This is a genomic window from Paenibacillus marchantiophytorum, assembly GCF_014640555.1.
Classification (GTDB): Bacteria; Bacillota; Bacilli; order Paenibacillales; family NBRC-103111; genus Paenibacillus_E; species Paenibacillus_E marchantiophytorum.
In genome coordinates this window covers 1-40,618 of sequence record NZ_BMHE01000058.1, presented here as the reverse complement: position 1 = coordinate 40,618, position 40,618 = coordinate 1, and the positions used below count along the sequence as shown (strand labels likewise).

Sequence of the window (40,618 nt, the reverse complement as noted above, 5' to 3'; positions counted from 1 at the left end):
AACATGTCTGTAACTCGACCTTAGGGGTTTTTTTGTGTTTTGTCCAGATAAATACATCATTTAATTACATATTTAGGAATATATTCTAACGAAATATTCATGTTAGGTTTTTTGCAAAGCTTCTGCTATTTCATGGGAAATTCAGCGCTTTTCGTGGAAATAAGACCCTGTAGTTCCGCTATGACCCTCGCAACCCTGCTTTTTGCCCGGATAGCGTCCTAGAGTTCCTTTTGATAGAACCGTAATGCAGCATTAAGCCCGAACCAGTGGCTCGATCGCATAGGTCGATCGCGCTTCAGCCGAAGCCGACTGTTCGCCTCGCACGACCCAGCCGTAAGAGAGTACCGCATTCAGGCGGCTGTGCTCCTGCGCTGTCAGACTCGCGATGATCGCTTCGTGACCCGGTTCCAACTGCAACTCGGGCTCCTGCCCATAGGCGAGGAGAATCCAACTGGCAATTCCGCGAAGCGTATTGAATTTGATTTGGTAGCCGTGACGGACTGCCTGCTCGAATGCGGCCGGATCACTGTCTGCAAGCTCAGTTAAGCGGGTATAGTCGAATTGGAACTTGCTGTCGTCGACGGGAAGATTGCCGGCGTGGACTCGCTGAAGCAGTTCATCTGCGGGCCATCCCTGGGGGTTGAGCGATTCCAGGATTAGCGCATCCCATTGCGATAGTTTGATTGGGGTTAGTTCAGAAGTGGACATTTTGGATCGCTCCTATCTATTTATATTCGACTTTGGTGTATGAAAGAGACTGCCCAATCGTCTTCTCGACGATGAGGCAGTCTTTAGCATGTTCAGCGTTGATTTACTTGCTAGCTTTGTACTTGTTCAGGAAATCCTTCGCTTTGGCAGCGTCTGCCTTCACTTCCAGACCCGTTTTGACAATTGGGCTTAACGTCGATACCGCTTTGAACTTGTTGTTCTTGTAGTAAGCCAGGAACTCGTCCTGATTGACCGAGTACAGCACAGCTCGTCTCAAGTCAGCGCTCTTGGCAACTTCGCGGTTCTTGGTGTTGAACAGCAGGTAGGAGACAGCGTTGCTAGGGACGGTTTGAAGCGCAAGCTTGGTATCAGCTTTGATGACATCGAACTTAATCTCGGATACGCCATAGTATAGGTGAATCTCACCGCTTCTGAGCGCCGACAGGGAGCTTTCAGCATCTTTGATGAAGCGTACTTTGATCGAGTCAACTTTCGGTTCGTACTTCGTACCCTTCATATAACCTGGGTTTTTGTAGAAAACAGCCTCGTAATCATTCTTGTAGGACAGGATATAAGGGCCGCTTGTGTACAAAGCATTGTTGTATTTGGCACCCTCAGTAACCGTCGATTGGTCGCCGTAGGAGATGTCTTTATTAACATCATATTTGGCTACATCGTACGTATTGATGCTTTCGACTTGTTTCTTCGAGACGATGCCAGCCGATTGGTGCGCCAGATAGTTCAATACTTGCGGGAACGGCTGTGTAGTCGTCAGTTTGACAACCTGATATTTGCCTTCTTTGTTGCTTGCTTGATTCTTGTCGGATACCAATGTCGAGATTTTGGAATCAAGACCTTTTTCCAAGCCAGATTTGAGCGTGCCGGAGCCGCCGGATAACTTAACGGATTCGAGTACCGCCGGGTCTGTCACAAGCTCTACCTTTTGAATATGCTCATGCAGTGTGAACGTGCGGTGGTTAGGTACGGAATTTTTGTCCTTGGCGCGATTCAGCGAGAAGATAACATCTTCTGCACCCACGCGTTCGCCTGAGTCGGCAGCTAGCTTGTCTTTGATCTTCGCGAAATGAATATCGTCCCGCAGTACGAAGTAGTAATCGGAATTGCCTTCAGCAATCGCGAAGTTGTAAGAGAGAGAGCCGTCAGCCGTTAATTTGTCGTCGTCTGTCAAATTGAGCAAACGTGTATACATGTTCGTGTTGATAATGTTGATCGAGCCGTCGTTAGCTTTGATCGGGTCGAGCGATGTTAGGGAAGGAAGGGCAGATTGCAGAATAATCGGGTCCTTCGCACGTTTGGCAGCATCCTTGAAATCGAGCTCTTCCCAAGGAAGGGAGCGTGACTTCGACAAACGCACAGACTCTTTTTTCAGAACGTCTTGATTGAAAGCTTGTGCTTTGAGCGAGTTATAGAGTGGTGCGATATAGGCTTTGTCAAGAACTAGCTGTTGTTCGAATTTCTTATAAGTCTCGGTGTATTGCTCTGGTGTTTGCGTCGAGGCTTGATCGATCAGCTTGTCGATCTCAGGATCTGACATAATGCTGTAGTCGCCGCCTGTTTTGAATAGGGAACGTACCGCATAGTCCGGGTTTCCTGTAACCGTGGTCCAGCTGGAGAGCGCAACGTCGAAGTTGCCTGCATCTTGTTGGGCTTTGAATGTGCCGTAGTCCGGCTGAACGTTCAACTTCACGTTGAAACCGTTTTTGGCAAGCTGATCACGCACGATGTTGAGGTCTGTCTCATTGGAACTCATTCCTAGCAGTTCGATATCAACGGGCGTGTTGTTGACGGCTGCTGTTTCTGTTGATCCTGGTGTTGGCGTCGCTGCCGCATCTTTTTTTGTCGTGAAATTGCATCCGCTCAGCATCAATGAGACGCCGAGGACGACGGGGATAATGACCTTGCTTTTGGTAACCATAGTATTGGCCCTCCTAGTAATTCTAAATGTATGAACACACATTCATTCCAGATTCTTGTTTGTTACGTAACGAAGAGGTCATGGAGTAAGAATGAAGATTCTAAAATAAGTCAAGATGGTTTAGTCAAGCTTGGGATCTAGCGCGTCGCGTAATCCGTCTCCAAGGAAGTTGAAGGACAGCACCAGCGCGATAATAGCTAAGCCAGGATAGATTGCGGTGTAGGCATTGGTTTCTAGATAGGCACTTCCTACTTTCAAAATATTGCCCCACTCCGGGATATGCGGCTCGACGCCGAGTCCCAGATAGCTCAAGCTGCTCGTCGAGATGATGGCTCCGCCCACAGTCAAAGTGGACTTGACAATCATCGGTGCGATGGAGTTCGGCACGATATGCCGAAGCAGAATAATCAGATCGCCTGCGCCGAAAGCGCGGGCCGCCTGCACATACTCAAGCGTCGATACGAGCATCACGTTGGCTCGCATTGTTCGAGCGTACGTCGGGATAGCCCCGATGCTTAGCGCCAGAATAAGATTGACCGTATTGGCACCGAACGCTGCGATGATAGCAATGGCCAGCAGGATGCCGGGAATCGCGTACAGAATATCAAGCGCTCGCATGATGAGATTGTCCGTACTGCGTCCGTAGTAACCGGATACCGCGCCCAGAGAACCGCCGATGATCACGGGAATCAATGTGGAGAGAATCCCGACGAAGAGCGAGATCCGCGCTCCGAATACGATTCGCGAGAATAGGCATCTACCGAAGTTGTCTGTGCCAAGGGGGTAGGTCAGGCTTGGTGATTGTAGAATCGCCCCGTAATTATTGTCGATGGCCATCCCATAGTCGAACGTCAAGTAGCTGCACAGGGAGATCGCCAACAAGAAACCGATGAACCACAAACCCAGCATCGAGGTGGAACTGCGGGACAGCCGGTCGATGACCTCATTCAGTTTGGTTCCCGACGAGACGTCCCTGTTCCTAAGTCTGGCTATCAACAGAATGCCGAGCGCAAGCGCGAACAGATTGCCAGTTACAGAGCTAGCCAGCAGCAGAACCGCAGCTATCCACATCCACTTGGGCAGGAGCTGGTTATCTGCATACCGGGCAATCAGCAGCAGGGCAATGAATTGAATGGCGCCTGCGATTAATAGAAGAGCCATGCCTGGTACGAATAAGTCCGAAACATAAGGCTTAAAGACGTTCAACGCCGAAATGGCGAAGACGAACACGGTCGTCAATAGTGCGTAGACCGAGAGAGTGTATGCTGCGCTCTTCTTGCTTTTAATGAGCTGGAAGGCCGCCGTTACGACAAAGATATTAGCTGTCAGCAAGCTGATCAAAAGCACATAGCCTAGCCGGCGAGTGCTCCGGCGCAGCCCGCCGTGTTGGAGCAGATCTCTGCGGATCAGAGCCATTGTCCCCAACTGAAGCAGCGCGAAGACGAAGTAGGCGGCGAAGGCAGCGAAGACAGCCGAATTCACGGCCAATTCGCCTCCTTTGAAGCTGTTGATCAGCAGCACCATCGCCAAGCTCAGGGAGGCAATGCCAGCAAAGCTGGCCTGTCCGTACTCGGCGCAGGTGCGCAATCTGAAATGGATGTCTTGTTTAGTAAGTATGGGTTTGGGCACCTTGGTCACCTTTGTCATCTGCTAGTATTGTTTCATTCTGGATCGAATTCTTGGATCGAAAAACGCGTACAAAATGTCGATCACGACATTGACGATAGAGATCGTAATAGCGGTATAGATGACACCGCCCATGATGCTGGGGATATCAGGGATAAACTGCTTGTCCACGATGTAGCTTCCAATCCCGTTGATATTGAAAACTTTCTCTGTGACAGCCGCTCCACCGAGCATGCCGCCGAACTGAAGTCCGATGACTGTAATAATCGGAATGAGCGCATTGCCCACCGCGTGCTTCCACAGCACTTGACTGCGCGTCAACCCTTTGGCCCGAGCTGTCGTAATATAATCCTCGTGGATGACCTCGAGCGTGGAAGAACGCGTCATTCGGGCTACCGCGGCCGTAAGACCTGTTCCTAATACGATAATTGGCATAATCATCGTCAACGCGTTCTGTGGATTATAGGTTGCGGGCAGCCAGTGCAGCTTGATGGAGAAATTCAAGATAAGAATCAACCCTTGCCAGAAGTTAGGGATCGACAATCCGATCAAAGCAAGCAGCATGAACGTATAGTCAAAGAAAGAATTCGACCGAGTAGCAGATATCAAGCCGATCGGCAGGGCGATCAACACGGCTATGATTGTTGAGATCACGGTCAAAGTCAGCGTCACAGGAAACTTGGCGGCGATTGAAGTGGTAACGTCCTCGCTGCCTGCGAATGACTTGCCTAAATCAAAAGTAAGAATGCCCCGGAACGTATGCCAGAGCTGAACCAGATACGGCTGATCCAGTCCATAAAGCTTGTTGAATGCGCTAATTTGCTCAGGCGTCCCGGTTTCCCCAATAATATTGGCGGCAGGATTCATTGGCGACAAATATAGAATGGTAAAAACGAGAAAGGCAACGCCGAAAATGACAAAGACGGTCATCACGAGCCGCTCTATAATGTATTTCAGATATGCGTTACTATAAATGAACATAAGCGCGTACATGAGCAAGCCGAGGACAATGGATACAGCCAGAAACACTGGGTTTTGAAGCAGCTCCGTGAAAGTACCTGAGTAACTGATCAGTGATTGGCCATTCTTATTCTGCTCATCTGCAAGTTGAGTCCGTAACGCCTCTCTGAATTTGCTCTCCGTAATCCGATTAGCTTCGCGAGCCAGTTTCTCCGGGTCAATGATTTGATTGAAGAATTGGTGCTTGCGTTCAAGTTGTTCCTTCGCCTCTGCGAACAGAAGGTCTCGGTAGCCGGCTGATGTCCATTCCCGTTCTATCTTGTCCAGCGCGGCCTTGTGCATACTCAGCTTCTTGCGGCGCAGATAGACTAGATAGATGATTAGATGCACCGGGGCTCCTGCCAGCAGCAGCAGAAAACGGTAAGTAGGATGCAATAGCATTTTGTAAAAGATGTTCCCAAGTCGGTCGACTAGACGGGAATCCGTTGCGACAGTGTGCCCGGTCAAGTTCGTGTGCTCCTTTTTGTCGGTCAGTTTTATATATTGCATTATTCCGATCGATATAGTAGATTTTAAGGTGAGAAGCGAAAAATGTCAATAATATGCGAAATATTATTTCTTATGGTTGCTATCCATTGAAGTTATATTTTAACATGTAATTGTAATTGATAGAACTTTCTTTTTAATTTATCCACATACAAAGGTGATTATATGACGTCAATCTTAGAAGTAAAGCAGTTGTCTGTCTCATTCTACTCGCGCGATAAGGAAGTTGAAGCCGTTCGTAATGTAAGTTTCTCAGTTCGCGAGGGCGAGACTTTGGGCATCGTAGGGGAATCCGGCAGTGGGAAAAGCGTAACGGCCCGCACAATCATGCGGTTATTGCCATCTCCTCCCTCGATGGTGAAGGGCGGCGAGGTTCTCTTCCAGGGAAAGAATCTGGCGGATAAGTCGGATTCGGAGATGGAGGAGATTCGCGGTCGCGATATTGGGATGATCTTCCAAGATCCGATGTCCTCCCTGAACCCGACGATGCGTATCGGTCGGCAGATCGAAGAGAGTTTGATCAAACATCGGAAACTTGGCAAGCAGCAAGCACAGAAGGAAGCGATCCAGATGCTGAAACTGGTCGGCATCCCTAACGCAGAAGCCCGCTATCTCCAGTATCCCCATGAGTTCTCGGGGGGCATGCGTCAGCGGGTGATGATCGCGATCGCGCTTGCTTGCCGACCGTCGCTGCTTATCGCAGATGAGCCAACGACTTCGCTCGACGTAACCATTCAGGCGCAAATTCTGCACCAGATGAAGGAAATTCAGCGCCAACTCGGCACGTCAATCATCCTGATTACGCATGATCTGGGTGTCGTTGCCGGCATGTGCGACCGCGTTGTCGTCATGAAGGATGGCGAGGTCGTGGAAACGGGCACGACGGAGGAAATCTTCTCAGCGCCTAAGCACCCCTATACGGTGCGTCTGCTGAATGCACTGCCTCGGCTTGACGAGAAGAAGAAGCCCAAGCTGGCCTCTGCGGTTAGCCGTTCGGCAGATGATCGTCCCCTGTTGGAGGTTCGATCGCTTAAACAGCATTTCAATCTGGGCAAAGGCCAGATCATCAAAGCTGTCAATGATATCAGCTTCGATATCCGCGCGGGGGAGACGCTTGGCGTTGTAGGCGAGTCAGGCTGCGGCAAATCGACCACGGGCCGGACGATCTTGCGGTTGAATGAAGCGACGGGCGGGGAGGTACTCTTCAAGGGTATCCCGCTTAACCGCTTATCCCGCAAAGAGATGAAAATCATGCGTCGCCATATGCAGATGATCTTCCAGGACCCTTATGCTTCGCTGAACCCGCGTCTGCGGATTGCCGACATCATCGGCGAAGCGCTGGATCTCCATCAGATGACGAGCAGCAAGAAGGAGCGGCAGCATCGGATAGAGGAACTGCTCGAGATGGTCGGTCTCAACGCATCGCACGCGATGCGTTACCCGCATGAGTTCTCGGGCGGGCAGCGGCAGCGGGTCGGAATCGCCCGCACACTGGCAGTCGAGCCGGAGTTTATCGTCTGCGACGAGCCGCTTTCGGCCCTGGATGTCTCCATCCAGGCGCAGATCGTGAAGCTGCTGGAAGAACTGCAGCAGCGGCTGGGGTTGACCTACCTCTTTATCGCTCATGACCTCTCGATGGTCAAGCATATCAGCGACCGCGTAGCGGTCATGTACAAGGGCAAGATTGTGGAGCTGGCGGAGAGCGAAGAGCTGTATGCGAACCCGCTGCACGCCTATACCAAATCGCTGCTTGCGGCGATTCCGGTTCCCGATCCGGCGGTGGAATCACGCAAGGCGTTCGTGCCGCTGATCGATTCGAGCATCCAAGATCCGTACGGGCTGGAGCGTTCGCGGTTCGTCGAAGTGCAGCCCGGACATTGGCTGGCTGTTGCCGACGCATAAGGATGGAGGATCAGAATCCGCAAGCAGGAAGCGAACAGCAGTCATGATGAATAACAATTGAATCGTTTTACCTCGAACCCAGGTGCCCTGCACCCGGGTTTTCTTAGTATGGGGTTAATCTCGGGAGAATCAGTCATTTCGAACAATATCCCGAACATCACCTAACAAAATGACACCCCCAACCCCCAACCTCACCAACACCCAACAAATGACCTCCCCCGCACAAACAACTGTCGGTTCTTCCCGAACGCTCCTTTCGTTACAATGAAAGCGCATACTGTTTTCGCAAAGGAGACTAATTATGAACTTTGATCTGAACGTTGTACCTTTCAGCCGTAGAGAATCCTTCTTGGCAATCTCGATTCTGCCAGAAGCCCAAGATCGACAACAAGGCCTGTACCTGCGCACGGTGCGCGGCGGCGACGATAAATTCGGCGAGGCCTTTCATATTGCGATGCAGGATGCAAGCGGCCAATCCGTGCCCTTCGAGGCCATCGCTTGCCCGGAGCGGATTCAGCTTGTTTCGGCAGCAGGATTAACAGCGGAGATCTGCATCTCCGATCGCCGAACGTTTCGGATTCGCACGAAGGGATGTGGAATCCGTTTAACTTTCCGCACGGCTGCCTACGATTATGCTTATCAAGCAGCCTCCAGCAGCTGGGAAGTGAACAGCTTCACGCATGGATGCAGGTTCATGCTGACGGCACTGGTTGGCGACTTGAAGATGGAAGTGCCATGGGACAAAATCAAAAGCTCTTACGTCATCGCAGACTTCGTGCCTGACGAACTATCGGGCGTATCCGAGTTTGCTATAGAGGAATTCAACACGGTATGGGAGCCGCGCGCGTCTTGGGAATCCTTCGATGATGCGGTGGCGACAGCGAAGGAAGAATTTACGCGGTGGCTGGATCGCACGCTGCCTTTGCCGGAGAGATGGCAAGAAAGCAGGGAGCTTGCAGCTTATATCACTTGGTCCTGCCTCGTTCCGGCAGAGGGATGCCTGACGCGGCCAGCGATGTATATGTCGAAGAACTGGATGACGAATATCTGGAGCTGGGACCACTGCTTCAATGCGATGGCGCTCATTCGCCATGATCCTAAGCTGGCGTGGGATCAATTCATGATTTTCTTTGACCGCCAGGATGAGAGCGGTTTGATCCCGGATTTCATCAATGATAAATACGAGCTCTGGAACTGCAACAAGCCGCCGATACATGGCTGGACGCTGGCTTGGATGATGGCCAGAACAGATTATATTAAGGATGCGCAGCTTAGGGAAGTGTACGGCCCTCTCGGCAAATGGACGAAATGGTGGTTCCGTTATCGCGACGGCGATGGAGACGGCATTCCGCAATACAATCACGGCAATGACTCTGGCTGGGATAACAGCACAGCTTTCAATAATGGCATTCCTGTAGAAAGCCCGGATCTAGCGGCTTTTCTCATTCTGCAAGCTGAACTGCTTGCTGAGATTGCGGGTCTGCTCGGTTACAGCGAGGAAGCGACCGAATGGCGACAGCTTGCCGAGGGCACACTGGAGAAGATGATCCGTCATTTCTGGAAGGATGACCATTTCACGGCTTGCCGCTCAGGCACGCATGCGTTGTCAGAAGGCGACAGTCTCCTCTTGTTCGTGCCAATCCTGCTCGGCAAACGCCTTCCCGAGCCAATCCGCACAGCTTTATTGAAGGGCTTGCGGGATGAAGAGCGCTTCTTAACCCCCAATGGCTGGGCGACAGAGAGTGTAAAGAGCTCTTATTATCAGCCAGACGGCTATTGGCGCGGACCGATCTGGGCACCGTCGACGATGCTGCTTGTTGAAGGCGTTGCCGCAGCGGGAGATCGCGAGTTGGCCGAGGAAGTTGCCCGCCGATTCTGCGCTATGCTGGATCGCAGCGGAATGGCGGAGAATTTTGACGCAATGACGGGACAAGGATTGCGTGATCGCGCTTTTACATGGACCTCCAGTGTGTTTCTAATATTAGGTCATGAGTACACAACAAACTAACTACAACCTGCACTTCTCCCTGTTTAAAAATAAGCAGAGATGAGGTGCTTTTCCCGTTTCATTTGAGAGAATGAAGGGGATACGGTTTGTTTGCAGAAACGGTTCCATGCTACACTTTTGAGTATCATTGGACAGCGCAAGCTGGAAGGGAGGGTGCGATCATCAAAGACTTTTGGCTCAAGAAACTTAACATCCGCCTGCTATCTGGCTCTTATCGGAGCATTCGCACGAAGCTGCTTTTCTGCTTTCTCATTGTCACGCTTATTCCGCTGCTCTCGCTCGGGGCTTTGTCCTATTATCAGTCCGCGAAGGTAATTAATTCCCAGTTTGGCAAATACGGCGAGAATGCAGTAGCTCAGTTGGAGCAGCAGACAAGCTCCTATTTGAATCGTATGAATCAAACGACGGAGACGGTTTACTCCTATCTGCTTGATCCTGCAAGAATTGATCTGGGGGACCAGGCCCCAACGACGTATAAAGAAATTATGGATAAGGATGATTTTGAAGTCCTTCTGAAAGCGCTTAAAACAGATCGGACTACTGGCATCTATATCATTACCAGCTCTGGCTACTACTATGGAGAAAATAATCTCGATGTCGCGAAGCTCGGTCTGATCCCGGCTTGGCAATCAATGTTGGATACGCAGGAAGGGAAATATTGGCTGGGGTTCTATCCGCAGAATCATGGCATGAAGGAAAGCGAAGAATCCGGGATCCCTGTGCTCGGCTTAGCAGTACCGATTAATAATCCTTATGGCGCGCTGCGCGGCAGCAAAATTCTGATTGAAGAGAATGCCGAGGATCTGCTGCATATGTTCAAACTGTTCGAGAATGATACGAAAGCTCATCTGAGAATAACGAATCCGCAGGGGCGAATTATATATGAGACGCAATCGACCATCACATCACAACCGAGTGATATTGTGTGGAACAAAACAGTTGCGGCTAATCAATGGACCCTAGAGGCCAGATTGCCTGCCCGGTTGTTCTATAGTTCTTCAGGAATAATAAGATCCAATACGATACTTGTTGCTGTTGTTTCATGTTTGCTGGCTTTTGGATTTGCTTATTGGTTCTCCTCCCGATTCACAGCGCGGATTCGTCGTCTGAAGGATGCGATGCAGAAGGTCGGCTTCGGCAAGCTGCAGACGAGGACTCAGGTGGAAGCCAGGGATGAGCTGGGCAGTTTGGATACGAGTTTCAACAACATGGTGCGCGGCATTCAGACTTTGATCGGTGAGGTTGAGAGAAGCGAACGGCTGAAGAAGGAAGCGGAACTGAAGGCTTTTCATTATCAAATTAATCCTCATCTGCTTTTCAATACGCTCAATTCCATTCAGTGGAAAGCCAGATTGCAGGGGGCGGAGGATATCCGCCAAATGCTGTATCATCTGACGATGGTGCTGGAAGGCAATTTGGATATTTCGCAGGAGCTTATTCCGCTTGGTCGAGAGCTGCGAATGATTGAGCATTTTCTGAAAATTCAAGAGGTTCGCTATGGTCCTGTTTTCACCTATGAGTTGGTCTGTGATGAACAGCTCAAGCAGTATCTGATTCCCCGCATGACACTGCAGCCATTGTTCGAAAATATTTTCTTCCACGGCTTCGAGGATGGTAAGGGAGTGATTCGGTTAAGCGTGCGCGAGGCAGGCAATCAGTTGCTGCTTGTGCTTTCCGATAATGGCGCAGGCATTCCTGCGGATAAATTAAAGCGGCTCCTTCAGCCCGGTGAGACGAAACGCAAAGGCAGGGGCGGTCTGGGCGTGCTGAATGCCGATCAGAAATTCAAGCTGCATTTTGGCCAGCAATATGGTTTAGCTGTGCAATCGATCCAAGGGGAAGGGACAACGATCACGATGGAATGGCCTAAGAAGGAGGAGAGTCTGCATGGAAACAACGAAGACCATTAAGGTGATTATCGCAGATGATGAGAGCATCGTTCGCAAGGGGCTCCGTTCCACGGTGCCTTGGGATAAATACGGGATGGAAGTCGTGGCTGACGCCCCGAATGGCCGCAAAGCTTGGGAGGCTTTCCTGGAGCATCGGCCTCAAGTGGTGATTACGGACATTGTAATGCCCGAAATGGATGGGATTGAGCTGTCGCGCCGCGTCAAGGAAGCAGCGCCGGATACACGAATCATCCTGCTCAGCTGCCACCGGGATTTCGAATATGCCCAGCAAGGGATCAAGCTGGGAGCGGCAGGCTATCTGCTCAAAACGGCCTTCGAAGATGAAGAGCTGGAGGGGATGCTGGCGAAGTTTCAGCATGATTTGGCGATGACGGCATCAGCCTCCGCTTTCACTCAGGCAGCTCCCGGTAAAGACGAAGATGAGCGTCTGGGTACACTGCTTTATGCTTGGCTGAATGGGCATAATGACAAGTTCGTCGAGGAAATGAAGAAACGGACCCGCGAGGTGTGGTCTTTCCACGGGGAGTCGGTATATGTCTACCTCATCAAGACGTCAGGGTGTGAGGCTTCCTGGCTTGAACTTTTGAAGGAGAGCGCCCTGGAAGACCGTCAGCTCTGTGAAGGGGCGATCATTCCATATGGCGAGGAGCGCTGCTACTATATCGTGCCCGAATCGCTCCTGAGTGCGGCAGAGGGCTTGCTGGTCGAGCGGAAAAGCGAGAGCGCGAAGCTGCAGTGGGCCAGAAGAGGACCGCTCACAAGCGCAGAAGAACGTCTGGAAGCGCTAGCAGCCTTGCATAAAGCTTCGGAGTTGGAGAAAGCCTATGGCGTAACCGCCGCGGATTGGCCTGATCCAATCTGGAAAGCAGTTAAGCTGCTGCACGACAATCCCTCCGCAGATTGGTCGGTCAGTGATGTGGCTGGACAGGTTGGCCTCAGTCGGAGCCATTTCTCGATCTTGTTCAAGAAAGCGGTGGGGGACAGCTTCGTAGCTTTTCAATATAAACGCAAACTCAAATTAGCCTATGGGTTATTAAAGGATACCAACCTGACGATGCAGGATATCGCTGAGCGCACAGGGCTCGGGGATAGCAAATATTTCAGCAAATGGTTCAAGCGATGCACTGGCCAAACGCCAAGCCACTACCGTGCCCAACAAAAAGACGATACCTTCCGAACATAACGGCACCCGCCTTCGCAAATCGAACAAAAAAGCACAAACATTCGAATAGTTATCGGTTTTGAACCGCTTTCATTTTAGTTATGATGAAAGCGGTTCAATTATTATTTACTTCACTCATCGATAGGGGAGCTGACCGAATGAAGAAGAAACTTTCACTCATTGTCCTTACATCTGCAATTACCATTACGACGCTTACAGCATGCGGGAATAACGAAGGTACCAAAGACAAGGCGGCAAAGCCGGCAGAGACGAACCCTTCAGCCAATGTGAAAACGCTTCGATTCGCCACCTGGGATACCGGAGATGCACTGAAAATTGAGCAGGATATCGCGAAGAAGTTCGAAGCGAATCATCCTGGAACGGCTGTTCAGGTAGAAGCTTACGCCGACGGTTTCGATCAGAAGCTGGCAGCTGGTTTCGGCGCTACGAATCCTCCGGATGTGATGTACATGTGGGATTTCCCAACGTATCATCAGTCGCTTGAACCGCTTGGCAGCTACGCTGACGGGGACAAGGATTTGAAGAAGGATGATTTCTACAAAGGGTTGTTCAATTACGCGACGATCGACAACAAGCTTTATGGGATTCCGGCTGGTTTTACGACCCGCGTCATGTATTACAACAAGAAGATGTTCGATAATGCCAAAGTTCCTTATCCTAAGGATGGTTGGACATGGGATGACTTTCAGGGAATTTCCAAGAAGCTGACGGATAAAGCGAATAAACAGTATGGATTTGGTGTTCGTGCCGAGAATGATACGTACGATCTGCAAGGGTTCGTGTGGAGCAATGGCGGTTCTTATATCTCGGATGACGGTAAAACGATAAACGGCTTCATGAACAGCAAAGCAACCGCTGGGGCTATTCAAATTTTCGGAGATATGCTCAAGAATGGTTCGGCCGTGTTAGCGGGAGGCAAAGGGCAGCAAAGCGGCGAGGATATTTTCAAAGCCGGGAAAATCGCCATGTGGGAAAGCGGCATCTGGCCACTGGAATCGTTCAAGCAAGCAGGAATTGATGTAGGGACCGTGGAGATGCCTGCATTCCCAGGTAAACCAGTCAAAGGTGTCATTGCTGAATCAGCACTTTCTATTGCGAAGGATTCGAAGCAGAAGGACCTGGCTTGGGAGTTTATCAAATATTATGTTGGGAGCGAAGCGATCAAAATGCGCGTAACGGATTTGCCAGTCAGAGGAAGTGTCGTGAACGAGCTGAAGAAGGATCAAGACCCTCTATACAAGCCGTTCTACACCATGCTGCAGCGCTCCGACAACTCGCCAGCGTTCCTGCTCAATGCCAAGTGGAATGAAATAAACCGCCAGCTATCGGCAGCTGTAGAAGCCGTCGTGCAAGGCAGCAGTGCTCAGGATGCGCTGGATCAAGCCGTAAAAGACAGTGAGCGTTATTTGAAATAAGAAGACTACAGTCTCTGCAGAAAGAAGGTTAGGAGATGGCTCAGACCTACCCGCAGCAAGCAAGCGCAGAGAAACCATTGGCCAGCCTCATGCCTAGAAGGAAACGGAGCTTAGGTGGGGTCATTCCCTACCTCTTCATTTTCCCGTGGATCTTTGGATTCCTAGTGTTCACGTTAGGGCCTTTGTTATTCTCACTCATTATTTCATTCTTTGATTGGCCGATTGTAGGGAAAGTACGTTTTATCGGCTTAGGCAATTATATCGATATGTTCACGGATGACCCGCTGTTCTGGAAATCGTTCGGCGTGACGCTCAAGTTCGCTGCGTTGTTCGTTCCTCTCAATATCGCGGTTGCGCTCGGACTGGCAATTCTGCTCAATCAGAAAGTGCGCGGCAGCGCGATTTTCCGTACGGCGTTTTATTTGCCATCTGTGATCTCGGGTGTTGCCCTTGCGATGATCTGGGCTTGGGTGTACAGCGGAGATTACGGCATTCTGAATTATTTCCTGTCGCTTATCGGCGTGCAGGGTCCGAACTGGTTGAACAATGCGCATTGGTCTCTGGTCGCGATGGTCGTGGCCAGCCTGTGGGGACAGGGCTCGATGATGCTCGTCTTCCTTGCAGGGCTCAAGGGGATACCTAAGGACCTGTATGAATCCGCTTCTATTGACGGAGCAGGCAAGCTTAGACAATTTTTCAGCGTGACGATTCCCATGCTCAGTCCAACCATCATCTTCAATCTTATTACGTCCATTATCGCGGCATTTCAACAGCTGACACTTGCTCTCTTGCTTACGGGAGGCGGTCCTTTGAAATCAACCTACTTTTACGCGATGTATATGTACGAGAATGCCTTTAAGTTTTTCAAAATGGGCTATTCCGCAGCTAATGCTTGGTTCATGTTCCTTATTGTCCTCAGTCTCACGTTCCTTGTCTTCAAATCGTCGGAGGCGTGGGTGTTCTATGAAGGCGAAATGAAACGCAAACCGCAGAAGAAAGCGAAGTCCAGCGGAAGGAGGCGGTCTTCATGAAACGGGTAGTCGTCTATGGCCTGCTGATTGTCTGCTCGCTGTTGTTCGTCGCTCCGCTGTTCTGGGCGGTGACGACGGCGCTGAAATCGCCAACCGAGCTGTACCTTTTCCCGCCTAAATGGATTCCTTCTGTTTGGAAATTCGGCAATTTCGCCGATGCGTGGACGATTCAGCCGTTTAACTTATTCCTGAAAAATACCGTCATCGTGACGTTGCTTTCCACGCTGGGCCAACTGATATCCTGCACGCTCGTAGCCTACGGGTTCGCGAGATTTGAATTTAAAGGGCGCGATCTGTTGTTTCTGATTGTGCTCGCAACGATGATGATTCCGTGGGAAGTTACCATGATTCCACAGTACATGGAATTTAACTATCTGGGCTGGATTAATACGCTCAAACCGCTTATTGTTCCATCGTTTTTCGGTTCAGCGTACTACATTTTCTTGCTGAGACAGTTCATCCTCACGCTTCCTCGTGAATTAGATGAGGCAGCTACCATCGATGGAGCGAATAAATTCGCTATTCTCGTGCGGATTATCGTTCCTCTCATGGGACCGTCGCTGATCTTAATCGGCGTGTTTCAGATGATGAGCTGTTGGAACGATTATCTGGGACCGCTCATTTTCCTGAATGATCAATCGAAATATACATTGACGCTTGGATTATCGCAGTTCAAAGGCATGTTCGGCGTCGATATGCAGTCCATTATGGCAATCACCTGCCTGATCTCCATCCCGCCGCTGGCTGTTTTCTTTTTCGCGCAGCGTTATATTGTGGGCGGTATCGCAGGTACGGGAATTAAAGGATAGATGCAAGATTCGTAGAGATAGAATGATAGAGAGACGAGAGGAGAAGCAGCCATGCGTAACGAGAAAGTGACACGCGATTGGGATAATCTGGCGGTGCTGGAGCGCAATCGTACGAAGAGTCGGGCGTATTTCATCCCGCATTCCGATCGGACCGGGGCTTTGAGCTATGATCGCGGGAGCTCCCCGTGGTTCAAATCCTTGAATGGCAATTGGAAGTTTCATTATGCGAAGGGGCCTGAATGGGCGCCGGATGATTTTTACGAAAAGAATTATGACCTGTCGGGTTGGGATGAGATCCAGGTTCCGAGCCACTGGCAGTTGAAGGGCTATGGAAGCCCTCATTATACGGACTTATATTATCCGTTCCCGGTTAATCCTCCGCATGTGCCTAACGATAATCCAACAGGCAGCTATGTGCGAGAGTTTGAGCTTCCTCCACACTGGGACGGCAGGAAGCTGGCCGTGAAATTCGATGGCGTGGACAGTGCTTTCCATGTATGGGTGAACGGGGCATTCGTTGGTTACAGCCAAGGCAGCCGATTGACGTCAGAGTTTGATTTGACCCCCTATATAAATCAGGGAATCAATCGCATGGCAGTGCGCGTCTATCAGTGGTCAGACGGCAGCTATCTAGAAGACCAGGACATGTGGTATATGAGTGGTATTTTCCGCGATGTGTATCTAATTTCGGAGCCATCCTCCGCGCGGATCGTGGACTACCGGATTGTGACGGAATTGGACGCAGCCTACAGCGATGCGACATTATCTGTTGAGGTTGAATTGCAAGGCGAAGCGCTGCAAAGGAAACTCCTGCTGGAACTGTTGGATAGCGCAGGGGCGCATGTTGTTTCGGCCGAAAAGCAGATCGCTGATGCGGCTAGCGAAAAGACGATCCTCGTGTTTTCCATGCCGGTCACGAAGCCTGCGCTATGGAGCGCTGAAGCTCCGTCACTCTATCATTTGGCCATAAGTCTAGTAGATCACAACGATAAAGTGGTAGAGACAGTTGCCCAGCGCGTGGGCTTCCGGAAGATCGAAGTGAAGGACGGCCAGTTCTTGGTGAACGGCAAAGCGATCATGCTCAAAGGTGTAAACCGCCATGATCACCATCCGGATACAGGACGTACAGTAACCCTAACGACGATGATTCAAGATGTGAAGATGATGAAGCAGCATAATATCAATGCGGTCAGAACGGCCCATTATCCGAACGATCCGCGGTTCTATGATATTTGCGATGAATATGGCTTGTATGTCATGGAAGAAACCGATTTGGAAACCCATGGCTTCGAGCCTCTGGGCAATATTTCCCGGTTAAGCGATGATCCTGCCTGGCAGGAAGCTTATGTAGACCGCGTGCGCCGCATGGTGGAGCGCGACAAGAATCATCCTTCGGTTCTATTCTGGTCACTCGGCAATGAGTCTGGCTTCGGCTGCAATTTCCGGGCGATGTCAGCGTGGTGCAAACAAGCAGATCCAACCCGGCTTATTCATTATGAAGAAGATCGTGAAGCGGAAGTGTGCGATATTGTGAGCACCATGTACTCCTCAGTGGAGAAAATGGCAGGCTTCGGTCAGCTGATTGATCATCCGAAACCGCATATTCTATGCGAATTCGCGCATGCCATGGGGAATGGCCCTGGCGGGCTTAGACCTTATTTTGATACTTTCGATGCTTATAGAAGGCTGCAGGGTGGTTTCGTCTGGGAATGGATCGACCACGGAATTCGCAGGAAGACAGCGGATGGCAGAGACGACTACGCATATGGCGGAGACTATGGCGATGTGCCGAACAACAGTAATTTTGTCATTGATGGTCTTGTACGGCCGGATCGGACACCTTCGCCAGGTCTTATTGAATACAAGAAAATTATCGAGCCTGTTCGAGTCGAGCATATCAAAGAGGATCGCATACGGATCACGAATCGCTATGACTTTGTGACTCTCGATCACCTCCACGCCGATTGGAGCGTAACGGTAGAAGGTCAGACTGTCCAAAGCGGCATTTTGGTTCTGCCGCGTATTGATCCTGGTGAAAGTGCAGAACTGAGCATTCCATTCCAAGCAGATCGTCAGGTTGCCTTCTTGGAGCAGGGGGCTGAGCGCTGGTTGAATATCGGCTTCACGCTTGCATCGGATTGCATCTGGGGCGAGCAAGGACATGAGATAGCTTGGGGACAATTCGCGCTAAGTGCAGTTGAGAACAACGTTTCAGAAGCAGCTAGTCTGCCGATTCGCAGCTTGATTTGCCTGGAGAAAGATCGCGAGCTTATCCTCACGAATGATTTATTTACGATCACGTTCGATACCCGTCTTGCCGGAATTAGATCACTGCGAATTAACGGCAAGGATCTTATGAACGCAGGGCCGCGTCTCAATTTCTGGCGTGCGCCGATTGATAACGACATGTATGTCCTGCCAGACTGGCGCAAGGCTTATCTCGATAGACTCAGCGAACGGATCGATCACTGCCGCTGGGAGCGGGTGAATGAGGGGACGATTCGGATAACGTGGGAGTCACGCATCGCGCCTCCGGTATTCGACTGGGGCTTCCGATGTGAGACGACTTACACTCTAACAGGTTCAGGGCTCATCATCATTGACGTGCAAGGTGTTCCGGAAGGCAAACCGCCTGCGATGCTTCCTAAGATTGGACTGCAAATGGAGATTCCAGGAGACATGGATGCTGTGAAATGGTATGGACGCGGCCCTGGAGAGAGCTACTCGGATAGTAAAGAAGCGGGACGGTTCGGTGTTTATCAGAAGTCGGTAGATGACTTATTCACACCTTATATTTATCCGCAGGAAAATGGCAACCGCACCGATGTCAGATGGGTGTCGATGACGGATGGCGCCGGGACTGGCCTGCTTGCAGCAGGAGCGCCGACCCTTGAATTCAGCGCAAGACGCTATACGGACGCTGACTTGGAAGCAGCCAAACATGCGACTGATCTTGTCGCGCGGGACTTCATAACACTGAATTTGGACTACAGACAGAATGGTCTGGGCAGCAATAGCTGTGGACCTGCTCAATCGCCAGAGAACGCAGTCGCATCAGAAGCATTCCGTTTCAGGATGCTGCTTAAGCCCTATCTATCTGAAGATGCCCAAGCGGAGCGGCTGAGCCATCAAATGAGACGAGAAATGAACACGAACGAGCCACAACAGGAGGGAACTAACCATGCTTAACGTACAAGACATATTGAACTTAACGGGAAAAATAGCGGTTGTCACTGGCGGTGCCTCAGGAATTGGTCTGGCGACAGCTGAACTGCTGGCCAACTGTGGAGCCTATTCGATCCTGCTCGATATTAATGAAGCGCAAGGGGAACAAGCGGTGACTGGTATTCGACAACAGGGAGGTCAAGCAAGTTTCTACCGTTGTGACGTTTCTTCCTCTGCCGATTGCGAGCGTGTTGCAGCCGAGATCGATGCTGCACATGGGCGAATTGATATTCTGTTCAACAACGCCGGGATCATTCGTCGTAAAACGGTTGTTGAGCTGGAAGAACGCGATTGGGACTTGGTGATCGATGTCTCTTTGAAGGGCGTGTATCTGCTGTCCAAATACATCGTTCCTATCATGGAGCGCGAAGGTGGAGGCAGCATCATCAACTCCGGTTCCGGCTGGGGGCTTAAAGGCGGGGATCGCGCTGCCGCCTACTGCGCGGCCAAAGCCGGCGTTGTGAATTTAACACGAGCGATGGCGATCGATCATGGTGTCGCCAAAATCCGCGTGAATTGCGTATCGCCTGGCGATACGGACACGCCGCTGCTGCGTGATGAGGCCAAACAGCTTCAACGCAATGAAGCTGAATTCCTGGTTGCCTCGGCTGGCGGTCGCCCGCTGGAGCGATTAGGCACGCCGCGCGATATCGCCAATGCGGTGCTGTTTCTAGCGAGTGATATGTCTTCCTGGGTCACAGGAAGCGTGCTTGTTGTGGATGGCGGCGGCATCGCCTGAGGACGATTCGCGTCCGGCTTTTGCCCAAGCGCTCAGCGGGCTAGCCCGCTCGGCAAGCTAAGAATCTAAGCGTATAAATCGATAAGTACACACCGATGAATGGAGGCGTTACCTTTGCCTAATAACAGAACTTATGCCCATCCTTATATACCCAATACCGTGCCTGAGGTTCGCGATGCGATGCTCAAGGAGATCGGTCTGACTTCGATGGACCAGCTTCATGACGCCATCCCGGATAGCTTGAAGCTGAATCGGGCAATGAATCTCCCGCCAGCTATGACGGAATATGAGCTGCGCCGTCATATCGACGGCCTGCTTGCCAAGAATAAGCATGGCGCTGCGTATCTGAATTTCCTCGGAGCGGGCTGTTGGCAGCATTTCATTCCGGCTGTCTGTGACGAAATCAATCAGCGTTCCGAATTCGTGACCGCCTATGCCGGTGAACCCTATGAAGATCACGGACGATTCCAAACGCTGTTCGAGTATCAAAGTCTGATGGCTGAACTTGTGGATATGGACGTCGTGAATGTTCCCACCTTCGACTGGGCGCAAGCGGCCTCAACCGCTATCCGGATGGCTGGCCGCCTAACAGGCCGCCGTGCTGCCCTGCTTCCAAGATCAGTCGATCCCGACAAAGTGATGATCATAAACAACTACTGTACTCCTGTGATGGAGCTGCGCTTTGTGGAGATCGACGAGGCAACCGGCAAGATGGACTTGGCTGATTTGCGCAGCAAGCTAACCAGCGATGTAGCGGCGGTATACTTCGAGAATCCGGGTTACCTGGGCATCATCGAAGACCAAGGACAGGACATATCGGAGCTTGCGCATTCTGTGGATGCGATCTGCATCGTTGGCGTAGATCCGATTTCCCTTGGCGTTCTACAGCCGCCAAGCCAATATGGCGCCGATATCGTCTGTGGGGATTTGCAGCCGCTAGGCATGCATATGAATTACGGCGGCGGTCAGGCCGGATTCATCGCAACGCGCGATGAAGAGACCTACGTCATGGAATATCCTTCACGGCTGTTCGGCATCGTGCCAACGGAGGTAGAGGGCGAGTATGGCTTCGGCGACGTGGCCTATGAGCGTACCTCCTTCGCGCTTAGGGAGAAGGGGAAGGAGTCTGTCGGTACCCAGACGGCCTTATGGGGAATAACCGCAGGTGTCTACCTGTCTTTGCTGGGGCCTGCCGGCATGCAGGAGGTTGGCGAGACCATTATGCAGAAGTCGCAGTACGCGGCGATGAAATTATCCGCTATTCCTGGAATTTCCCTGCGATTCGGGGAAACAGCTTTCTTCAAAGAGTTTGTTGTTGATTTCAACGATACGGGGCTAACGGTCGCTCAAATTAATGCGCGGTTGTCCGATGCGGGGATATTCGGCGGCAAAGATTTGTCCGCTTCGTTCCCGGCATGGGGACAATGTGCGCTCTATTGTGTGACGGAAATTCATTCGCAAACCGATCTGGATCGCTTAGCAGACACCATTCAAACTATCGTTCGCAAACCGTGATCGACCATATAGAGAAAGGACGGAACGCCATGAAACGAATTCGCCGAGATCATAAAGTCCGTAATTTTCATCAAGCCAAATGGGATGAGCCAGTCATCTTTGAGCTTCACCGTGAGGGTGAGCGAGGTGTCATTCCGCCAGGAACAGAGGCTGGCATTGCAGCTGAAGTGGGGGACGGCATCGGACGTATCCCATCATCTATGAAGCGGAAATCAGCGCCGGCTTTACCCGAAATCGGGCAAGCCAAAGTGCTTAGGCATTATTTGCGCCTATCTCAGGAAACGCTGGGCTCCGATTTGAATGTAGAGATCGGACAAGGCACTTGTACGATGAAATACATCCCGCGTATCAACGAAATGCTGATCCGTACGCCCCATATGATGGAGCTTCATCCCTTGCAGGAGGCAGACTCGGTTCAGGGGATGCTGGAGATTTTCTACAAGCTGGACCTTGCAATGCGCGAAATCAGCGGGATGGACGCTTTCTCCTTCCAACCGAGCAGCGGCACTCAGGCTTTGCTGGCTATGGCTTCGATCGTTCGCGCTTATCATGATTCACGGGGGGAAGGGGAACAGCGGGATGAAATCATCACGACGATTTTCTCCCATCCCTCCCAAGCGGCAACAGCTGCCGTCAAAGGCTATAAAATCATTACGCTGCACCCGGACGAAGACGGCTTCCCCGATCTGGAGAAGCTGAAGAGTGTCATCTCCGAGCGTACAGCAGGCTTCGTCGTTGCCAATCCGGAGGACACGGGCATCTACAACCACCGGATTCGCGAGTTTACCGACGCTGTTCACGAAGCTGGCGGCGTTTGCTTCTACGATCAGGCCAACGCCAATGGCTTGCTTGGCATTACGCGAGCGAAGGAAGCGGGCTTCGACATGTGCTTCTTCAATCTGCATAAGACCTTTGCTGCTCCTCATATGTGCGGCGGTCCAGCTACGGGCGCTCTTGGTGTAAGCGAAGAACTCAAACGTTTCCTGCCAGGGCCGCTTGTCGATTACGACGGCAGCCGTTATGTTTTGAAGAATCAGTCGGCTGACAGCATTGGCAAAGTTCGCAGCTTCCACGGAGTTGCCCAGACGGTACTGCGTTCGTATGCCTGGATTATGAGTCTTGGTCCGGACGGACTCAAGGATGTCGCCCAAATTGCCGTGCTGAATAACAATTATCTCTATCATAAAATCCTCCAAATCCGCGGAGCGAGCGCCCCATATATCAAAGGCCGCCGCCTTGAGCAGGTTCGCTACAGCTGGAAGCAGCTTACGGATGAGACGGGGGTTACGACGGAAGATATTACGCGCCGCATGTGTGATTTCGGCCTGCATTACTGGACGTCTCACCACCCGTATATCGTGAAGCAGCCGTTTACTTTGGAGCCGACAGAATCGTATTCCAAAGAGGATCTGGATGAATACATTCAAGCGCTGGAGCACATTGCGAATGAAGCCTATACGCAGCCGGAAATTGTGCGCTCCGCTCCGCATAACAGCACGGTACACCGGAACGATGAATCGTCCCTGGATGATCCTAAGCAATGGTGCATTACTTGGCGGGCGTATTTGAAGAAGACTCAACTGGTGTGATAAAAAAAGAGGCTGCTCATTAGGTTTTCAACCTGTGAGACAGCCTTTTTGTGTATGGCTTATTGCGGTTCTTTCATTAGGTCAATGAAATGCTGTGCTGTTTTTGTTAAATAGCGATTCTTGTACCAAATTAATCCGGTAGAGAGCAGGAGTGCGCTGTCTGCGATGGCAAAGGATTGAATGTCATATCCGCGATGCATGTTAAGAATGGAAGCCGGCACGATCGTCGTTCCTTCCCCCGAGGATACCCATGCCAGCAGCGTCACGATATCCGAGCATTCGCCGATGATATTCGCAGTCAATCCTCGCTTGGTGAATTGGTCGATAATGCTTTGATACAACCCAAGCCCTTCTGCACTTGGCAAAATGAGCGGAAAACGCTGAATGTCATTGTAACTGAATTCGCGCGATTCAAGCCCCATGTTGGTGGCTGCAACAAAATAAAAAGGCTCAGGCTGAAGCTCCAGTACATGGAACTCTTGCAGCTCCAAGGGGAGACGCACGATAGCAAGTTCGATCACTCGTTCTCTAATGAGTCTAAGAAGTTGCGCGGATTCATTTTGCTGTATTTTATAGGTAACCTCGGGATAACGAGTTTTAAAAATGCGCAGCAGCTGAGGTAGAAAGGCTGAAGATAACGTGTTGACGCCAATAAGCAATTTGCCTCGCGTACCCATGCCAATTTCTTTCACTTCCATTTCTGCTTCTTCCAGAAGCTTGGTCAAATGAAGGGCATGCACATATAAGGCTTGTCCAGCTTCGGTGAGTTCCAATACTTTGCCGTTTCTAATGACCAGTTGGACCCCGAGTTCTTGCTCCATGAGTTTTAATTGCTGTCCAAGCGGCGGTTGTGTCATATGTAATCGGAGGGCGGCAGCCGTAATTTGCTGCTCCTCTGCGATAGCAATGAAATAGCGAAGTTGACGAATATCCATCGAGAAGCCTCCTAATATCCAAACGATAAACGTTTGATAAATGAACTTTATGTATATTTTTCGTTCGATAATGTCTATGTTACCATAGAGAAGAAGACTCGCACAAAGAGGATGTGGTGTTAATGAATCTAGCGTTTTTTCGCGCAGCAGAGAGCGGAGATACGGATACAGTTCTACAATGGATTCAAAATGGAGCAGATATTAACCAGCTAATGATCGATGCCGGAGCAGATCCGGCGATTACGAACCGCTATGGCGGGACAGCGCTCATACCAGCTTCGGAACATGGGTATATAGATGCAGGTGCTTAACTAATACCGATATGGATATTTGGGGAAAAGGCGTGATGACAATGTTAAATGCTTCTTATTGGCTAACGAACGTAAGATTAGAACAAGGCTATATTAAGGAAGATGGGCAAGTGGCTGGGACGAAAACAGGGCTTTTTCATATCCGAATTGAGGACGGTTCTGTTGCTGAAGTGATTGGAACGGAAACGGAACTGCGGAGTCATCTGCCCAAATACGACTGCAACGCGATGTTGTTGCTTCCTTCTTTCGAGGAGGCCCATATTCATTTGGATAAAACGTATTTCGATGCCCCGTGGAAAGCGGTGAAGCCAGTTTCCAGCATTTTCGAACGGATTGAGGAGGAGAAAGTATTACTGCCTAAACTTTTGCCCTTGGCGAAGCAGCAAGCAGAAAGCATTTTGACGCTCATCCAGAGGTTTGGCGCTACACATGTCCGGAGTCATTGCAATATCGAGCCTGTTAGCGGACTTCGGCGATTAGAGGCAACCAAGCAAGCACTGGATACATTCTCTGGCAAAATTTCTTCTGAAATTGTAGCTTTTCCGCAGCATGGACTGCTTCGATCGGATTCGGTGCAGCTGGTCAAGCAATCTTTGGCAGAGGGAGTCACGCATGTTGGCGGGGTAGATCCATATACGGTGGACGGGGACATTGAGAAATCGCTCCAGACCATGGTCGAGTTGGCTGTTCTCCATCACGCTGGCATAGACCTTCACTTGCATGATGGAAACGAAGCGGGGAAGCAAACGCTGACGCGGTTAGCTGATTTGACTGAAGAAGCTGGATTGCAGGGCAAAGTTACTGTAAGCCATGCCTTCTGGTTCGCCAGTGCTCCCAAGCAAGAAGCAGAAGAACTAGCTAGCCGGATGGCTGCGCTCGGCATGTCCATTGCATCGACGGTGCCCATTGGAAGAACCACGATGCCACTGCCCATGCTGCATAAGCAAGGGGTCAAAGTGAAGTTATCCACAGACAGCCTGACGGATCACTGGTCTCCGTTCGGAAATGGCGATCAACTGGAGAAAGCCGGGCGGTTCGCAGAATTGTATGGATACAATGATGAAAGATCATTGTCACAGTCTCTGGGGTTCATCACAGGCGGAATAACGCCACTTAATCAAGAAGGCGAGCAAGTGTGGCCAAAGGCGGGCGATGCGGCAAGCTTTGTATTGGTGCATGCCAGCTGCTCGGCAGAAGCGGTGGCGCGAAGAGCTGAGCGTCGAGCGGTTTGGTATCAAGGCCGACTGGTGAGCGGTTCGGTTTAGGTGCAACCGCCTGTACAACGCAGGCACTTTAAACACTTACTCCGAAGGGATCTATGATCCCTTATTTGAATGAGATCCGCGAGAAAGGGGCCACTCGCGCAACGTCGATCCCTTATTCCGCGGTTCGGCCCCCGAAATAGACCGAATTAGGCGGAATAGAGTATCTACGATCCGCAGACACGAGAAAACAGCCGATTTGGTCACAAATAGCGAATCGTTGATCCCTATAGCTATGGGCGCAATACCGCATCGCCCAATATTCAGCTACTTACTCTCCCAGCTACACTCTGCGTTCTCCCAACCGTCTGTACAACTCCGCGCACCTAAACAAATTTACTCCGAAGGCGTTAACTTACGCACGCCAGAGGCCAATCAGGAGTGAATAAGGCTGAAAAACAGCCTTACAGCAGGAACTTGTGCACGACAGCATCGAATCAGGAGAAAATAAGGTTGAAAAACAGCGTTACAGCGAAGGCGGCAGGTGAAATCGAGTCTGTAAGGCTGAAAAACAGCCTTACAGCAGGAACTTGTGCACGACAGCATCGAATCAGGTGCAAATAAGGTTGAAAAACAGCGTTACAGCGAAGGCGGCAGGTGAAATCGAGTCTGTAAGGCTGCAAAACAGCCTTACAGCAGGAACTTGTGCACGACAGCATTGAATCAGGTGCATATAAGGTTGAAAAACAGCGTTACAGCGAAGGCAGCCGATGAAATCGAGTCTGTAAGGCTGCAAAACAGCCTTACAGCGAACACAAAACAGAACCGGACTAAGTCACGGTTCTATTTTTGCCTGAATTTTTGGCCTTATATAATTTTTTGTCAGCCTTCTCAAAAAGGGTTTCTTTGCTCATCCCAGGCTCGTAACTTGTGATGCCGATGCTAATGGTGACGACTTTGCCGCCCATTTCCTCATGTTTCGTACTGGACAAGGTGGTTCGAATCGTCTCAACCAGTTTGATGGCCCGCGCAACGTCGGTCTCAAACAATAGAAGCGCAAACTCTTCGCCTCCGTAACGTGCGGCAATATCGTTGGACGAGATCGTTTCCTTAATGATCTGCGCAACGCGTGAAAGAACAACATCGCCGATCAAGTGGCCGAAAGTATCATTGATGGTTTTGAAGTTGTCGATATCAAGTAAAGCCAGGAAAAATGAGGAGCTGCGCTCCCCGCTGTAAGTCAGCGCCATATCGAAATGTTCATAGAAGGATGCTTGGTTGTATAAATGAGTGAGCGAGTCGATTTGGGCTTGTTTGCGCATAATGGCATATTGAATCATTAACTCTTGTTTGGCCGTCATTGTCTTAAGCAAAGCTTCCTGCAGCTCACGACCGCGGCTCATAATGTTTATGGCCAGCAGGGTGCAGGCGCCGATAAAGCAGGGGATCGCAACCAGATCAAAGTCTGATAAGTGGCTCCGGTAACTCTCATCCCCGATGTACAATAAGATAAATCCAAGCAGTTGCAAAATTGCGGAGAAAAAGGTTAATCGACTTCGATAAAAAATGACGGATACGAGTATTGGGAGTAAAAACAGGGCGGAAATGATCCGGATATCTGTGTTAAGCCGAATGATTAGGATTGCCAGAATCGTCCCTGCGACTACTAAGGTGTGAAAGGAATATTTTCGGAAATATTTGTTGACTATCCAGGCCAGACCTACAGTTGCGGACATTTTCAAGGTCGGGAACAGGAGGACATAGTAGTAAAATTCCACAACCTGAGCGTCGTAAGGTAAAAAAAGATATGAGAAAAGTTGAGCCAGAAGTTGTACCCCGATGATATACCAATAGGAAATCCATATTTTGCGGGCCCAAGTTGTTTCGCTGTTTGTTAAATTCGTTATCATTGATCACCTGAATATGCTTTTTGTGTCAATTTTACCATAGATACGATCATTTCGTTAATGTAGTAAATTATTTATGCCGCCAAGGTTTCCGATGGGGATGAAACGGCTGCAGATGCTTGTAAAATAAAGGGTTGCCCATCAGGTGAATGGCCTGGAGGGCGGCCCTGTTTGGCTGTTTCAACCGACTTCCCTGCTTGCTATAATAGGGGGTAACAAGGATAGGAGGACACCTTCATGGAAAATCAGGCGAAAGTCAGTCAGTATATTATCATTAAGGAAACGCTGGACGAGCTGATGCAAAGCGGTCAGCTCAAAGTTGGCGATCGCATGCCTCCGGAAATAGAGCTGGCTCGCCAATTTCAAGTGAGCCGGGAAACCGTGCGCGCTGCGATGAAGCAGCTGGAGCAGGAGGGAAAGCTGGATGTCAGGAAAGGGGTTGGACGCTTTGTGCGTCGGCCGTTGAACTCCATTCCGAGCAGTATCGATAAATTCATCTCGACGGAAGAGATCATCCGTTCCGCGGGATTAGTGGAAGGCCAATTGAAGCAATTTGTGCGAACGGAACCTTGTCAGGAGGAATGGGCACACTATTTGAAAATTCCAGTGGGGACGCCTGTTATCATTAATGAACGAACGCGAACGGCTAATGAAGAGCCTGTTGCGCATAATGTGAATATCATGCCGCTTGCCTTGGTTGAGCAGGCTTTTCAGAAAACACCGCTGATCGGCTCCTTGGTTCGCTTTCTGGAAGTCGAATGCGGTATTCAGCTGACCGCTGCCAATGCGGAGTTGGTCGTTCCTCATCATTCCCATCCGATTTGCCGCAAGCTTCAAGTGAATAAAGACACAACAGTCCTCATGATGAAGCAAATCCACTTTGATCAAAAGCATATGCCTGTCTTATTTTCCTACGATTATTACCGTAACGATGTGTTCCAATTCTGGGTGAATCGTCGGAGGTAAGGCCAGACAGAATCGATGAACTTAACAATTTCTTCGTACATAGTTGACAGACCGTTAATAAAGCTCATCCATAATAGGAATTGAAGATGTCTAGACAACATTTCAGAAATTCGAAAAGGATGGGGACTATGAAGAAATTAATGAACGTACTGTGTATTCTGACGTTTACATCAATAGTTTCGGCTGGTTGCGGAACCAATGAGGCTGCGACTAGCACGGCAGCAGTCACGAATGGAACGACGGCAGCAACTGCGACTACTGCCGCACCTAAGAAATATGAAATCAATTTGGCAACGGCTGGGGATACGAACATGACGGATCTTCAGGAGAAGAATGTCTCTTTGGATTTCCAAAAGCAGTATGCCGGATCTCAAGTTCGAGTCGTGAATACAGGTGCAGGGGACGCTGGCACGCAAAAAATATTTGAAAAATTAAAAGCTCAAAAAGAGGCAGGCAAGACAGAGTGGGATATCGACCTTGCGATTGTGCATCAAAGCGGTATGCAGCAGTTGATTGATAATGACCTATTGGATAAATGGGTGCCGCAATCAGCGAACAAACAGTATGTTGTTTCGCCTGACAGCAAAAACAGCCTGGGCACCAATGTCGAAGGTTATGTAATTCCGCTCTTCCATAGTCAGGTTGCTCTTGCTTATAACCCGGATAAAGTGAAACAATTCCCCGCTAACATCGAGGATCTAACGACTTGGATCAAAGCGAATCCCAAGCGTTTTGGCTATAACGGCATCCAGAATGGCGCGAGTGGCGTCGCTTTTGCCACTGCGTATACGTACTGGAAATCAGGCGACTACAAAAAGCTGAGCGAAGGCCCGTTTGATGCGTCACTGGAGCAGAAATGGCCGGCAATTATGAAGGAGCTCAAAGCGCTTCCTGTTACCTACACGAACGGCAATAACGGTACGCTCGATATGCTGAACCGTGGTGAAATCGATATGGGACCTGTATGGGTCGATATGTTTAACTTATGGGTGAGCGAAGGACGCATGAACCCTGCATATGGCTTGAAAATCCTCGATCCCGGCATACCAGGTCAACCGATGTATGTGGTGATTCCCAAAAATGCCAAGAACAAAGAAGCCGCTTTAAAGTATGCTGATTTGTTGACCTCTCCTGAAACGCAAGCGAAAGTGATCGTAGAGAAAAATAGCTGGTATCCAGGCATTGACGCAACAGCAGTGCTTCCAAAGGTTAGCGAGGAAGGCAAGAAAAAGTTGTTCAAGGATATTACAGCAGAGGACTTGAATAAACGTGGTCAGTCATTTCCCATCAATACCTACTTCGACCATCTGAAAACGGCATATGAGAAAAACTAATTCACATTCCAACGTCTTATGGCATCAAGCAGCAGGAGTGGGACTCGCCACTCCTGCTATTGCCGTTGTCGCGCTGCTTTTCATGTACCCGTTTGTTCTCTCCTTCCTGTCCAGCCTCCGCTCCCAGGAGCAGGTTTGGACGCTTGCGAATTATGTAGAGGCCTTTTCGCTCTATGGTGGCGACTTGCTGTTTACGCTGTGGGTGTGTGCGGTCAGTTTAGTTTTGCTTATCGGATGCACCGCGATGATCGGCGGATTTCTGCGCTTAGGCGCCTATCCTGTACTGGAATTTATCTTTAAAATTCCGCTATTCGTTCCGTTCGTTGTCGTAGGGCATGCGATGCGGGTATTTCTGGCTCCGCATGGCACGCTGAATTCCGCCATTGCCATAACGGGCTGGTTCAATCCGGATATGCTGCCATCCTTTGCATTCTCAACGCTCGGCCTTGTTGCCGCTTTGGTGTGGAAAAATCTTGGTTTGGCTCTGCTCCTGGTGCTTGGCGGCTTCCGCTCCGTGAATGAAGGGATGCTGGAAGCGGCAAGGGGGATGGGGGCAGGCAAGCTCAGGCTGATCTGGCATTTCCTCGTTCCCATGAACAAAAGCAGCATTGGTGTTATGGCTGTTCTAACCTTCACCTCGATGCTAGGCTGCTTCTCGATTCCTGCTATGTTGGGTAACGCGGGCGGGCATCAAATGCTAATGATGGATCTATATCATCAAAGTGTCTATCAACATAATTACGGATTAGCGAATGCGATTGGCGTTATTACCTATGTGGCTTCTATGGGAGCTGCCATTTACTACCTGAAGGGGTTGTCGAAGAAATGAGCAAATCCATTTCGGCAGCTGCTGCTAGCAGCTCGCATAATCTAATAGGCAGGAAGCCTCCCTTCGCCCGTATGACGCGTCGATTATTGTTGTATGCCGTGTCGATATTTTTCATATTTGGGCCGCTGTCGAGCCTTATTCTGTGGTCGCTGGCGGAGAAATGGTTCTGGCCGCACCCGTTCCCAAGCGCTTGGGGATTCAAGTATTGGCATCAAGTATTTGAGGGTAAAATGCTCTCCTCGCTGGGCCTGAGCTTCGCCATCGCCATTACGGTCACACTGCTCTGTTTGGTGCTGACCGTCCCTTTGTCTTATCTCATTGCTCGCAACCGGCTTCCTTTCAAGCATGTGATTCTGCTGTTGTTTCTGCTGCCTCAGGCTTTTCCACAGCTGCCAGTCTTCACGAATGCGATGGTTTTCCTCTATCGATTTGATTTGGTAGGCACGTTGACGGGTCTGACATTGATTCATTTGGTGGGGGCTATCGTGTTCTCGGTATGGACGCTGGTATCTGTGTTTCAATCTGTAGCGGAATCGATGGAAGAGGCTTCGTATATGCTCGGCGGCGGGAAAGTGTACACGTTTTTTCATGTGGTGCTGCCGATGGCTGCCCCTGGGATTATCGCGAGTTCGTTATTAGTGTTTTTATATTCGCTGGATGAGTTCACTGGCAGCTTATTAATTGGCGCGCCATTTCATATTACGATGCCTGTCTTTATGTATAACGCTGCCAATGGCTACGAGATGCAGGTCGCTTCAGTCACCTCAGTGCTGTTGATGGTACCGGGAATCATCTTGTTATTTTTCTTGCAACGGTTTATGCGTTCAGAATATTTGGCTGCATTCGGGAGGGTTTAAGATGGGCATCACCATTCAAAGCTTGAACAAGCGTTACGGTAAAAAGAGGGGGATCACAGATATCAACCTAGCCCTGCCCAAAGGTGGGTTAACAGCCATTGTCGGGCCGAGCGGATGCGGGAAAACGACGCTGCTCAGGACGCTGGCTGGATTCTTGACGGCTGATGAGGGGCGCATCTTATTCGGCTCCCAGGACGTTACACATACGTCCCCCCAGCAGCGGAAGGCGGCAATGGTCTTTCAGCATTACGCGCTTTGGCCGCATATGAGCGTATTCGACAATGTCGCTTATGGTCTGAAGCTGCAAAAAGTGGCGAAGCTGGATCGGGAAGCTCGCGTGCATGAAGTGCTGGAACGGGTAGAAATCGATACGTCCGACATTGCGGTCCGCTATCCGCAGCAATATTCCGGCGGACAGCAGCAGCGAATTGCGCTAGCCAGAGCGTTAGTGGTGCAGCCTGAGGTGCTGCTGCTCGATGAACCTTTATCCAATTTGGATGCGAAGGTACGTCAAAGGCTGAGGGTCGGGATTCGCAGCATCCAGCAATCTTTTGGCATTACAGCCGTTTATGTGACACATGATCAGGAAGAAGCTTTATCGATGGCTGATTACGTGATTGTTATGAACGAGGGCAGGGTTGAACAAGCGGGCACGCCAGAAGAGATTTATCGCCAGCCTTCCACGTATTTTACGGCTCAATTTCTGGGAGAAAGCCACACGCTCACACTTCATCGACAAGGTACACGTCAGAAAGTTGTAATTCGCTCAGGAGACTCATTTATTGAATCAAATGTTGAAGTTCAACGAGATGACGAAGGCAAGCAGCAGGTTCGGGAAGAGAACGGTCATTATGTGCTGCAGGGGACTATTCGCCATCATTTATTTATGGGGTCCTATTACCGCTATATGGTAGAAATTGAAAGCCAACACATCTTTGTTGACGATGATGCGCTTCTTCAGGCGGGTCCCTGCACCGTCAAAATTCCATGTGAGAAAGCCTATTGGTTTGACATCTAACAGATAGAGGGGAGGCTAGCTATCCATGCGATTAATCGTGATGGGAGACTTGCACTATTCGCTGATGAATGGCGGTTCTGAGGAAGTGTTGGAGGCGCGAGATAAGTTCTACAGGGCTATGATTCATCATTTTGTGCAATTGGAAGCAGATTATCATATTTCACTGGGGGACCTCACCCATGAGGGAGTGCCGGAAGAGTTTGATCACATGTTGCAGTGGATCGGCGGCAATGTCAGTCACTTTCTACCGGTGATTGGGAACCATGACGCTTATTTGCTTCCCAAATCGGACATTATGGCAATCGTCGGTCACCAGCGGTATCAGGCCATCGAGCGAGATGATGCGCATATCCTTATTCTCGATACGACCAAAGAAATGAATCGGGATGACTGGGGCGGGGAGCTGGATGAGGATCAGCTAAGATGGTTGGAAGATGAGCTCGCAAAGTCAGGGAATAAGCCGGTTTTGGTGTTTGGTCACCATCCGGTATATGGCACGACGGCACGCTCAACCATGGAGATGATGTCGATTGACCCGCGAACGGATATTCGAGCTGTTCTGAACAAGAAGCAGGGACAAGGATTCTACTTCTGCGGACATAACCATGTGAATTCCATTGTGCAAGAGGATAATTGGTTTTATATTCAGACAGCAGCCTGTCTGGATATTCCGGCCTTCCGCAGGGTTGAGCTGCATGAAGGTGCGGTTCGAATTGATCTTGTTGCTATAGATGATGCCGAACTGGCCAACTGCATGGAGATTGTTTATGCCAATATACCGGGATGGGAACCTATCGTGACGGCAAATGGCGAAGAAAAGGACAGGTTTCTGGAAGTGAAGCTCCTGTCTTACTAAACTTTGTATTAGACCCCACTTCTTAACAGACCAAACAAAGCAGCTGCCAAACAGCCGCTTTGTTTTTTTGGCCTTACGACCAGTCAATCGTTACGACCAATCAATCGTTTGAAACGTTCTAGTTTCCGCCGATTTCCTCGCTTTGAGGCATTGCAGCGCGCTGATGAGTCCATCATCGAGCGTACTGATGGATGTGTTCCGACCTTGCATGAGTTCGATGAAATTACTGGCTAGCATGCGGTCGCCGCCAAAGTGATCCTGCGAAGCATCGATTTCATACGTCTCGACCCGCGAGGTATGATGCATGAAGACCTTGACGCTGCCCGTGAAAAAATCAAATTCCACCGTCCCTTTGTAACCAAGGAAGCGGGCGCCACGCGAGGCGGCTTGTTTACGCGCGAAGAAGTTCTGTGAATACGAAACGTGCATGCCGTTCTCATAATGAATGAGAGCGCTTCCGGAGTCTTCGTTGCCGGTATCCTTGGCGAAGCTGCAGTACGCCCAGCGATCACGAATGTCAGGCTCAGCGAAAGCGGTGCTTTCTTCACACGTTCTGTTCTCCGTACAGTCCACGCATTTCAAACCTGCTGGTTTGTCGCCTTTGAAAATTTGCTTGGATGTCATCGCGCATACGCTGACAGGCTGCATCTGAAGCACATGATTGATGTAGTCGAAATCGTGGGTCGCTTTTTGCAGAAACAAGCCCCCTGTCAACGACTCATCCCGGTACCAGTTATGGAAATAGACGCCTCCGTAAGGGACATTATTGATGGCTTGCACGTGCTCGACCGTGCCGATTTTGCCTGAATCTACGATTTCCTTGACCCATTGGACGATGGAAGTCACTCGCAGGGGAAAAGACACGACGACAGGCGATTTGTAATGGTCATTGCCTGCTTTTAAACGGCGTAGATCCTGCATCGTTGTGGCGACCGGCTTTTCAAGAAATAAAGGGATGCCCGTCGGAAGCACCTTCAAAGCCATTTCCGTGTGCAGCAGGCACCGTGTCCCAATGAGGATGCCATCCAGTTGCGTCGAAGCCATCATTTCCTCTGGTGTATCATAGAAGAGGGTATCCATCAATTGAGGCAGCCGCTCCTGCTGGATTTCATGCTTTCTGATATCGGAAATTGCCGCAATGTGGCAAGCATTGTCCTCTTTCATAATTTTCGTGATGACATCCTGAATGCGGTTTCCGTAACCAATGACCCCTAATTTCATTTTCATTTCCTCCTTGGCAGTTGTTGAACTATTTTCTATTATAGAGAGGAGGATTGCAGATAGATTTGTCATCAAAGCCGAGTTTTTTGCTTTTTTGAATGAAAGGACGCCATGCTAATGGAGCTGGAACGTGTTTACTTAAATCTGACGATAGAAATCCGCAGCATCATTACAATGTACTATTTTGAGTTTGGCAAAGATTATGTTTTCTCCGGTGAGAGTCATGACTTTTGGGAAATGGTTTATGTGGATAAGGGCGAAGTCGAAGTGATTGCGGATACAACCAGTCATACGCTGAAGACGGGCTCACTGATTTTTCATAAACCGAATGAGTTTCACAGCTTTACAGCCACGCATGGAAGAGCGCCGAATGTGATTGTCATCACGTTTGATTGCTACTCGAAAGCGATGGAGCAGTTTGAGAACAAGGTGTTCCAGCTTCAGGATGAGGAGAGAAATCTGCTTGCCCAAATTATTGAGGAGGGTGCCAACACGTTCGTCTTTCCTTTTAAATATCCCTTGACCCGCAAGAAGAATGCGGAGATCGGCAGTGAGCAGCTGCTGAAAAATTATTTGGAAATATTCCTCATTCTGCTGCTGCGCAAGAAGACGCATCAAGAGAATAATCAGTCCTTGTCTTTCCTGCCTAAGGAGAAGGATGAAGCCCAGCTTGTGACAGCCATTATCCATTTCCTGGAGGAGCGGCTGGATGCCCAAATTACCTTAACCGAGATCAGTGATGAATTTCATGTAGCCAAAACGAAGCTGAAAGACTTGTTCGCTAAACATACCGGTAAAAGCATTAAGGAATATTTCATGCGGCTGAAAATCGACAAGGCCAAAGTGTCCATTCGCGAAGATGTGCATAATTTCACAGAAATAGCTCAGCGGCTTGGTTTCAGCAGCGTTCATTATTTCTCCAAAGCTTTCAAACGAGTAAGTGGGATGAGCCCCTCGGAATACGCCAAGTCCGTGAAGGCCAGAAGCCGCATAGAGAAGGTAGAGTAATGCGAAAAAGGTATTCATGCTCCCAGTGATAAGAAAACAAAAAGCAAAAAGAAGAAACCCCAATTGTCCGTGGAAAGCATACCGCTTACCTTTTAATTTGGTCGTAAAGAAAATGGACCTCCACTGTTAGAGCATGTCTAACAGTTGGGAAGTTCAATTTTTCAGTTAGCTTCTCCCAACAGCCGATTCTGCGGTTAGGTGCCTCTTTTACCACCCCTTAAGTTCTTTTGAGAAGTCCAGCTTCCACAGCCTTCTGCACCGCTTCTTCTCGATTGCGTACACCCAGTTTGAGATAAACCGTTGAAGCATAGTTCCTCACCGTTCCGTCAGATAAATATAATCTGGAGGCGATCGTCTTATAGCGAAACCCTTTGGCTACCAACTCTAAAATCTCTATTTCCCGCGATGTTAGCCCATAGGGGTCCATTGACTTCGTTTCCGCACTTTGAGTTTCTGTCTCCATCTGAGGCATGTCAAGCTCCTCAAACAATTTCGACATATCCTTGGCGATGATTGAGCCCCCCCGATGGACGAGGCGAATCGTTTCCGCCAATTCGCGTGGCTCCATAGACTTCAGCAAATAACCGTCTGCTCCGCTTCGCAGCACTTCAATCGCTTTTTCTTTGTCCTGAAAAGTAGTCAGGATCAGAACGCGAATGTCTGGCCATTTGTGTTTAATCATTTTGGTAGCCGAAATACCATCCATATTCGGCATGTCCAAATCCATCAGCACCACTTGCGGCTGCTCCTGCTCGCACATAGCCACAGCCTGCCCGCCATCCTCAGCCAAACCAACCACTTGCAGATCTCGCTGCCCTTCCAAGAGGATTCGAAGGCTTTCCCGAATGAATGGCTGATCATCAACAAGGAGCAACCGAATAACTTGGTCAGGCAGCTCCATTTGCCTTGGCAATGTGCAGGTAACGACGGTTCCTTCGCCTAGCTCCGAGTAGACAGATATTTGCCCCTGGAGATTAAAAGCTCGCTCTTTCATCGCCGTCAATCCGAAGCCTTCCTGCAAATTCTCGGCTCCTTGACCGTTATCCTGCACTTCAAGTCGCGTCTGGCGCTGCTCGAATTGCAAGGTAACTACAATTTCCGTTGCATGACCATGACGGACCGCATTGGTTAACGATTCCTGCAGGCAGCGATAAAAGGTCATTTCGGTCTGTTTAGGTAACGAGCATTCGTCTCCCAAGGCTCTAAAGCGAACGTTGACTTTGGAGTTTGCCTGAAACTCATCGATCAGCTGCTTCAATGATTGCACCAACGGCAGCCTGTCTTGCGGCGAGTCCATTTGATGTACATATCCTCTGACTTCATCCATGTTCCTACGCGCCAAATGCAGCAAAGAATTAAGTTTGTCCTCGCCAAGCTTTGTCGAAAGCTCAGGTCGCAAAGTTTCCAAACCCATAATGATCGACGTATAAGAATGTCCTACTGTATCGTGCAGATCCTTGGAGAGCCTGCTGCGCTCTTCAAGAAGCGTTACGCGCTCAATTTGGGATAAATACTGCTCTAAAACGGTATTTTGATCACGGATAATCTCATTTTGCCGATGATTCACGATGAGTAGATGAAAAGAAAAACCTATCGCATAAACCAGTCCGGTGTGGGCGATTGTTAACCAAGGATTGCTCTGAATAGAGACCACATTGATCAATATTGGAATAACGAGGATGGTAATGGGTCCCGACCAACGATATGAATTTTGGGCACTATTGGCTGCAATCATGAATGCAGGCATCAAAAAGACAAGATATGCTTCAGGGAATAAAAAGCTTAAGTACAAGCATATGCCACCGGAAAAAATCATTTCTGCAACGAGATAATAGCGAAAGTTAAGCAGCAAGATCAGCCAAGGCACAGAAAAAGCGATAATCTCCCAGAAAACAGCTCCCCACAAGGGTAAAGTCAACTGTTCCTGCACCTCAAACATAGTAAAAATGAGGGAAATACAGATTATAAGCCGAAGTATCAGCATAATCCAGTCATACCAGAACCACTGTTTTACCATATCAAACAAATTAGTCACCTCCTCCAAACTTCTCCCTAAGTTGCCTAACTATTATAGAACAACCTCCACCCAACCAAAAGATTGCGCTCCAGTTACGCCGATCCATAAGCTCATCTTTGGCCTGCAACGTTTGTTGAACCCCTTTATTCGTCTGTAGTTTAATCCACCAACTCTCAAGACAGCTAGTGTCAAAATGTCATATGACAGATCAGCAAACGATTTAAAAGGCAGGATACGAAGAGGTGACACAAGGTAACTTGCTAGGATGACAGCCTGTTTGCAATACTCAGGGGGTGTTGTCCATTCAGAACACAAGCCAAAGGAGGAATCCTAAACATCATTTAGCACATGCCGGAATGGAGATCAACGAAGGCACTATCAACCATTTAAAGGAGAATGAAGCTATGCATAAAATGACTCGCAATCTCTCTCTCGCTACTTTACTATTATCTTCAACTATTTTTACCGCTTGTTCAGCGCAGGATCCCACTACCACACCTAACAATGCCGTATCTCAACCAACGACTAAGGTAAGCGCGAAGGGTCCACAAGATTCTAAAGAAATCGAAGCGTTCATAGACCCTGTATTTGCGGAAAAGATGAAGAAATATAATGTCAACGGGTCTAATTTCGTAGTCGTCAAAGACGGAAAAGTGCTCGTCAATAAAGGGTACGGCTATGCCGATAAGGAAAAGAAGACACTTGTAGATAAAGACACTGTTTTCCAAATCGCTTCCGTTTCGAAGACATTTACCGCCTTAGCGGCCTTGCAGCTTGCAGAAAAAGGAAAGATCGATCTCAAGCACGATATCACCGAGTATCTGGGTGGCATGAAAGTACCGAATAAAACGAATAAACCGTTAACCATGTACGATATGCTGACCTACACAGCAGGATTTGATTATCCGGATAAATCACTCATTACTGGACCTGAGTATGTGAATCAGGTCATTCCCATGAAAGAGTTTATGACAGAACATATGCCAACAGTCGTTCGAACGCCTGGAGAAGCTTATACCTACGACAATTTTGCTTTCCTACTTGCTGGTTATGCCGTAGAAACCGTAAGCGGTATACCGTTCCCTCAGTATATGGAAAAGAACGTGTTCAAGCCATTAGGCATGAACTCCACTAACTCTCGTTTCACCCCTGAGCTACTAGCCAGAATGGCCACACATTACGGTGCAGACGGTGCGCCTCACCCGGCAATCGGAGTAGCCCCAACGGATGGACCACAGGGCAGTATCCTTTCAACAGGAGAGGACATGGCTAAGTACTTGATCATGTTTCAGCAACAGGGTACCTTCGATGGGAAGGAAATCGTTAGCAAGAAAACAATCGAGCAGATGCAAACCTACTCGGTATTCGCCGACAAATCGATTCCTATGACGACCGTTGGTGGATTTGAAGGCTATCGGAATGATCTCATGAATGGCCACCATGTCGTCCTCAAGGGAGGAAACATGCCAGGTCATCAATCATTGGTCGTTTTATTGCCAGAGAAAAACACCGCTTTTTATATGTCCTATAACAATGATACGATGATGAGCTTAGAAGTGCTTGAGGCCTTCATGAATCATTATTTCCCAGACGAAAGAACGTCAAAAAAAAGCACTTATATCCCTTTGAGTGCGTCAGACGCGACTAAATACGTGGGATCATATCAAAATACCCGATTTTATGCCTTGAAATCCAACTTTACTTATGCAGATGGCAACCTGCTTATGGAGACAGGAACTAGCGGCAAGCATACCTTAAAAATGGTAAATTCCCTATTGTTTGAAGATGAGTCTGGTAACAAATTGGCTTTCAAGAAAGATCATAAAGATCAGATTGAATACTTCTATTACACGAACCCCAATTCCTTAGATTTTGGTTCTGATTCTCGTAAGGTTCATGCGAAGCCAGCATTCGCAGATGTACCTAATGACAGTATCTATAAAACCTACATCGACAATCTGCATTCTTTTGATGTTATAAGCGCTAAATCAGGCAACCTCTTCGAGCCACGCGGCACAATGACCCAAGGTGAGTTTATGGATGTCGCTCTTCTTGCCAATGGATGGCATATATTTAATGATACCCTTGCGGATAACAAAGCAATGATCGAGTCTGGCGTACCTGGATTTGATCGTAATGCCCCGATTACAAGGCAAATCGCAGCGGTTATGATTCAAATTCTAAAACAAGCCAAACCCGCAACGGATATCAAGCTGACGGGTGACACGGATTCTTGGGCGGTTGATGCGATCACCGCACTAGTGTCTCAAGGCATTATAGACCCAGATACCAAAGTAAAAGCGGACGGCTCTGTAGATTTCCGTTCTAAGCAACCTTTGCTTCGTCAAGAAGCGAGTGCTTTACTTGATCTTGCATTTGGTTACTATGCGTTACCAATTAAGAACAAATAATACCAAACAACAAAACACCCCATCGTTTCATAAACACAGAGAATACCTCTATGTTATGAACCCTATGGGGTGTATTTATACGCCAGAGTTTATAGTTTTGGAGTGATCGAGGAGTTGTCCCAGCTGCTTCACGCGGAGGGAACTACAGTGCGCTATTATAGCCAAAAGTGTCATTATCGCGAGGTTGGAGGAACTACAGGGCGCGAGCGACCGCGGTAAAGTCGTGTAATTTAGCAGGTGGAACTCCTGCTTGGAAAGGCAAAAGCCATGCCACCAATAACGAGTCTTGGGCTGCCGCCAGTAATGTCGGGTGCTAAGCGTAGACAGTTAGGCAGTAGGCCTGAAAGTGATGGAGCCTCGAAAATAGTTGCAATGGGAAGGCCGACAGTTTGCGTACACTGGAAGGCAACACTTGATTTAGCGAAAGAAAAAAAAAAGTGGTTAGCGGAATCAAGCTTCCCCGGGGTCATAGAGCCAGGCATGCTACACAATGGTTACACGGGAACCTGGGAGACCCAGCGACTCTTTCATGAAGGAGTACTCGTTAGGAAAACACATGAGAGTATGGCAAACAACTGATCAAAAAGGAGAATGCCAAACGGTGCGCAGGGAGTCGGATAGCTGCATAGTACCAAAGAAACCGA

28 protein-coding genes and 1 pseudogene are annotated in these 40,618 nt (G+C 49.4%); 21 read left to right on the top strand and 8 right to left on the bottom strand.

All coding sequences use genetic code 11. The features are described from left to right. Nucleotides 1–252 precede the first annotated feature (252 nt). The 4 genes from IEY34_RS31640 to IEY34_RS31625 form a co-directional block, all read right to left on the bottom strand. Entirely contained in the window at nucleotides 253–708 is a 456-nt protein-coding gene (locus IEY34_RS31640) for a hypothetical protein (protein ID WP_189019577.1), read from the bottom strand. A 103-nt stretch (nucleotides 709–811) separates the two neighbouring features. Then, nucleotides 812–2,644 carry an ABC transporter substrate-binding protein gene (locus IEY34_RS31635; protein ID WP_189019575.1) on the bottom strand — a complete coding sequence of 611 codons (1,833 nt, stop codon included), beginning with the start codon at nucleotides 2,642–2,644 and terminating at the stop codon, nucleotides 812–814. Between the two features lie 120 nt (nucleotides 2,645–2,764). Continuing rightward, nucleotides 2,765–4,291, bottom strand: a complete 1,527-nt coding sequence (locus IEY34_RS31630; RefSeq protein WP_189019573.1) for an ABC transporter permease — start codon at nucleotides 4,289–4,291, stop codon at nucleotides 2,765–2,767. 3 nt (nucleotides 4,292–4,294) lie between these two features. Next, the gene (locus IEY34_RS31625; protein WP_373291375.1) at nucleotides 4,295–5,737 is read right to left on the bottom strand and encodes an ABC transporter permease; all 1,443 of its coding nucleotides are present in this window, start codon (nucleotides 5,735–5,737) and stop codon (nucleotides 4,295–4,297) included. Between the two features lie 204 nt (nucleotides 5,738–5,941). On the opposite strand from IEY34_RS31625, the gene IEY34_RS31620 reads away from it, so the two are divergent. From IEY34_RS31620 to gcvPB, 11 genes are all read left to right on the top strand, one after another. Continuing rightward, entirely contained in the window at nucleotides 5,942–7,678 is a 1,737-nt protein-coding gene (locus IEY34_RS31620; RefSeq protein ID WP_189019571.1) for an ABC transporter ATP-binding protein, read from the top strand. A 301-nt stretch (nucleotides 7,679–7,979) separates the two neighbouring features. Beyond that, the gene (locus IEY34_RS31615; RefSeq protein ID WP_189019569.1) at nucleotides 7,980–9,686 is read left to right on the top strand and encodes an amylo-alpha-1,6-glucosidase; all 1,707 of its coding nucleotides are present in this window, start codon (nucleotides 7,980–7,982) and stop codon (nucleotides 9,684–9,686) included. Between the two features lie 86 nt (nucleotides 9,687–9,772). After that, entirely contained in the window at nucleotides 9,773–11,596 is a 1,824-nt protein-coding gene (locus tag IEY34_RS31610) for a sensor histidine kinase (RefSeq protein ID WP_308423092.1), read from the top strand. After that, nucleotides 11,574–12,779: a response regulator gene (locus tag IEY34_RS31605; RefSeq protein ID WP_189019567.1), complete on the top strand. Its 1,206-nt coding sequence runs from the start codon at nucleotides 11,574–11,576 to the stop codon at nucleotides 12,777–12,779. Before IEY34_RS31610 ends, IEY34_RS31605 begins: the two co-directional genes overlap by 23 nt. Before the next feature lie 137 nt (nucleotides 12,780–12,916). Next, a complete protein-coding gene (locus IEY34_RS31600) occupies nucleotides 12,917–14,194 on the top strand; it encodes an ABC transporter substrate-binding protein (RefSeq protein ID WP_189019565.1) in 1,278 nt (425 codons plus the stop codon). 89 nt (nucleotides 14,195–14,283) lie between these two features. Further along, complete coding sequence (locus IEY34_RS31595; RefSeq protein ID WP_229757932.1) at nucleotides 14,284–15,225, top strand: carbohydrate ABC transporter permease; 942 nt, start codon at nucleotides 14,284–14,286, stop codon at nucleotides 15,223–15,225. Continuing rightward, the gene (locus tag IEY34_RS31590) at nucleotides 15,222–16,034 is read left to right on the top strand and encodes a carbohydrate ABC transporter permease (RefSeq protein ID WP_189019561.1); all 813 of its coding nucleotides are present in this window, start codon (nucleotides 15,222–15,224) and stop codon (nucleotides 16,032–16,034) included. The genes IEY34_RS31595 and IEY34_RS31590 overlap by 4 nt, the downstream gene beginning before the upstream one ends. Nucleotides 16,035–16,085: 51 nt before the next feature. Next, nucleotides 16,086–19,223, top strand: coding sequence for a beta-galactosidase, LacZ type (gene lacZ / locus IEY34_RS31585; protein WP_189019559.1), 3,138 nt, complete (start codon nucleotides 16,086–16,088; stop codon nucleotides 19,221–19,223). Further along, nucleotides 19,216–19,998, top strand: a complete 783-nt coding sequence (locus IEY34_RS31580) for an SDR family NAD(P)-dependent oxidoreductase (RefSeq protein ID WP_189019557.1) — start codon at nucleotides 19,216–19,218, stop codon at nucleotides 19,996–19,998. The genes lacZ and IEY34_RS31580 overlap by 8 nt, the downstream gene beginning before the upstream one ends. Before the next feature lie 114 nt (nucleotides 19,999–20,112). After that, complete coding sequence (gcvPA, locus tag IEY34_RS31575; protein ID WP_268240207.1) at nucleotides 20,113–21,513, top strand: aminomethyl-transferring glycine dehydrogenase subunit GcvPA; 1,401 nt, start codon at nucleotides 20,113–20,115, stop codon at nucleotides 21,511–21,513. Between the two features lie 29 nt (nucleotides 21,514–21,542). Continuing rightward, the gene (gcvPB, locus tag IEY34_RS31570; protein WP_189019554.1) at nucleotides 21,543–23,102 is read left to right on the top strand and encodes an aminomethyl-transferring glycine dehydrogenase subunit GcvPB; all 1,560 of its coding nucleotides are present in this window, start codon (nucleotides 21,543–21,545) and stop codon (nucleotides 23,100–23,102) included. A gap of 59 nt (nucleotides 23,103–23,161) precedes the next feature. Here gcvPB and IEY34_RS31565 read toward each other — a convergent pair whose 3' ends face one another. Next, a complete protein-coding gene (locus tag IEY34_RS31565; protein WP_189019552.1) occupies nucleotides 23,162–24,037 on the bottom strand; it encodes a LysR family transcriptional regulator in 876 nt (291 codons plus the stop codon). A gap of 197 nt (nucleotides 24,038–24,234) precedes the next feature. Here IEY34_RS31565 and IEY34_RS38195 point away from each other — a divergent pair. Both IEY34_RS38195 and IEY34_RS31555 read left to right on the top strand, forming a co-directional pair. Beyond that, a pseudogene (locus tag IEY34_RS38195) lies at nucleotides 24,235–24,336 on the top strand (ankyrin repeat domain-containing protein); the annotation flags it as partial. 53 nt (nucleotides 24,337–24,389) lie between these two features. Continuing rightward, nucleotides 24,390–25,613, top strand: coding sequence for an amidohydrolase (locus IEY34_RS31555; protein WP_189019579.1), 1,224 nt, complete (start codon nucleotides 24,390–24,392; stop codon nucleotides 25,611–25,613). A 767-nt stretch (nucleotides 25,614–26,380) separates the two neighbouring features. Here the strand turns inward: IEY34_RS31555 and IEY34_RS31550 are convergent. Beyond that, nucleotides 26,381–27,460, bottom strand: coding sequence for a GGDEF domain-containing protein (locus tag IEY34_RS31550; protein ID WP_189019550.1), 1,080 nt, complete (start codon nucleotides 27,458–27,460; stop codon nucleotides 26,381–26,383). 234 nt (nucleotides 27,461–27,694) lie between these two features. On the opposite strand from IEY34_RS31550, the gene IEY34_RS31545 reads away from it, so the two are divergent. From IEY34_RS31545 to IEY34_RS31520, 6 genes are all read left to right on the top strand, one after another. Beyond that, on the top strand, nucleotides 27,695–28,423 hold the full coding sequence (locus IEY34_RS31545; RefSeq protein ID WP_189019548.1) for a GntR family transcriptional regulator: 729 nt from the start codon (nucleotides 27,695–27,697) through the stop codon (nucleotides 28,421–28,423). A 128-nt stretch (nucleotides 28,424–28,551) separates the two neighbouring features. Continuing rightward, a complete protein-coding gene (locus IEY34_RS31540; RefSeq protein WP_189019546.1) occupies nucleotides 28,552–29,757 on the top strand; it encodes an extracellular solute-binding protein in 1,206 nt (401 codons plus the stop codon). Next, the gene (locus tag IEY34_RS31535) at nucleotides 29,744–30,586 is read left to right on the top strand and encodes an ABC transporter permease (protein WP_189019544.1); all 843 of its coding nucleotides are present in this window, start codon (nucleotides 29,744–29,746) and stop codon (nucleotides 30,584–30,586) included. Before IEY34_RS31540 ends, IEY34_RS31535 begins: the two co-directional genes overlap by 14 nt. Continuing rightward, nucleotides 30,583–31,443 carry an ABC transporter permease gene (locus IEY34_RS31530; RefSeq protein ID WP_189019543.1) on the top strand — a complete coding sequence of 287 codons (861 nt, stop codon included), beginning with the start codon at nucleotides 30,583–30,585 and terminating at the stop codon, nucleotides 31,441–31,443. The genes IEY34_RS31535 and IEY34_RS31530 overlap by 4 nt, the downstream gene beginning before the upstream one ends. 1 nt (nucleotide 31,444) lies before the next feature. Further along, nucleotides 31,445–32,461 (top strand): ABC transporter ATP-binding protein, encoded by a 1,017-nt coding sequence (locus IEY34_RS31525; RefSeq protein ID WP_189019541.1) that lies wholly within the window; start codon nucleotides 31,445–31,447, stop codon nucleotides 32,459–32,461. A gap of 25 nt (nucleotides 32,462–32,486) precedes the next feature. Then, nucleotides 32,487–33,317: a metallophosphoesterase family protein gene (locus tag IEY34_RS31520; protein WP_189019539.1), complete on the top strand. Its 831-nt coding sequence runs from the start codon at nucleotides 32,487–32,489 to the stop codon at nucleotides 33,315–33,317. A 90-nt stretch (nucleotides 33,318–33,407) separates the two neighbouring features. Here the strand turns inward: IEY34_RS31520 and IEY34_RS31515 are convergent, their stop codons facing one another. After that, a complete protein-coding gene (locus IEY34_RS31515) occupies nucleotides 33,408–34,538 on the bottom strand; it encodes a Gfo/Idh/MocA family protein (protein WP_189019537.1) in 1,131 nt (376 codons plus the stop codon). A 117-nt stretch (nucleotides 34,539–34,655) separates the two neighbouring features. Between IEY34_RS31515 and IEY34_RS31510 the strand changes: the two genes are divergently transcribed. After that, nucleotides 34,656–35,546 (top strand): AraC family transcriptional regulator, encoded by an 891-nt coding sequence (locus IEY34_RS31510; protein ID WP_189019535.1) that lies wholly within the window; start codon nucleotides 34,656–34,658, stop codon nucleotides 35,544–35,546. Between the two features lie 217 nt (nucleotides 35,547–35,763). On the opposite strand, the gene IEY34_RS31505 is transcribed toward IEY34_RS31510, so the two are convergent. After that, nucleotides 35,764–37,572 carry a helix-turn-helix transcriptional regulator gene (locus tag IEY34_RS31505; protein WP_189019534.1) on the bottom strand — a complete coding sequence of 603 codons (1,809 nt, stop codon included), beginning with the start codon at nucleotides 37,570–37,572 and terminating at the stop codon, nucleotides 35,764–35,766. Between the two features lie 395 nt (nucleotides 37,573–37,967). Here IEY34_RS31505 and IEY34_RS31500 point away from each other — a divergent pair, with 395 nt between their 5' ends. Continuing rightward, on the top strand, nucleotides 37,968–39,974 hold the full coding sequence (locus IEY34_RS31500; RefSeq protein ID WP_189019533.1) for a serine hydrolase domain-containing protein: 2,007 nt from the start codon (nucleotides 37,968–37,970) through the stop codon (nucleotides 39,972–39,974). Nucleotides 39,975–40,618: the final 644 nt, after the last annotated feature.

Bases quoted from the DNA above. Each gene is read 5' to 3' on its own strand.
- IEY34_RS31640 (WP_189019577.1), bottom strand. From the start codon at position 708: ATGTCCACTTCTGAACTAACCCCAATCAAACTATCGCAATGGGATGCG.
- IEY34_RS31635 (WP_189019575.1), bottom strand. From the start codon at position 2,644: ATGGTTACCAAAAGCAAGGTCATTATCCCCGTCGTCCTCGGCGTCTCA.
- IEY34_RS31630 (WP_189019573.1), bottom strand. From the start codon at position 4,291: ATGACAAAGGTGACCAAGGTGCCCAAACCCATACTTACTAAACAAGAC.
- IEY34_RS31620 (WP_189019571.1), top strand. From the start codon at position 5,942: ATGACGTCAATCTTAGAAGTAAAGCAGTTGTCTGTCTCATTCTACTCG.
- IEY34_RS31615 (WP_189019569.1), top strand. From the start codon at position 7,980: ATGAACTTTGATCTGAACGTTGTACCTTTCAGCCGTAGAGAATCCTTC.
- IEY34_RS31605 (WP_189019567.1), top strand. From the start codon at position 11,574: ATGGAAACAACGAAGACCATTAAGGTGATTATCGCAGATGATGAGAGC.
- IEY34_RS31600 (WP_189019565.1), top strand. From the start codon at position 12,917: ATGAAGAAGAAACTTTCACTCATTGTCCTTACATCTGCAATTACCATT.
- IEY34_RS31595 (WP_229757932.1), top strand. From the start codon at position 14,284: ATGCCTAGAAGGAAACGGAGCTTAGGTGGGGTCATTCCCTACCTCTTC.
- IEY34_RS31590 (WP_189019561.1), top strand. From the start codon at position 15,222: ATGAAACGGGTAGTCGTCTATGGCCTGCTGATTGTCTGCTCGCTGTTG.
- lacZ (WP_189019559.1), top strand. From the start codon at position 16,086: ATGCGTAACGAGAAAGTGACACGCGATTGGGATAATCTGGCGGTGCTG.
- IEY34_RS31580 (WP_189019557.1), top strand. From the start codon at position 19,216: ATGCTTAACGTACAAGACATATTGAACTTAACGGGAAAAATAGCGGTT.
- gcvPB (WP_189019554.1), top strand. From the start codon at position 21,543: ATGAAACGAATTCGCCGAGATCATAAAGTCCGTAATTTTCATCAAGCC.
- IEY34_RS31565 (WP_189019552.1), bottom strand. From the start codon at position 24,037: ATGGATATTCGTCAACTTCGCTATTTCATTGCTATCGCAGAGGAGCAG.
- IEY34_RS31555 (WP_189019579.1), top strand. From the start codon at position 24,390: ATGTTAAATGCTTCTTATTGGCTAACGAACGTAAGATTAGAACAAGGC.
- IEY34_RS31550 (WP_189019550.1), bottom strand. From the start codon at position 27,460: ATGATAACGAATTTAACAAACAGCGAAACAACTTGGGCCCGCAAAATA.
- IEY34_RS31545 (WP_189019548.1), top strand. From the start codon at position 27,695: ATGGAAAATCAGGCGAAAGTCAGTCAGTATATTATCATTAAGGAAACG.
- IEY34_RS31540 (WP_189019546.1), top strand. From the start codon at position 28,552: ATGAAGAAATTAATGAACGTACTGTGTATTCTGACGTTTACATCAATA.
- IEY34_RS31535 (WP_189019544.1), top strand. From the start codon at position 29,744: ATGAGAAAAACTAATTCACATTCCAACGTCTTATGGCATCAAGCAGCA.
- IEY34_RS31530 (WP_189019543.1), top strand. From the start codon at position 30,583: ATGAGCAAATCCATTTCGGCAGCTGCTGCTAGCAGCTCGCATAATCTA.
- IEY34_RS31525 (WP_189019541.1), top strand. From the start codon at position 31,445: ATGGGCATCACCATTCAAAGCTTGAACAAGCGTTACGGTAAAAAGAGG.
- IEY34_RS31520 (WP_189019539.1), top strand. From the start codon at position 32,487: ATGCGATTAATCGTGATGGGAGACTTGCACTATTCGCTGATGAATGGC.
- IEY34_RS31515 (WP_189019537.1), bottom strand. From the start codon at position 34,538: ATGAAATTAGGGGTCATTGGTTACGGAAACCGCATTCAGGATGTCATC.
- IEY34_RS31510 (WP_189019535.1), top strand. From the start codon at position 34,656: ATGGAGCTGGAACGTGTTTACTTAAATCTGACGATAGAAATCCGCAGC.
- IEY34_RS31500 (WP_189019533.1), top strand. From the start codon at position 37,968: ATGCATAAAATGACTCGCAATCTCTCTCTCGCTACTTTACTATTATCT.